General features: G+C 61.5%; 66 protein-coding genes and 2 pseudogenes (2 of these 68 only partly in view). 38 read left to right on the forward strand and 30 right to left on the reverse strand.

The genetic code is table 11. The features are described 5' to 3' along the window. Positions 1 to 38, reverse strand: the 5' end (the start) of a protein-coding gene (locus tag B2790_RS21890; protein WP_085601673.1) for a PilZ domain-containing protein. Its footprint begins 262 nt before the window's first position; only the first 38 of its 300 coding nucleotides appear in the window; its start codon is at positions 36 to 38; its stop codon lies beyond the left edge, outside the window. A gap of 270 nt (positions 39 to 308) precedes the next feature. Between B2790_RS21890 and rssB the strand changes: the two genes are divergently transcribed. Both rssB and rssC read left to right on the forward strand, forming a co-directional pair. Further along, positions 309 to 1,493, forward strand: a complete 1,185-nt coding sequence (gene rssB / locus B2790_RS21895; protein WP_015269551.1) for a two-component system response regulator RssB — start codon at positions 309 to 311, stop codon at positions 1,491 to 1,493. Next, positions 1,490 to 1,972: an anti-sigma factor antagonist RssC gene (gene rssC / locus B2790_RS21900; RefSeq protein WP_286919724.1), complete on the forward strand. Its 483-nt coding sequence runs from the start codon at positions 1,490 to 1,492 to the stop codon at positions 1,970 to 1,972. The genes rssB and rssC overlap by 4 nt, the downstream gene beginning before the upstream one ends. Positions 1,973 to 2,112: 140 nt before the next feature. Here the strand turns inward: rssC and B2790_RS21905 are convergent, their stop codons facing one another. The 3 genes from B2790_RS21905 to dusA all read right to left on the reverse strand — a co-directional run bounded on the left by B2790_RS21905 (position 2,113) and on the right by dusA (position 6,356). After that, positions 2,113 to 3,963, reverse strand: coding sequence for an alkaline phosphatase D family protein (locus B2790_RS21905; RefSeq protein ID WP_274079408.1), 1,851 nt, complete (start codon positions 3,961 to 3,963; stop codon positions 2,113 to 2,115). Positions 3,964 to 4,149: 186 nt separating this feature from the next. After that, positions 4,150 to 5,076 carry a transaldolase gene (gene tal, locus B2790_RS21910; RefSeq protein ID WP_075044231.1) on the reverse strand — a complete coding sequence of 309 codons (927 nt, stop codon included), beginning with the start codon at positions 5,074 to 5,076 and terminating at the stop codon, positions 4,150 to 4,152. Between the two features lie 269 nt (positions 5,077 to 5,345). After that, a complete protein-coding gene (gene dusA, locus B2790_RS21915; protein WP_286919725.1) occupies positions 5,346 to 6,356 on the reverse strand; it encodes a tRNA dihydrouridine(20/20a) synthase DusA in 1,011 nt (336 codons plus the stop codon). A 99-nt stretch (positions 6,357 to 6,455) separates the two neighbouring features. On the opposite strand from dusA, the gene B2790_RS21920 reads away from it, so the two are divergent. Beyond that, positions 6,456 to 7,598 carry a site-specific integrase gene (locus tag B2790_RS21920; RefSeq protein WP_286919727.1) on the forward strand — a complete coding sequence of 381 codons (1,143 nt, stop codon included), beginning with the start codon at positions 6,456 to 6,458 and terminating at the stop codon, positions 7,596 to 7,598. Here the strand turns inward: B2790_RS21920 and B2790_RS21925 are convergent. From B2790_RS21925 to B2790_RS22025, 21 genes are all read right to left on the reverse strand, one after another. Further along, positions 7,567 to 7,845, reverse strand: a complete 279-nt coding sequence (locus tag B2790_RS21925; protein WP_100774093.1) for a pyocin activator PrtN family protein — start codon at positions 7,843 to 7,845, stop codon at positions 7,567 to 7,569. The genes B2790_RS21920 and B2790_RS21925 overlap by 32 nt on opposite strands. Positions 7,846 to 7,882: 37 nt before the next feature. Continuing rightward, positions 7,883 to 8,206 carry a hypothetical protein gene (locus B2790_RS21930; protein ID WP_286919728.1) on the reverse strand — a complete coding sequence of 108 codons (324 nt, stop codon included), beginning with the start codon at positions 8,204 to 8,206 and terminating at the stop codon, positions 7,883 to 7,885. A gap of 53 nt (positions 8,207 to 8,259) precedes the next feature. Continuing rightward, positions 8,260 to 8,472, reverse strand: coding sequence for a hypothetical protein (locus B2790_RS21935; RefSeq protein ID WP_286919729.1), 213 nt, complete (start codon positions 8,470 to 8,472; stop codon positions 8,260 to 8,262). After that, on the reverse strand, positions 8,469 to 9,137 hold the full coding sequence (locus tag B2790_RS21940) for a hypothetical protein (protein ID WP_286919730.1): 669 nt from the start codon (positions 9,135 to 9,137) through the stop codon (positions 8,469 to 8,471). Before B2790_RS21940 ends, B2790_RS21935 begins: the two co-directional genes overlap by 4 nt. Positions 9,138 to 9,147: 10 nt before the next feature. After that, complete coding sequence (locus B2790_RS21945) at positions 9,148 to 10,467, reverse strand: hypothetical protein (protein WP_286919731.1); 1,320 nt, start codon at positions 10,465 to 10,467, stop codon at positions 9,148 to 9,150. Beyond that, positions 10,464 to 11,072 (reverse strand): hypothetical protein, encoded by a 609-nt coding sequence (locus B2790_RS21950; protein ID WP_286919732.1) that lies wholly within the window; start codon positions 11,070 to 11,072, stop codon positions 10,464 to 10,466. The genes B2790_RS21945 and B2790_RS21950 overlap by 4 nt, the downstream gene beginning before the upstream one ends. Before the next feature lie 40 nt (positions 11,073 to 11,112). Then, a complete protein-coding gene (locus B2790_RS21955; RefSeq protein ID WP_286919733.1) occupies positions 11,113 to 12,906 on the reverse strand; it encodes a DNA cytosine methyltransferase in 1,794 nt (597 codons plus the stop codon). Between the two features lie 53 nt (positions 12,907 to 12,959). Continuing rightward, positions 12,960 to 13,571: a 3'-5' exonuclease gene (locus tag B2790_RS21960; protein ID WP_286919734.1), complete on the reverse strand. Its 612-nt coding sequence runs from the start codon at positions 13,569 to 13,571 to the stop codon at positions 12,960 to 12,962. Between the two features lie 64 nt (positions 13,572 to 13,635). Beyond that, positions 13,636 to 15,378 carry an AAA family ATPase gene (locus B2790_RS21965; protein ID WP_286919735.1) on the reverse strand — a complete coding sequence of 581 codons (1,743 nt, stop codon included), beginning with the start codon at positions 15,376 to 15,378 and terminating at the stop codon, positions 13,636 to 13,638. Positions 15,379 to 15,383: 5 nt separating this feature from the next. Then, complete coding sequence (locus B2790_RS21970; protein WP_286919736.1) at positions 15,384 to 16,400, reverse strand: DNA translocase FtsK; 1,017 nt, start codon at positions 16,398 to 16,400, stop codon at positions 15,384 to 15,386. Positions 16,401 to 16,409: 9 nt separating this feature from the next. Then, entirely contained in the window at positions 16,410 to 16,610 is a 201-nt protein-coding gene (locus B2790_RS21975) for a hypothetical protein (protein WP_060545679.1), read from the reverse strand. A 6-nt stretch (positions 16,611 to 16,616) separates the two neighbouring features. Further along, entirely contained in the window at positions 16,617 to 17,636 is a 1,020-nt protein-coding gene (locus B2790_RS21980) for a hypothetical protein (protein ID WP_286919737.1), read from the reverse strand. Then, positions 17,633 to 17,848 carry a hypothetical protein gene (locus tag B2790_RS21985; protein WP_232862309.1) on the reverse strand — a complete coding sequence of 72 codons (216 nt, stop codon included), beginning with the start codon at positions 17,846 to 17,848 and terminating at the stop codon, positions 17,633 to 17,635. The genes B2790_RS21980 and B2790_RS21985 overlap by 4 nt, the downstream gene beginning before the upstream one ends. An 8-nt stretch (positions 17,849 to 17,856) precedes the next feature. After that, entirely contained in the window at positions 17,857 to 18,660 is an 804-nt protein-coding gene (locus B2790_RS21990) for a PD-(D/E)XK nuclease family protein (protein ID WP_232892041.1), read from the reverse strand. Between the two features lie 118 nt (positions 18,661 to 18,778). Beyond that, positions 18,779 to 18,928 (reverse strand): hypothetical protein, encoded by a 150-nt coding sequence (locus tag B2790_RS21995; protein WP_241106649.1) that lies wholly within the window; start codon positions 18,926 to 18,928, stop codon positions 18,779 to 18,781. Beyond that, positions 18,918 to 19,073 (reverse strand): hypothetical protein, encoded by a 156-nt coding sequence (locus B2790_RS22000; protein WP_286919738.1) that lies wholly within the window; start codon positions 19,071 to 19,073, stop codon positions 18,918 to 18,920. The genes B2790_RS21995 and B2790_RS22000 overlap by 11 nt, the downstream gene beginning before the upstream one ends. Further along, positions 19,070 to 19,324, reverse strand: coding sequence for a hypothetical protein (locus B2790_RS22005; protein WP_241792112.1), 255 nt, complete (start codon positions 19,322 to 19,324; stop codon positions 19,070 to 19,072). Before B2790_RS22005 ends, B2790_RS22000 begins: the two co-directional genes overlap by 4 nt. Before the next feature lie 65 nt (positions 19,325 to 19,389). Further along, entirely contained in the window at positions 19,390 to 19,632 is a 243-nt protein-coding gene (locus tag B2790_RS22010; RefSeq protein WP_286919739.1) for a hypothetical protein, read from the reverse strand. A 13-nt stretch (positions 19,633 to 19,645) separates the two neighbouring features. Then, positions 19,646 to 19,978, reverse strand: a complete 333-nt coding sequence (locus B2790_RS22015; protein WP_286919740.1) for a hypothetical protein — start codon at positions 19,976 to 19,978, stop codon at positions 19,646 to 19,648. A 397-nt stretch (positions 19,979 to 20,375) separates the two neighbouring features. Next, on the reverse strand, positions 20,376 to 20,657 hold the full coding sequence (locus B2790_RS22020) for a hypothetical protein (RefSeq protein WP_286919741.1): 282 nt from the start codon (positions 20,655 to 20,657) through the stop codon (positions 20,376 to 20,378). A gap of 11 nt (positions 20,658 to 20,668) precedes the next feature. Next, positions 20,669 to 21,385 carry a LexA family protein gene (locus B2790_RS22025; protein WP_286919742.1) on the reverse strand — a complete coding sequence of 239 codons (717 nt, stop codon included), beginning with the start codon at positions 21,383 to 21,385 and terminating at the stop codon, positions 20,669 to 20,671. A 37-nt stretch (positions 21,386 to 21,422) separates the two neighbouring features. Between B2790_RS22025 and B2790_RS22030 the strand changes: the two genes are divergently transcribed. The 32 genes from B2790_RS22030 to B2790_RS22185 all read left to right on the forward strand — a co-directional run bounded on the left by B2790_RS22030 (position 21,423) and on the right by B2790_RS22185 (position 47,753). Next, positions 21,423 to 21,668, forward strand: coding sequence for a helix-turn-helix domain-containing protein (locus B2790_RS22030; RefSeq protein ID WP_286919743.1), 246 nt, complete (start codon positions 21,423 to 21,425; stop codon positions 21,666 to 21,668). A gap of 2 nt (positions 21,669 to 21,670) precedes the next feature. Further along, on the forward strand, positions 21,671 to 21,982 hold the full coding sequence (locus B2790_RS22035) for a CII family transcriptional regulator (RefSeq protein ID WP_286919744.1): 312 nt from the start codon (positions 21,671 to 21,673) through the stop codon (positions 21,980 to 21,982). Positions 21,983 to 21,984: 2 nt separating this feature from the next. Continuing rightward, positions 21,985 to 22,968: a DnaT-like ssDNA-binding domain-containing protein gene (locus B2790_RS22040; RefSeq protein ID WP_286919745.1), complete on the forward strand. Its 984-nt coding sequence runs from the start codon at positions 21,985 to 21,987 to the stop codon at positions 22,966 to 22,968. Then, entirely contained in the window at positions 22,958 to 23,476 is a 519-nt protein-coding gene (locus B2790_RS22045; RefSeq protein WP_286919746.1) for a hypothetical protein, read from the forward strand. The genes B2790_RS22040 and B2790_RS22045 overlap by 11 nt, the downstream gene beginning before the upstream one ends. Beyond that, positions 23,473 to 23,826 (forward strand): hypothetical protein, encoded by a 354-nt coding sequence (locus B2790_RS22050; RefSeq protein ID WP_286919747.1) that lies wholly within the window; start codon positions 23,473 to 23,475, stop codon positions 23,824 to 23,826. The genes B2790_RS22045 and B2790_RS22050 overlap by 4 nt, the downstream gene beginning before the upstream one ends. After that, positions 23,823 to 24,104 (forward strand): hypothetical protein, encoded by a 282-nt coding sequence (locus B2790_RS22055; RefSeq protein WP_286919748.1) that lies wholly within the window; start codon positions 23,823 to 23,825, stop codon positions 24,102 to 24,104. The genes B2790_RS22050 and B2790_RS22055 overlap by 4 nt, the downstream gene beginning before the upstream one ends. Further along, positions 24,097 to 24,537 (forward strand): RusA family crossover junction endodeoxyribonuclease, encoded by a 441-nt coding sequence (locus B2790_RS22060; RefSeq protein ID WP_286919749.1) that lies wholly within the window; start codon positions 24,097 to 24,099, stop codon positions 24,535 to 24,537. The genes B2790_RS22055 and B2790_RS22060 overlap by 8 nt, the downstream gene beginning before the upstream one ends. Before the next feature lie 43 nt (positions 24,538 to 24,580). Continuing rightward, positions 24,581 to 25,210, forward strand: a complete 630-nt coding sequence (locus B2790_RS22065; protein ID WP_286919750.1) for a hypothetical protein — start codon at positions 24,581 to 24,583, stop codon at positions 25,208 to 25,210. Next, positions 25,207 to 25,581, forward strand: a complete 375-nt coding sequence (locus B2790_RS22070; RefSeq protein ID WP_286919751.1) for a hypothetical protein — start codon at positions 25,207 to 25,209, stop codon at positions 25,579 to 25,581. The genes B2790_RS22065 and B2790_RS22070 overlap by 4 nt, the downstream gene beginning before the upstream one ends. Before the next feature lie 174 nt (positions 25,582 to 25,755). Next, on the forward strand, positions 25,756 to 26,043 hold the full coding sequence (locus tag B2790_RS22075) for a holin (protein ID WP_286919752.1): 288 nt from the start codon (positions 25,756 to 25,758) through the stop codon (positions 26,041 to 26,043). Then, entirely contained in the window at positions 26,030 to 26,539 is a 510-nt protein-coding gene (locus B2790_RS22080) for a glycoside hydrolase family protein (protein ID WP_286919753.1), read from the forward strand. Before B2790_RS22075 ends, B2790_RS22080 begins: the two co-directional genes overlap by 14 nt. Beyond that, positions 26,536 to 26,763, forward strand: a complete 228-nt coding sequence (locus B2790_RS22085; protein WP_286919754.1) for a hypothetical protein — start codon at positions 26,536 to 26,538, stop codon at positions 26,761 to 26,763. The genes B2790_RS22080 and B2790_RS22085 overlap by 4 nt, the downstream gene beginning before the upstream one ends. Next, positions 26,760 to 26,975 (forward strand): hypothetical protein, encoded by a 216-nt coding sequence (locus B2790_RS22090; protein WP_286919755.1) that lies wholly within the window; start codon positions 26,760 to 26,762, stop codon positions 26,973 to 26,975. Before B2790_RS22085 ends, B2790_RS22090 begins: the two co-directional genes overlap by 4 nt. A 197-nt stretch (positions 26,976 to 27,172) precedes the next feature. After that, a complete protein-coding gene (locus tag B2790_RS22095) occupies positions 27,173 to 27,631 on the forward strand; it encodes a lysis system i-spanin subunit Rz (protein WP_286919756.1) in 459 nt (152 codons plus the stop codon). Continuing rightward, on the forward strand, positions 27,628 to 27,885 hold the full coding sequence (locus tag B2790_RS22100; RefSeq protein WP_286919757.1) for a hypothetical protein: 258 nt from the start codon (positions 27,628 to 27,630) through the stop codon (positions 27,883 to 27,885). Before B2790_RS22095 ends, B2790_RS22100 begins: the two co-directional genes overlap by 4 nt. A 5-nt stretch (positions 27,886 to 27,890) precedes the next feature. Continuing rightward, entirely contained in the window at positions 27,891 to 28,391 is a 501-nt protein-coding gene (locus B2790_RS22105) for a terminase small subunit (protein WP_286919758.1), read from the forward strand. After that, positions 28,357 to 29,814, forward strand: coding sequence for a terminase large subunit domain-containing protein (locus B2790_RS22110; RefSeq protein ID WP_286919759.1), 1,458 nt, complete (start codon positions 28,357 to 28,359; stop codon positions 29,812 to 29,814). Before B2790_RS22105 ends, B2790_RS22110 begins: the two co-directional genes overlap by 35 nt. 11 nt (positions 29,815 to 29,825) lie before the next feature. Further along, positions 29,826 to 30,089: a hypothetical protein gene (locus tag B2790_RS22115; protein WP_286919760.1), complete on the forward strand. Its 264-nt coding sequence runs from the start codon at positions 29,826 to 29,828 to the stop codon at positions 30,087 to 30,089. 2 nt (positions 30,090 to 30,091) lie between these two features. After that, complete coding sequence (locus tag B2790_RS22120; RefSeq protein WP_286919761.1) at positions 30,092 to 31,786, forward strand: portal protein; 1,695 nt, start codon at positions 30,092 to 30,094, stop codon at positions 31,784 to 31,786. Further along, entirely contained in the window at positions 31,787 to 32,092 is a 306-nt protein-coding gene (locus B2790_RS22125) for a hypothetical protein (protein ID WP_286919762.1), read from the forward strand. Then, the gene (locus B2790_RS22130) at positions 32,089 to 32,796 is read left to right on the forward strand and encodes a hypothetical protein (RefSeq protein WP_286919763.1); all 708 of its coding nucleotides are present in this window, start codon (positions 32,089 to 32,091) and stop codon (positions 32,794 to 32,796) included. The genes B2790_RS22125 and B2790_RS22130 overlap by 4 nt, the downstream gene beginning before the upstream one ends. Positions 32,797 to 32,806: 10 nt before the next feature. Further along, the gene (locus B2790_RS22135) at positions 32,807 to 33,805 is read left to right on the forward strand and encodes a major capsid protein (RefSeq protein WP_286919764.1); all 999 of its coding nucleotides are present in this window, start codon (positions 32,807 to 32,809) and stop codon (positions 33,803 to 33,805) included. A 37-nt stretch (positions 33,806 to 33,842) separates the two neighbouring features. Further along, the gene (locus B2790_RS22140) at positions 33,843 to 34,289 is read left to right on the forward strand and encodes a Bbp16 family capsid cement protein (protein ID WP_286919765.1); all 447 of its coding nucleotides are present in this window, start codon (positions 33,843 to 33,845) and stop codon (positions 34,287 to 34,289) included. Positions 34,290 to 34,298: 9 nt separating this feature from the next. Then, positions 34,299 to 34,754: a hypothetical protein gene (locus B2790_RS22145; RefSeq protein ID WP_286919766.1), complete on the forward strand. Its 456-nt coding sequence runs from the start codon at positions 34,299 to 34,301 to the stop codon at positions 34,752 to 34,754. Between the two features lie 54 nt (positions 34,755 to 34,808). After that, positions 34,809 to 35,444 (forward strand): hypothetical protein, encoded by a 636-nt coding sequence (locus B2790_RS22150; protein WP_286919768.1) that lies wholly within the window; start codon positions 34,809 to 34,811, stop codon positions 35,442 to 35,444. Next, on the forward strand, positions 35,441 to 37,765 hold the full coding sequence (locus B2790_RS22155) for a hypothetical protein (RefSeq protein ID WP_286919769.1): 2,325 nt from the start codon (positions 35,441 to 35,443) through the stop codon (positions 37,763 to 37,765). The genes B2790_RS22150 and B2790_RS22155 overlap by 4 nt, the downstream gene beginning before the upstream one ends. A gap of 1 nt (position 37,766) precedes the next feature. Beyond that, on the forward strand, positions 37,767 to 38,210 hold the full coding sequence (locus tag B2790_RS22160; RefSeq protein WP_286919770.1) for a hypothetical protein: 444 nt from the start codon (positions 37,767 to 37,769) through the stop codon (positions 38,208 to 38,210). 83 nt (positions 38,211 to 38,293) lie between these two features. Beyond that, positions 38,294 to 38,671 (forward strand): hypothetical protein, encoded by a 378-nt coding sequence (locus B2790_RS22165; RefSeq protein ID WP_286919771.1) that lies wholly within the window; start codon positions 38,294 to 38,296, stop codon positions 38,669 to 38,671. A 95-nt stretch (positions 38,672 to 38,766) separates the two neighbouring features. Next, entirely contained in the window at positions 38,767 to 40,707 is a 1,941-nt protein-coding gene (locus B2790_RS22170; RefSeq protein WP_286919772.1) for a hypothetical protein, read from the forward strand. Next, a complete protein-coding gene (locus B2790_RS22175; RefSeq protein ID WP_286919773.1) occupies positions 40,707 to 42,674 on the forward strand; it encodes a hypothetical protein in 1,968 nt (655 codons plus the stop codon). The genes B2790_RS22170 and B2790_RS22175 overlap by 1 nt, the downstream gene beginning before the upstream one ends. Continuing rightward, positions 42,674 to 45,229, forward strand: a complete 2,556-nt coding sequence (locus tag B2790_RS22180) for a hypothetical protein (protein WP_286919774.1) — start codon at positions 42,674 to 42,676, stop codon at positions 45,227 to 45,229. The genes B2790_RS22175 and B2790_RS22180 overlap by 1 nt, the downstream gene beginning before the upstream one ends. Positions 45,230 to 45,398: 169 nt before the next feature. After that, positions 45,399 to 47,753, forward strand: a complete 2,355-nt coding sequence (locus B2790_RS22185; RefSeq protein ID WP_286919775.1) for a hypothetical protein — start codon at positions 45,399 to 45,401, stop codon at positions 47,751 to 47,753. Between the two features lie 12 nt (positions 47,754 to 47,765). Here the strand turns inward: B2790_RS22185 and B2790_RS22190 are convergent, their stop codons facing one another. Beyond that, positions 47,766 to 48,770, reverse strand: a complete 1,005-nt coding sequence (locus tag B2790_RS22190; RefSeq protein ID WP_286919776.1) for a D-glucuronyl C5-epimerase family protein — start codon at positions 48,768 to 48,770, stop codon at positions 47,766 to 47,768. 119 nt (positions 48,771 to 48,889) lie between these two features. Between B2790_RS22190 and B2790_RS22195 the strand changes: the two are divergent. Next, positions 48,890 to 49,162: pseudogene (locus B2790_RS22195) on the forward strand (DUF2514 family protein); the annotation flags it as partial. Continuing rightward, positions 49,143 to 49,415, forward strand: a complete 273-nt coding sequence (locus B2790_RS22200) for a hypothetical protein (RefSeq protein WP_286919777.1) — start codon at positions 49,143 to 49,145, stop codon at positions 49,413 to 49,415. The pseudogene B2790_RS22195 and the gene B2790_RS22200, both read left to right, overlap by 20 nt. A 444-nt stretch (positions 49,416 to 49,859) precedes the next feature. On the opposite strand, the gene B2790_RS22205 is transcribed toward B2790_RS22200, so the two are convergent. Further along, entirely contained in the window at positions 49,860 to 50,729 is an 870-nt protein-coding gene (locus B2790_RS22205; protein ID WP_286919778.1) for an AraC family transcriptional regulator, read from the reverse strand. 404 nt (positions 50,730 to 51,133) lie between these two features. On the opposite strand from B2790_RS22205, the gene B2790_RS22210 reads away from it, so the two are divergent. Next, positions 51,134 to 52,171: a sterol desaturase family protein gene (locus tag B2790_RS22210; protein WP_286919779.1), complete on the forward strand. Its 1,038-nt coding sequence runs from the start codon at positions 51,134 to 51,136 to the stop codon at positions 52,169 to 52,171. 33 nt (positions 52,172 to 52,204) lie between these two features. Here B2790_RS22210 and B2790_RS22215 read toward each other — a convergent pair. The 3 genes and pseudogenes from B2790_RS22215 to B2790_RS22225 form a co-directional block, all read right to left on the reverse strand. Beyond that, a pseudogene (locus B2790_RS22215) lies at positions 52,205 to 52,480 on the reverse strand (chitin deacetylase); the annotation flags it as partial. A gap of 537 nt (positions 52,481 to 53,017) precedes the next feature. After that, positions 53,018 to 53,458 carry a type II toxin-antitoxin system YafO family toxin gene (locus B2790_RS22220; RefSeq protein WP_023660674.1) on the reverse strand — a complete coding sequence of 147 codons (441 nt, stop codon included), beginning with the start codon at positions 53,456 to 53,458 and terminating at the stop codon, positions 53,018 to 53,020. Between the two features lie 8 nt (positions 53,459 to 53,466). Continuing rightward, positions 53,467 to 53,723, reverse strand: partial view of a hypothetical protein gene (locus B2790_RS22225; RefSeq protein WP_286919780.1) — the 3' portion only. Its footprint extends 247 nt past the window's final position; the window shows 257 of its 504 coding nt (coding positions 248-504); its start codon lies off the right edge, out of view; it ends in the stop codon at positions 53,467 to 53,469.

Below are 53,723 nucleotides of genomic sequence, written 5' to 3' on the forward strand. Positions count from 1 at the left end.
TCGCGTTTCTCGTCATGGCTGGAGGGCGTATGAGGCATGCTGCATCCTTCCCATCGGGTTGCGCTGGTCGACTTTCTTATAACTCCCGGTGATTTGGCCTGTAAAGTGCGTCGAGGTGAACCTTTGCATGCTTGAAACGCCTGCCGGATGGGAGTACCGTCTGCGCCTTACAAGGTCCCTCTGACAGTTGCCTGGCAAGTGTTCTTGTCCTACAACTCAAGTAGAGTGTGACCACAAAGAATTCCCGTAGCTGGCCGTCTGCCTTGCCGACACCGCTGCACCAACCCAAATCGGCGCCGTTCGCCCACATGCAGAAAACCAGTGCAACGCTGCTGATCATCGATGACGACGACGTGGTCCGTGCAAGCCTCGCCGCCTATCTTGAAGACAGTGGCTTCAGCGTCCTCCAGGCCGGCAATGGCCAGCAGGGGCTTCAGGTCTTCGAAGAACACCAGCCCGACCTCGTGATCTGCGATCTGCGCATGCCGCAGATGGGCGGCCTCGAACTGATCCGCCAGGTCAGCGAGCGCGCCCCGCAGTTACCGGTGATCGTGGTGTCCGGTGCCGGCGTCATGAGTGATGCGGTGGAAGCGTTGCGCCTGGGCGCTGCCGACTACCTGATAAAGCCGCTGGAAGACCTGGCCGTGCTCGAGCATTCGGTGCGCCGCGCCCTCGACCGTTCGCGCCTGGTGCTGGAAAACCAGCGCTACCGCGACAAGCTCGAAGCCGCCAACCGCGAACTGGAAGCCAGCCTGCACCTGCTGCAGGAGGATCAGACCGCCGGTCGCCAGGTGCAGATGAACATGCTGCCGGAGAGCCCTTGGGTGGCCGGCGAGTTCGCTTTCGAGCACCAGATCATCCCGTCGCTGTACCTGTCGGGTGATTTTGCCGATTACTTCCGGGTGGACGAACGGCGCATCGCTTTCTATCTCGCCGACGTCTCCGGGCATGGCGCGTCGTCAGCGTTCGTCACCGTGCTGCTGAAGTTCATGACCACGCGGCTGTTGTTCGAATTCAAGCGCGGCAGCAAGATGCGCGAGTTCAAACCCTCGCAGGTGCTCAGCCACATCAACCGCGGGCTGATCAACTGCAAGCTGGGCAAGCACGTGACGATGGTTGGCGGGGTGATCGATGAAGACACCGGCCTGCTGACCTACGCCGTTGGCGGCCACCTGCCGCTGCCGGTGCTGCACACCCCCGAGCACACCCGCTACCTGGAAGGCCGCGGCCTGCCGGTGGGGCTGTTCGACGAGGCCACCTACCAGGACCTGGTGGTGGAGCTGCCGCCGCAGTTCAGCCTCAGCCTGATGTCCGATGGCATTCTGGACCTTTTGCCGGGTGACACGCTCAAAGATAAAGAAACCGCCCTGCCGGAAATCGTCAGGGCAGCAGGTGGCAGCCTGGATGGGCTGCGTCAACGATTTGGATTGGCTACGCTTGGGGAGATGCCGGATGATATCGCCCTATTGGTGTTGAGCAGGAACCTTCAATGAGTACCGGTAGAATCCAGTTCGCCGAGCAGAGTGGTACCTTCGTCCTGAAATTCGTCGGTGAAGTGCGCCTGACCCTGTGTTCGGCGCTGGATGCGACGATCGAGAAGATTTTCACCGCGTTGAACTTCTCGGCGATTGTCATCGACCTGACCGAAACCGAGAGCATCGACAGCACCACTCTGGGCCTGCTGGCCAAGCTGTCGATCCTGTCGCGCCAGAAGGTGGGCCTGTTGCCGACCGTGGTCACCACCAACCCGGACATTTCCCGGTTGTTGCAGTCGATGGGCTTCGATCAGGTGTTCAACATCGTCGATCGGCCGATCCCGTGCCCGGAATGCCTGACCGACCTGCCGTCCCAGGACCAGAACGAAGACGTGGTGCGCTCCAAGGTGCTGGAGGCGCACAAGATCCTCATGGGCCTGAACGACTCCAACCGCAAAGCCTTCCATGACCTGGTCAATGCGCTGGAGCGGACCTGATCTTCAGCCTGTACCGGCCTCTTCGCGGGCACGCCCGCTCCCACAGGTACTGCGTTGTATTCGGAACCTGTGGTGATCCTGTGGGAGCGGGCGTGCCCGCGAAGAGGCCGGCAAGGCCAACACAAGCATTACCTGCCTGATCACCCCCGCCGCGCAAACTCGGTAGCCTCACCCCCACCCGCATCCAGCTGATACACCCGCGCCGGCCGCCCCTGTTCATCGAAGAACACCTGCCCCAACCCCGCGCCATTCCACAACCGCTCGCCAGCCTTGCTATGGCTGGGCGTACGCGGCACCACCTCCATTTCCCGCCGCTTGGTAAACCAGTTGAGCGGCGAGCGTGGCGCATACAGCCAGCGGTTGAGCCGGTCGAGCACATCCAGCAGGCGCCGCGGGAATTCGTTCTTGATCCCGCTGCTGGTCACCTGCCACAAGTGCGGGCTGCGCTGGCGGTGGCGGATCAGCACTTCATAGACGAACGAGTAATGCACGTCGCCGGACAGCACCACGTAGTGCCCCGGCGTGCGCGAGTGGCGGAAGATATTGAGGATGACCTGCGCTGCACCGCGATGGGCCATCCAGTTCTCGGCATCCACCAGCAGCGGGTAGCCCAGCCAGCTGAACAGCTTCTGCACCGTCTCGATCAGCTTCACGCCAAAAATCGGCGCAGGCGACACGATGATCGCCGACGGGTGGTCCAGCAATGCTTGCTGCAACTCGCTCAGCGCCTCCCAGTCGAGCAGGCCGGACGGCTTGGCCAGGCTGCTTTCGCTGCGCCAGCGGCGGGTGCGGGTGTCCAGCACCAGCAAGGGTGGGTTGGTGGGCAGGCTGAACTGCCAGCCCTGGAAGCGCAGCAGTGCGCCGATCAGCTCATCCTGGGTCTGGCTGTTCAACGCCTGGCATTGCCCGACCAGGGGCTTGCAGCCCTGCGGGTCGTTACCCCAGGCCTGGCACAGCAGGTAGCCGAGCAGGGCATTGCCGATGATCCGCCGTGAGAAGGGGTGGCCATAGGCGGTTTCTTCCCACAGCGCCGAGAGGTTCCAGTCGTCGGTGATGTCGTGGTCGTCGAAGATCATCAGGCACGGCAGGTGGGCCATCACTCGCGCTACCTGGCCGAGGTTGTCGGCAAACGCCTGGATCAGCGGCAGCTCCTGCCGGTAACGGGCCTGGCGCGGTGCGGTGAGCCCGTTGGGCATGTCCAGGTTCACCAGCTGCCAGGGCACCGGTGACCACACCAGCAGGTACATGGCCATGACCTCGGCGAAGGTCACCAGATGGTTGTCGGCGTTGCTGGAGGAGAAAATCGGCTTGCGCTTGCCGCCGAAAAAGCGCTCGCGCAGGGTTTCGTTGCGTTCCTGCGCCGGCAGCAGGTCGGCGCGGTGGTAATAGCAGGCCGGGTGCTGGTACAGCGCCTGGCTGTCGGGCACCACCGCGCCCTCCAGTTGCTCGTCGAACAGGCCCAGGCGCGCAATCAGGCTGTGGATGGCGCGCAGCATCGGGCCGGCGACGTCGTCGGCATAGACCTGGTCGCCGGTCATCAGCAGCACGGCGGGGCGGTCCGCGGGGGTTTCGCAGGCCTGCAGCAGGCGGTCGGCGCAGAGCAGGCCATCGGCGGCCGGAAAATGCGGCTTGCGGCAGGAGCCGTGCAGCAGGTGGTCGAGCCGATCGCGCAGCACCAGGCTTGGGCGCCGGGCGCCGGGGTAGAGCAGGTGCGGTGCCCAGCCGGCGATGCCCTGGCCGTTTATGAGCAGGTCATAGTCGAGCAGCTGGTTGCAGGGCAGCGGCTGGGCGAAGTGGATGTCCAGCAGGTGGATGAAGGCGTGCTGGCCCACCGCGACCACCTGGCAATCGACTTGGGCCTCGCTTGCCGGGAAGATGAATTCGGGTTGCAGCGGTTGCGTGGCGACCAGCCAGATGGCCAGGCGCTGGGGTTCCAGGCGGCGCAGTACCGGGCCGGCGAGTACGAGGGGCAATGGGGTAGAGGAGGTCATCGACAGCTCAGGTGGCTATGCGGGCCCTTTCGCGGGCACGCCCGCTCCCACAGGCATGGCGGCGCTTGTAGGAGCGGGCGTGCCCGCGAAGAGGCCCGAGAAACAAATACACAACTACGACTCGGTAAAACAAAACGGGCGGAAAATGCTGAACACTTCCCGCCCGTCAGGCAATCCCGAAATGTATCAGGCTTTTTCAGCCATCAACTTCTCCAGCTTCTCCTGGTCCCGCGCGAACTGGCGAATGCCCTCGGCCAGTTTCTCGGTACCCATGGCATCTTCGTTCATGGCCCAGCGGAACTGGCTTTCGTTCAGTTGTTGCTTGGGCTCGCCGGCATTGCCCGGCTTCAGCACCTGTGGCAGGTCGCCCTGGTCATCGCTGAGCTGCTGCAGCAGCTCTGGGCTGATGGTCAGGCGGTCGCAGCCGGCCAGTTGCTCGATCTGGCCGATATTGCGGAAGCTGGCACCCATGACCACCGTGTTGTAGCCGTTGGCCTTGTAGTAGTTGTAGATGCGAGTGACCGACTGCACGCCCGGGTCTTCGGCGCCCACGTATTCCTTGCCGGTGCTCTTCTTGTACCAGTCGTAGATACGGCCCACGAACGGCGAAATCAGGAACACCCCCGCATCGGCGCAGGCCTGGGCCTGGGCGAAGGAGAACAGCAGGGTGAGGTTGGTCTGGATGCCTTCCTTTTCCAGCTTTTCGGCGGCGCGGATGCCTTCCCAGGTGGAGGCCAGCTTGATCAGCACGCGGTCGCGGCCAATGCCAGCGGCTTCGTACAGCTCGATCAGCTTGCGCGCCTTGGCCAGCAGGGCGGGTTCATCGAACGACAGGCGGGCATCGACCTCGGTGGAGATACGCCCCGGGATGACCTTGAGGATGCCCGAACCCACGGCCACTGCGAACTTGTCGCAGGCCAGGTCGACATTACCCTTGGCATCGGCCTTCACCTGCTTGAGCAGCTCGGCGTAACCCGGGATAGCCGCCGCCTTGAGCAGCAGCGACGGGTTGGTGGTGGCATCGACCGGTTTCAGGCGGGTGATGGCGTCCAGGTCCCCGGTGTCGGCGACCACGGTGGTGAACTGCTTGAGTTGTTCCAGCTTGGAGGTCATGGGCGTGCTCTGTCCTGTGCAATGACTCGACATTACCCGAGCCCCGACGGCCACTCAAGGGCTCGCGAAGCGCGGTGCGAAAGGTGAGGATTCGAGTCGCAAGCGGCCCCGAGGTTCCGCATGGTCATGAAGAGGGCTTGGTTCGTAAGCGCGACGCGGCTTCTGTGGGAGCGGGCGAGCCCGCGAAGAATCCAACGCGGTGGCTGGCACCGGCTGCGCCGGTGTTCGCGGGCACGCCCGCTCCCACAGATACTGCGGCGCTTGTCAGGTTACCGCCCCTGCAACAACTCCACCGCCTGGTCGAACACCGCCAGCGGCTCCGCCGCCTTGTGGATATCCGCCGACAGTAGCTGACGGAAGCGCCGCGCCCCCTTGAACCCTTGGGCCAGCCCCAGAATATGCCGGGTAACGTGGTGCATCGCGCCACCACTTTCCATGTGCGCGACGATATAAGGCCGCAACTGCGCCAGCGCCTCGCTGCGGCTGACCACTACCGCCTCGCTGCCGAACAGCTGCTGGTCCACCTCGGCCAGCAGGTAAGGGTTGTGGTACGCCTCACGCCCCAGCATCACCCCATCGAAGGTTTCAAGGTGTGCCTGGCACTCGTCCAGGGTCTTGATCCCGCCGTTGAGCACGATCTCCAGGTCCGGGAAGTCCGCCTTCAACTGCGCCGCCACGTCATAGCGCAGAGGCGGAATCTCACGGTTCTCCTTCGGCGACAAACCTTCCAGGATCGCGATGCGCGCATGCACGGTAAAGCTCCGGCAACCTGCCTCGCGCACCTGGCCGACGAAGTCGCACAGCTCGGCGTAGCTGTCGCGGCCATTGATACCGATGCGGTGCTTGACCGTCACCGGGGTCGACACCGCGTCACGCATGGCTTTCACGCAGTCGGCCACCAACGCCGGGTGGGCCATCAGGCAGGCGCCGATCATGTTGTTCTGTACCCGGTCACTCGGGCAGCCGACGTTGAGGTTGACCTCATCGTAGCCGGCCTCCTCGGCCAGACGGGCACAGGCGGCCAGGTCGGTCGGCACACTGCCGCCCAGTTGCAGGGCCAGCGGGTGCTCGGAGACGTCGTGGCGCAGGAAACGGTGGGCGTCGTTGTGCAGCAGGGCACCGGTGGTGACCATTTCGGTGTACAGCAGGGTGTTTTTGGAAAGCAGGCGCAGGAAGAACCGGCAGTGGCGGTCGGTCCAGTCCATCATCGGCGCAACAGAAAACCTCCTAACTACTGTATCGCCTGAGGTTCCTAGGTTTTCTGCTTGTTTCTGGGGCATTTCTCTATCTCTAGTTGTTGCCGCTTTATTCCGGTTCTTGCCGGTTTTGCTACTGCGGTTGCTACAATGTAGCAACTCCAACCAGCCGTGTAGCAAATCATGGGAACCATCACGCAGCGCAAGCGCAAGGACGGGTCATCGGGCTTCACCGCCCAGATCCGCATCATGAAGGAAGGGAAGGCAGTTTATCAGGAAAGCCAGACGTTCGACCGGAAGGCGACGGCGCAGGCCTGGATCAGGAAGCGTGAGGCCGAACTGTACGAGCCCGGGGCCATCGAGAAGGCGAACCGCAAGGGCGTGACGGTTAAGCAGATGATCGACCAGTACTTGGTCGAGTACGAGAAGTTGCGGCCGCTGGGCAAGACCAAGCGTGCAACCCTCAAGGCTATTGGTGAAAGCTGGCTTGGCGAGGTGGAAGACCAACAGCTGACCAGTCAGAAGCTGGTCGACTACGCCATGGACCGGATCGAGAAGGACGGCATCCAGCCGCAGACGGTCGGCAACGACCTGGCGCACTTGGGCGCGGTCCTGTCCGTGGCCAGGCCGGCATGGGGGTATGAGGTCGACCCGTTGGCCATGCCTGACGCCCGGCGCGTATTAAAGAAGCTGGGAGCCGTGACCAAGAGCGTAGAGCGCAACCGCCGGCCGACTCGCGACGAGCTGGAGCGCATCATCAAGTACTTCCAGAAGGTGCGCGATGCCAGGCGCCAGGAGATCGACATGGTGCGCGTGGTGGTATTCGCGCTGTTCTCCACGCGACGTCAGGAAGAGATCACGCGGATTCGATGGGATGCGCTCAATGACCAAGAGCAGTCGGCGCTGATCACCGACATGAAGAACCCAGGCCAGAAGTTCGGCAACGATGTTTGGTGCCACATGCCCGACGAGGCCTGGCGCATTCTGCAGTCGATGCCGCGGGTTGCTGAAGAGGTTTTCCCGTACAACTCCAGGTCGATATCGGCGTCCTTCACCAGGGCGTGCCACTTCTTGCAGATCGATGACCTGCACTTCCACGACCTACGCCACGATGGCGTAAGCCGCTTGTTCGAAAAGGGGTGGGATATTCCGCGCGTGGCCAGCGTGTCGGGCCACCGGGATTGGAACTCGATGCGGCGCTATACGCACCTGCGGGGGAAGGGAGACCCCTATGAGGGGTGGGAGATGTTGGAAGAGGTGGTAACGGGCCCCGTTATCGAGGCCCCAAGGAAGGTCAAGAGGCTCGCCGCTGGCCTCGCCCCATGAGCTTGTCCTGCTCGGCCTTGGCCTTTTCGCGCTGGCTGTCTATGTAGGCGGCTAGGTCCGTCAGGTGCACGCCGCGTGCGCCTTTCTGGCTGGACTCCATCCATACCAGCGGCAGGTTGATCTCGCCCCGGGCCACCTTGGCCTTGAGCTTAGTTGGAGTGATATCGAAGTAGTCCTTGCAGACTAGGTCGATTGGGATGATGGCCTGGCCGTTGTACTGGGCCATCAGCAGGAAGGCGGTATTCATATTGGTCTCCGCGCCGCCGGCGGCGGCATGTTGATGGTCAATCGACCTGGTAGTAGATGTAGCAGTTGACGCCCTGAGCCTTGAGCGATGCGTGCATCGCTTGCACGCCAGCGCTGCGCTGGTTGCCCTGGCCCGGCCAGGGTGTGTCGAGGTGGATGCCCTGCTGGTGGTACCGGCTTTTCTTCTGGAGATAGCCAGGCAGGCCCTGCAGCTGACTGGCTCGCATCCCTGGTACCGGGATAACGACGCGATCAAGGTTTGCGCTGCCGCCGTCATTGGTGCACGCGGCGGCAGCCGCCTTGCCTGCCTCAGTTGCGATCCGGATCTTTGCAGGCAGGCTGGCGAGTTCTTCTGTTGTCATGGAAATAGCACTCCGCACCCGCGCATTTCGGCGGGCCTGGTCATGGTTGAAGGTCAGAAAACGAAGCGGACAGGGCCAAGGTGTGCGGCCGGCAGCCGGGCCAGCACCGGCCCTTCGTCGAACTGGTCGCCGGCGGGTGGTGGTGGGTGCTGGTCATCGGCCTGGGCAACGCGGTGGTTGGTGGCGTAGATGGTGAGGACTACACCGATCAGGAAGGCAAAGGCGGCTGCGGTGAGGCATGCCCAGAAGACGGCGACGGGCCTCATGGCTGGATCCTCTTGAACTCCACGACCCAGACCCACGGGTTGGAAGACCACGACTTGGCGCCGTTAATGCTGGTCCACAAAGCCTGAAATGACTCTTCATAGCTGAGGTTCATGCAGTCACACTCTGGTGCGCCATCGCCGTCGTACGGACTTTGGCAGCCAGGAATACACCTCTCTATGCCTTCTGCTATGCACTGATCCTCGCTGATGTCCTGCAGCCGCTCGACGCGAACGTCGGTGACTTCCAGCAGGATGCGGCTGGCCCAGCGGGGCATGTGGATCGATGGGCGCCCTCGGCCCTGCGAGACCATTGCACATCCCGTCTGCCGGAGGCTGCCATCTGCCGGATACAAGATTGGCTCGCCAAGGCTCAGGTCGCGCGGAGCGATCGAGTCGAGTTGAGCATCTGCTAGCCAGGCCTCGCGCACCCACAGGCGGTCGCCTGGCTGGCCGTAAGGGCACGGCGGCAGGGCCGCATATGGCTGGCTGCCCGTTGGTAGCCACCAGTCGTGGCTATGACGGTCGTACCTTGGTGCTTCGGTGCGTCGGACTGACCAAGGCCCTTCCATATATTGCGGTTTGACTGGACGCCGCGTGACCGTCTTCTGGCCTTCCAGGATGGCGCGGACCATCGGCCCGCTGAACAGGATTGGACGTTCTTTCATGGCCAGGGCCTCAATAGGGGACGCACTTGTTGCAGGCCCCGGTCCAACCAGGTGTTCCGCAGCCTGAGCAGGGTTCGGTTTCCGGTGTGCCGCGCTCTTCGGGCCGGCTTTCAAGGTCAGGCAGAAGCACTGCCATCGCTTTCTGGTAGTTGGGGTTGTCGTCCAGCATCTTGGCCACGCTGTCGCAATCGCTGCCCAGCGCGGTGATACGGTCGTAACCGGCCTGAACCACTGAGCGGTAGTCGTGAACCATGAAGCGCAACAGGTCTTGCGTCTGATCGAGTTTTTCGTCCCGCTCCGTCAGGTCAGCCTGCAGCTGGTCGCAAAGCTTGCACTTGGTCAGCACCAATTCTTGCGGCTTGGGTTCGGCAAGCAGCGTGTCGAAGGCATGAGCGCTCAGTTCCAGCAGCCGAGGGTCGAAGGTGCGCAGCTTTGACTCGGCTTCAATGGCGCGGCGCTTCCAAGTGGCGAGATCGATGGGCTCGTCGGTCACTGTCGGCGCACCCGGTTTGCAGGCGGGGCAATCCTTGATGCACTCGATTGGACCGTTCTCGAACTCAGCGCCATCCAGGCCAGTGATTTCACCGTCTGGCACCGTGCCGAGGCCATTGCAGGTAGTGCAGGTTCCAGATTCAGGCATCCCATTGCTATGGGCGTACCCGGTCGCGTTGTAGTCTTCACACGGAGATTCGCCTTCCTCGTACGATTCGGCAGTCTGCCCGCGGCGCCATCCGATAACGCCGTTGCCTTTGCAGGCTTCGAACTTCGGCGCGCTCGGCTCTGCGCTGGCGGATAAAGCAACCTTGATAGAGCTGAACAGACCAGCTCCAATTGGCTCATCCTGTTCTGCACTCTCATAAATTTCACGCAGCAGCGCATCCCGCTCGGCCAGCTTGGCGTGCAGTTCGTTGTTATCGTTCGTCAAATCACGGGCGGCTAACTGGGAGTCGATAGCCCTCTGGCGCCATTTGTTAGCCCCATCTGCGAGCGTGCGCAGGCCGTCGCGTTCTTGGGTAAGCCGCTTAACCTCTCCAGAATCGGCGTGGGTGTAGAGAGGCTGGACCTCGTAATCAAACCCATCGATCAAGCATCCATCAGCGCCTGTCTTTTCAGTGAAAAACCATGACATCCCAGGCTTGGAGTGGCGGTAGCGCCACGCCGCCGGCTCGTCATGGTGCTGCTCAGCAAGCCGAACCGAACTGGCCTCCAGTAACTGCCGCGCCATTCCGCCAATTCCGTGCGGGGTCAGTGCCCCTTTGGCGTCAAGCGCGAGTAGTGCGGTGATGCTGGTGACCAGCGCCTTGTTGTCGCCTTTGAATTCGTAGGTCATTGCTGATACCCATCCTGTTGCATCATGTGAGAAAGCTGCTCGTTGGTGATGGGGCGCTGCGGCCACCGGTCTTTAACTGACTGGTGTTCGCCGCAGAACATCGTCCCGTCGACGCGGTACCGTTGGCATTCCTTGGCAGCACAGGACCGCTCTGGCTCAGCAGGCTCTGCCTTGATGGCCAACTTGCCCAGAGCCCTGACCAAGCGCTTGGCCTGGCCAAACTCCTGACGCACCAGCTTCCGGCGCTCGATCAGCAGCCATGCTGCAAGGCAGTGCTCGCATTTGAGCGTCTCGTCTTCGCCGTCGCCTTCCAGCTCGTAGCGGATCTCGTAGTCTTGCAGCTTGACCTCGCGGTCGAAGTCGTCGCAGGTGTACATCTGCAAGGCTCGGTGAAGGTGCGTGTTGGGGCGAGTGCCATCCCACAGCAGCGAATGCCCGCGGTCGAAAGACTCCATCCCAGAATCGCTGAAGGCCTCAATGGTGATCGGGCACTTGTCCAGCGCCGCCACGATGGCCCTTTTAATGTTGGTCAGCTCTGCGGCCGCGCGCTCGTACCGGGCAACTGCGGCAACGGCACGCTCGGCCAATGGTGGTTTGGTCTTCATGGTTAGCTCCGGAAAGCGCCGGTTGCCCGGCGCGGCATGGTCAGGAGTTGCTGACCTGGGAAACGCTCAGGCCCACCGCAACCGGGCGAACCCAGATCGGCATGCTGCTGAGCATGAAGGTTTCGCCTTGGGCAGCCAGGAGCAGGGTGGTGCCCATTACGTGGGCAATGGCTTCTGCCGCAGCAGGCGGTACCGCGTTACCGATGCGCTCGCGCCAGGCTTGGTCGCTCAGGCCATCGAGCTCCAGCTGCTCTTCGGGCTCGACCAGGCTTTGAAGCGCGGCCAGCTCCAAGGTGGTGAAGGGGCGGTGCCAGGTGCCGTCGAGCGATTCGATTACGCAAGTGAGCCGGTCGTTGGCCTCTGGCAGGCGGGGATCAGCAACGCTCCAGCGCCCGTTGTCGTGCATGGCACTGGCGGAAACGGCGCCGGCCTGACCAGTCCAAGACACCACGCCATAGTGGCCACCAGTGAGGTAGGCATCACCCTTGGTGCGGCGCATGCCTGGGCGTGGGTCCTGAACAGCGAACGCGCCCTGCCCAGTGGTGCTGCCAGCTATGACGGTACCGGCCGAGGTGTTGTAGGGCGTGACCAGGTACTTGCCGAATCCTTGACCGGCGCGCCGAGGATCTGCAATGCACTGGCCGCCAGCACTTGGTGACTGGCCGCCGGTTACCGTGCCGGCGTGTGTGTCCATCTTCACGATGCGGTACACGTTGTTATGCCGAACACCGCTTGGTCGCGGGTCAGCCACGCTGAACGTGCCTTGTCCTGGGCTCTTTACCCCGATGACAGCACCGCTGGTGTCCTGCCAGCGTCGAACCCCGTATTGCTGATATTGCAAGGCCCCGGCCTTGGCTCGCGGATCGGCAACCGAAAAAGCACCATTGGTAGGGCTTGAGCGGCCAGCCACGGTGCCCATGCTGTCATTCCAGCCGTGCACGCCCATGTAGCCGGATCGGTATTCCGGAACGATGATCAGGTCGCGCAGGCAGCCATCCTCGATCACCAGATCGTTCAGGCTGCGCCAGTCCTTTCCTGCCTCGACCAGGGCGAGGCGAACCCAAGTCTTCCACTGCAGTGCTGGCACCCGGTGCATGGGGCCGGCCTGTTCGATATCGCCGGCCAGCGGCATGCGGCCGAGGATATCGCCAACAGCGCGCAGGCTCTTTTTCTCCGGCTCGTACAGGAACGGCGGCACCTTCTCGACGTGACGGGCAACCAGGAGGAAGCGTTTGCGGCTCTGGGCCAGGCCGCCGATTACCCCGCAATCGTGGGTGGTTTCGGCGACCGCGTAGCCAAAGTGGCTGAGCAGTGCACCGATCTGGTCCAGCAGGTGCCGCCCGCGGCTGGCCAGGCGGGGAACGTTCTCGAACACCAGCAGCGGCACCGGGTCATCGCGCCAGGCCTCACCGAACAGCCAGATGCAGCGCAGCGTCAACTCGTTCAGGGCCTGGTACTTCGGGGTCATGCTCATGGTTTCGGACAGCAGCCCGCTGGCGCCCTTGCATGGAGAGCTGATGAACACCGCATCCGGTCGGCGGCCGCCGGCGGCGCGCTGGATATCCTCGGGGGTTGCCTCACACCAACCTGCTGGCGGCTCTTTGCCATGGAAGCGGATGTACTGGTCACGGGTGAACAAATCTATGAGCGTGCCCTTGACGCCGCTCAAGCGCTCAAAGTCGGCCAGTCCGGCCGGGTCAACGTCCACACCGCCGATGCATTCCCATTCGGCCTGCATGTTTCCGACGATGGGCTTGGCCCGGTTGAAGCCTTTGGCGCCGCCGCCCAGGCCGCAGCAGAAGTGGAAGTGAGTCAGTTTTTTCTTGATCAGCATGCTGCCGTCCTTGAAGAGGTGGCGCCAGCTGGGCCGGCGCAAAGTGGAAGTATTTACGCGACCGACTGGTAAGCCTGCAGGGCGAAGTACACGCGGGCGCAGGCCTCGGCGTCCGGGCGGGCACGGTGACCGCCGACCAGGTCTTCGCCGGTGAAGAACTTCAGCGCTTCGGTGACGCTTGGCGGCTTGTGCTGCTTGCCGCGGCCGGCGGCGATCATCTTTTCGGTGGGTGGACACTTCACGATGCTGGTGGTCGAAGTGCAGGTGCAGAACTTGGGGGCTTCTCGGTAGGACTCGGCCACCCATGCGTCTTGGAACCGCTTGAGGCCGATGCGTACGATCCGGTCATCGAACGACACGTTGTGCGCCACGCGCAGCCCGGCCTGATTCCAGATGCTCAGGAATCCTTCGATGGCGCAGGCCTCTGGAATGCCATACTCCAAGGCCATCTCGTTGGTGATGCCGTGGATCACCGACACTTCATTGGGGATGCTCCAACCATCAGGGCGGACCATGGCTTCGAAGCTGTCGACCAAATCACCCTCGGTGGTGTAGAGCAGGGCGCAGATGTCGACGATGTGGGGCTGGTCCGGGTGGTCGCTGGGGGCTTTGAAGTTCGGGAAGCCAGTGGTTTCGGTATCGAAGACGCAGATCAGTGAGGACATGGCGGGTTTCCTGTAGGCGAAAAGAAGGCGCCCTGAGGCGCCTGTGGTCTTGCTGGGGATTGGGTCAGCCGGCTTGCTGCATCGGCTGGTCTTGCTGGGCGACACCGCCTTCGATCCATACCGCGCTGATCTCCGGCGGAAGCTTGGCGGGTTTGGCCTTGAGGGTGCCCAGCACGATGGCGCTTTCGATTTCGTTGGCCTTGGCCAAGCTGACCAGCATGCCGAGCAGTTGCCCGCGCGCTGGCAGGTCCAGTACGTCGAAGCGATCGAGCATCACCAGCTTCAAGCCAGAGTGCACAGCGATGGCCAGGGCCAGCAACGTGTCGCAGCGCCACTGTTCAGACTCGCTCAGCAGCTGGTACAAGCGGCCGCCGGCGGTGATGTCCATTTCGGTCGAGACTTGCACGACTGGCCAACCGGTGAGTTTCGACGTGCGGGTCAGGCTGGCATTGAACGGCTGCAGGGCTCCGGCCAGGATCTCGCCGGGGATACCGTCAGGGGCTAGGGCCTTCTCGATCAGCACCCATTCCAGGACGTCGAGGTGGTAGCCGGCGGCCTTTTGGGTGTTGGCTTCTGCGTTCTTGGCTTCGTCAGCCGCTTCGCACAGCGCGTTGTACTGGGCTCGCAGTTCGCCTTCCTGCTTGCGCAGAGCGTTGAGCGATTCAATGGACCGGTCGTATCGGTCCTGGTCGAAGGCTTCGGCCTGCTGGCCTTCCAACTGCGCCAGTTCGTTGCGGGCTGCCTCGGCCTTGGCCACCGCCGCCATGTCGTTCTGCAGGGTACGGCGCAGCATTTCGACGCTGCGCTGCATGTTGGTGATGTCGAGCGCCAGTGTGCTGGTTGCCGCCGTATCCTGCTTCAGCCCTTGGTACAGCTCCAGCTTGCTGCCGACGATCTTCAGGCCGACACCGCAGGCTGGGCATTCACAGCCGCCAGAGCCTACCTGCTGGTCTTTCAACTGGGCCTGCAGATCAGGCAGTTGCTGCTCCAGCTTGGCCAGGTCCTGCTCGGTGGTGGTGCGCTTGGCTACGGCGCGGTCGTACAGGCCGGCGGCTTCTCCCAGTTCGGCTTTACGCTGGCCAAGGCCTTGTGCTGCCTGGCGCTTGGAGTCCTGCTCACCGATAAAGCGGTTACCGTTGTCGATGTCCTCCTGCACTTTCGCGTGTTTCTTGAAAACTTCTTCGCGCTCGTCAGCATTGGAAACGCTATCCGGCGCCTCAAACACCCAGCCTTCTGCCTTCTCGCTGCCGTACTGCTCGCCGGTGATGGCCTTCCAGGCGCCGCGTGACTCGGCGGCGTAGGCCTTGGCCTGTTCCTGGGCAGCGCCAAAGCCACTCAACAGCAGCGGCTTGATCTTCTCGACCTTGTCCGGGTTGGCCTTGCGCTTGGCCAGCATGCCCACAACAACGTCAGGTTTGGCGCTGGACCTGGTCAGCTTGAACAACAGGGCACGGCGGGCCTTCTCGTCCAGCGCAGCGAAGGCGCCGGGCGTCAGCACAAAGGGCAGGTAGTCATCACCGGGCACGCTGTGGCGCTCGGCGGTGCCCTTCGGCAGCGAGAAACTGCTGGCTGCGCCATCGTGACTCACGATGATCTGCGCCTTTTTCTCGCCTTCGGTGACCAGCTTGCCGTAGTCCTTCTTGTGCTGGACGCGGCCGGAGCCGCCCAGGGCGAAGCCAATGGCCTCACGCAAGGACGACTTGCCTGCGCCGTTGAAACCCGCCACCAGGGTGATCGGCGTGGCCAGATCCAGGCTGGCGCTGCGCAGACCCTGGAAGTTCTCGACGAAAATGTGTTCGAGGTGCATGGGGATTACTCCAGGTTGAGGTCGACAGCCTGTTCCAAGGTGCCAACGACGCGGTAAGTGTGTTCGAGCGAGGAATCGCCCTCGGCTTCCAGCTGGATCACGCTGCTTTCCAGCAGGCGCAGCAGCAGCGAGGCGGCGCGGTCACTGTCGATGCTCAGGCGGCGCTGCAGCCAGGCAGCGTCGATGACCTGGCCGTGTAGGGAGACGATCTGCGCAGCCTCGCTGTAGTCGAAGTCGCCAAACTCCTTGCTGATCGGCAGGCTGTCTTCCGGCCATTCGGCGTCGACAACATCGCTGTCGTCTTGAGCATGCTGCTGTTCAGCCTGGGTGATGACCTCGCGGCCACCGTTGGTATCGATGGGGGTAACCACGCCCTCGGCTTCCATCTGCTCGATCATGCGGGTTGCCCGGTTGTAACCGATCTTCAAATGGCGCTGGATCGCGGAAACTGAGCCCCGGCGAGTGCTGCGCACGAAGGACACCGCCTCGCCGTAGAGCGAGTCAGGCCCATCCGGCAGTTCTTCTTCCTCGCGCTGGCGCTCCAGGCCCATGCCCGAAACGATCTCCGACACGCTCAGCGGCAGCTCATGTTGATCTCGCTCCGGCTTCACGAAGTCAGTGCCTTCGTGGTAGTCATCCGGCGCCATCACCAGCAGGCACAGGTGACCTGCGCTGTCGATCAGCTCTTTCCGGTTCGGCGCCTTGGCATCGATGATCCCGGTCGCGGTCAGTTTCTTGGCATCAAACTTGACCTCTTTCATGGTCAGTTCGATGGTCGTGGCGCCACGCGAGGCGATGATGCTCACTGCGGAGCGCACCACATCGCTGGCCTTTTCGGTGATGCGGTCGATCACTTCCTGCTGGTCGTCCTCGCCCAACCGCAAGAACGGCATCTTGATGTTGCGCAGTTCGAACAACGCCGCTTCGACCAGGTCGTGCACCATCAGCTCGTGCGCCAAGACCATCGGCGAAACGCCGTGCAGGTAAGCGCGGTCGATGAACTCTTTGTGTTCAGCTTTCATTGGGGATCCTCAGTACTTGGCGATTTCTTCCAGCTTTTTCTGCTGGGTGAATGTCAGGAGGGTGCGCGGGCCATAGCGCTTGAAGCTGGCCCGCATGTTTTCGACGAACTCTTGTTCCCAGGCGCCCGACGCGTGGAGGTCGGCGGCAGCTAGCAGCGAAGTGAATTCTTCGACCCGGTCATACAGTTCTTCCACGGTCTGGGCGGCCATGGCGGCTTACTCGAACTGCAGGTTGCTGGTATCGCCCGGCTGGGCATCGTCTTCGGCGTCCGCCTCAGGGTCGGAAACCTGCTCAGGTTCCGGCTCTTCTTGGACGTTTTCGGTGGTTTCCTTTACAGAATCGGCAGTTTTTTTACCTTTTCGGGGGCTTTCTGTGACCACTTCTGCCTGTTCTGTTGCGGGTTCGTCGTCAACCACCACACCTGCATCGTCGTCACCTTCGATGATCGCCGGTGGCTCCGGCTCTTTGTTCCGGAGGTCGTTTACGTCCACGGTGTAGGAGCCGCTGGCGTCCTGCTGGGCGTCGATGTAGTCCTCGACCTCTTCACGGGTTTGCAGACCCATCAGCAGTTCGGGCGCATACAGGCGGCCCAGCAGGCTGGCGGCTCGGTAACGCAGCATGATCTCTGGCATGGTCAACCACTTGCTGCCGTTCTTGGTGAGCCAGCCTTCTTCGATCGCCATCTGGATAGACACCAGTGGCCCATCCAGGCGGTCGCCGGATTCCTTCTCTATCACCCATGCGCGGCAAGTCTGATGCTTGATCTTCGCCTTGCGCTGCTCAGTGACCTTCTTGCCATCCTTCCAGAACGTGGCGCTGTAGGTGATCTCCTCGGCCTTGCCCGGCTCGCTGATATCGAAGCGCAGCGGGCTGAACCGTCCGCAGCTGTTGATCGAGGCGATGATGAACTGGCTCGACCAGGACGGGCGCCCCTCGATCACATACAGGTTCTGCATGACCATCAGCGGGTCGGCGCCCATGCGCTGGGCCATGTTGAGCGCCACGATGCAGTTCGGCAGGCCCGCGCCATTTGGCTCATGGCCGACCACGCGGCCGTATTCCTTTTTCTCGGTAAACGCCCGGTATTGAACTGGTACCAGGGTGGATGCCGACAGGGCCTTGGCAACACGCTGGATCTGGTCGAAGCCTTGCCCGGTCAGCAGAGACATGGGTGCATCGTTGGGTTTGGCGACAGCGCTGGTCTGCATCTGCGCCAGGGATGTTGGCTGGCTCATGCTGCGCACTCCTTGTAGCCCTTGAACTTGCGGTACTCGGCTTCGGTGGCTACGGAAACATTGCGCTTATCGCCTTCCTTTGCCTTCACCTCATGGGTGTTGCGCAAGGACGCCAGGAAGCGATTGCGATCCCACACGCGGTGGTGCGAAACGATTGGCGAGTGCTTGCCGGCCGGGTCTTCCAGTCGGATGTACAGGTCTTGGGCGTTCATGGCGAACCTCATTGGTGGTAAGGGCAGGTGGACCAGCGCGGGCAATACTTCGCGCTGCACAGGAAACTCTGGGGGTTTGGTGGGAACAGGCCGGACCGCAACATGTCGGCGCCGATCTGGATCAGCCCGGGGAAATCCTCGGTGCCGACCATCATTTGCTTGGCGCCGACGATCTCGCCGATGCCGGTTTCTGGCTTGCCCTTGGTCTTGAGCCCGATGATGTGGGCCGGAGCGGTGCAGGGCTCGCCGGTGGTGTGCTCTTCGAGGATTTCGTAGGTGCCTATCTGGGCCCAATGGCCCTTGGTCTTGGCGACCCCGTCCACGACAGCAGCGCCGCCGGTCTTTACGTCGGCAATGCCCTTGCCGTCACCGGCTTTGCAGATCCGTGATCGGTCGAGCTGGCCGGTCAGGCGTATGATGGTGCCGCCACCGCAGTCGATCTCCAGCGGTTCAGTGGTCCGCTCGACGGCCACAAACTCATAGCGGGGGCTGATCTCGTTGCAGTAGCGGGTGTGCAAGGGCAGGGCGATGCGCTCGGCCTCGGCCAGGGTCAGTTTGTCGGCCTTCCAGTCGATGTCCTGGTCGGGATTGCGCAGCGTGTGCACCAGCAGCTCGGCGGTGTCGTAGGCCGACAGGTTGCTGCCGTTCATGCGGGATACGTCGAAAGCAGCGGTGCTGGCGTGAATGGCCGTGCCCAGGTGCGAGCGGCCACTGCTGGGCGACCGGTGCTTGAGAATGTGGATGTACTCCCACTTGTAGGCACAGTCGAACAGCGAGCCCCACGAAGAGGCCCGGATGGTTGTGACGGACATGGTGTTTACCTTGTGATGAGGTCAGCCAGGGCAACCAGCGTCAGCCAGCCGGTCCAGCCAAGAAGGGAGTTGAAGGCGCCGCGCCAGATCAGATGCCGGCGCCGGCGCTGGGCCTGGGTCATGGAAAGCGCACCACAAACATGCCGCGGCGGATGCGGATGGTGGTGCCCAGTGGCAGGTCGCGGAACATGAAAAAGCCCTGGCGTTGCAGGGCTTCAACCATCTGTTGGGCGTTTGGGGCGATGAAGCCCCGGCACTTAGCGGTCATAGCGGCGCTCCAGTTGAATGTCGCGCTCGTCCGAGCGCCAGTCGCCAGCCTGGAACGGATAGCCGTCCGGCTCGACATCTTCTTCGGCGGGTTCTGGCTCGTCGTCCAGGTCGGGCGGGTCAAGCCAGCGGTCATAAGCGCTCATGGTTGTGCAGCCCATGCAAGGCGCTGTGTGCGGAGGTTCTGGGCCAGCATGCGATAGCGCGCCATGTCGATTCGCATATGGATCAGATCGCGCTGCTCGGCAGTGATGTCGCCGCGAGCCAGGGCGTAGGCAGTCATGCCGGCCACATAGCTCAGTTCAGTTTCGGAGGCCGCCACCAGTTCGCCCGGTGGTGACGCAAGCGCTCGCTCGATGCTCTCGTCGAACACCGTCTGCGCGGTTTGATTGAACATGGTGGGATCCTCGGTTGATTCCCTGTCTGGCCCTCGCTGGAAGGCCAACCAGTGGAAGCGGCGAATCAATGCTTCTTGACGATTTCGGCGTGGCTGCGGTGGGCGTTCTCGCCAACGTGCTCAGCAACTGAGTGAATGAGCTCAACTGCTGCTTCCTTGCCATGAGTGGCTGCGATCGCCAGACCGGCCATGCCGATCAGCTTCATGGTCAAGTTGAGTACGTCGTTCAAATCCCTTGGCTTGCAGGCGTTTATGTAGGCCTCAACCAGCTTGTTGCACATGCGTTCGGCGGTTTCAGGGGTGACCATGGTTGTTCTCCCTTTAGAACCAGACACGTCGGTCGAAGATGACCGCGGTACCGGCGATGAAGCCAAGCTGCTCCGGATCAACGCCTGGGTTTTGCTTGAGGTAATGGGCGCGGTAGATGGCCGTAGCCTTGTCGTTGCGGGGCAGGCGCTTCAGCAGGCCTTCCTCGTCGACAAACATGTCGGTGCCCTTGCCGTTGTGCAGCACGCCGACCTGCTCGAGGTCGCCGCCGTCCAGGTGAGGCACGATCAGGCTGCGCAGGGTTTGCAGCGTCGGCGCCGCCGGCAGGTTGATGTTCAGATTCAGTTCGGTGCCATCCGGGTGGATGACGGTGTAGTTGGTGTTCATGGGGTGAGTGCTCCGGTTGACTTCCGAAAGCGCCCGAGCTGGGCGCTGACGCGAAATCTTCTGGTGCGGGCCGCTGTTACACGCCACCTGCGGACTGGGCGATGACTTGGTTCGGGGGCCCTGGGGGCCCAACAGCCAGTCGCGGCTCTTCGCCCACTGGCTCTCCCTTGATCAAGGCCCATCCAAGCTGCTGGGCACGGGGCGAGGCTCCCCCTGTACGCGTTCTGCCGGTGGCAGGGCCTTCGCTCGACTGCGGCCCATGACCTTCGCAAATTTTGCGTAGTGCGCAAGTCATGGTTTGCATTATGCGCAAAGTTTTGTTTGCGTCAAGCGCAAACCGGACGGAATGGGCAAAAAAAATCCCGCTCAATGGCGGGATATTTGGAAAGGCTTTTGTCTATCCGCGCTGTATCCAGCGCAGAAGGCGGCCTGTGGTTGTTTCGTAGAGGTAGGAGAGCAGCAGCCCGGCGACCGCCAGGTAGAACCCCAAAGCCGCAGGCCAGTAGAAACGGAATGCACGCTGCTTAAACTGGATAGAACCGAGCCAATCACCGACTGCGCCCTTGAGGTAGTAGTTGTCGCCAGTGATGCGCCAGAAGGTGATAGCGGTGAGGGCCAGGCCAATGATCATAATGACCAGGCCGGCGCGTTTGATAGGGGTGTTCAAAGGCTTGAGCATGAGCGCCTCCGTCAAAGGCCGGTCATCTTGGTGTCGATCACCCGACCGATGAACCGACAGTTTCCATCGATCTCCATCGTACGATAGCCCGGATTCAGCGGGCGCAGGTACTTGATTCCGGCGTCTTCCACGTACTGCTTGAAGGTTTTCTCGCCGCTGTCGAGCATTTCCACGACGTAGTACTTGCCATTGATCACTTCAGCCTCGGGCCTGACCAGGATCAGCGAGCCGGCGGGGAAACTGGGGTTGCCCAGGCAAGTCATCGAGTCACCCTGGACCTTGAGCCAGAAGCCGATATCGGTAGCGTTTTCGGGGGAGGGGAACCACTCGTAGTCTGCCCCCAGGTTGCTTGGCGACTCTGTGAGGTCGCCGGCCTGCACCCAGCTGATCAACGGATACTCCTTGTGTTTCCGTGTGGGCTGCAGGGTGGAGGCGATGTTCGTCCCTTCGTCCAGCTGACCCGATGGGCTCAAGCTGATCTCCAGCTCTTTCAGTACCTTGGCCAGCAGTTCCTTGCTTGCACCCTGCAGGCCGCGCTCCAGGCGCGACACATTACCGGCATCAGTCCCGATCCGGTTGGCGAGTTCTTCAAGCGTCCAGCCTTTGGCCTTCCGCGTCTTTCTGATGATCTGTCCTATTTCCATGGGGATGAATTCTTCTGTCCTGATGCGTGATACGCAAAGCGCGCTGCGCAAATTTTGCTTGCGTTTGATTTGCGTGATGCGCAAACTGATATCGGAACCAACCCTACAGAAGGCAGATGCCATGTCCCCGTTGAAACGAGCACGACTCTCCCGTAGTTGGACGCTGGCCGATGTAACGGCCCGCCTGGCTGCCATGGGCGACCGCGTTGACTCGGGAAACCTCTCCCGGATCGAGCGCGGCGCTCAGAAGGCCTCCACTTCACTGGCTGAAAAGCTGGTTCAGGTGTTTGAGGGCGACCTGACCGAGATGCACATCCTCTACCCCGAACGCTTCAGCAGCGACGGCACCGACGAGGTGGCGGCCTGATCATGTCGACGAACTCATTAAGCCAAGAAAGGCATGACATCACCCGAGAGATCGAAACCTTGATCTTGCAGCGTGTTGCACGGGTGAGCCAAAAGCAGATCGCACTGGAAGCGGGTTGCAGCGAGTCGACCGTTTCTCGGTGGAATGATGGCGAGTACCAGCGGTGGGCCCAGGTCCTGGCAACGTTGGGGCTGCGTGTCGTTCCGGAAGACGCGATGGTGGTGACGGCAGAGTACCTGTCTGCCCTCGAAACCATGGCGCGGATCGGCCTCAAGGCCGAGAAGAAGCGGCCCGGACCGCTGGGCTGGGACTAAACATGCCTGCCTTCCAGATCAATGACGCAGAGTGGGGCGCCCTGGCTGATGAGCCTGCGGACGTCTTCAAGCTGTACTGCGCCATTCGCCGGTTTATGGACTACCGGACCGGTGTATCTGGTGTCGTTCGCCGATTGAGCGAGCAAATGTTTCGTGAAGAGTTGTATATTGCTCCCACGCGCGGGCGGCACGAGTCTGGATCCCCTACCAGGCAGAAGGTGCGTTCGCTGGTTGATCGCCTGATCAACATCGGTGCTGTAACCCCCATTGGACCCTTGGTTTTCCAGCTGCCACACGCGGACTGGGATGGTGCGTCCAAACGATCAGCAACCGATGAACAACCAGATCAGCAACCATATCAACAACCAACAGATGAAACGCCAGAGCCCACGGAATCCGTGGCTTCCAGCGGCGACGATAACGGATCAGCAACCACATCAGAATCAGCCGAATCGCTGATCAGCAACCTACCTCCGATATCCGTTAATCCTATTCACTGTTATTCGCGCGCGGGCTACTTCGCCATGCCGCTCGATGACTGGGGACCGAACCCCAAGACCTTCAAGGCAATCGCCTTCAAGAACGCCGTGCCAGTGACAGAGCTCACTGCCGAGCGTCTGGCCGCCTTTTGCTCGTACTGGTCCGTCAGGCCAGAGAAAGAGCAATCCCAAGCCCAGTGGGAATACCAACTGGTCGACTTCCTGAAAAAACAACTCCAGTACGCCGCCAACAGCGAGGGCAAGGCCAATGGACACCCGCGAACTCCCCAAGCAGAAACCAATCAGCACCGCACCGGGCGTAAAGGCGCTGGTGCTCAAGGCAGTGGATACCGAAGCCAAGGTAATTCCGCTGTCGACCAGGTCCGCAACGCAATCGCCGATCGACGACAGACCGAAGCTGCCGCAGCAGCTACTGGACAGCCTGTGGCTGAAGATGACCGAGATGTACGGCCACCGCTGGACGGCGAATTTTGGCGTGTCAGCTGATCAGGAACACAGCTGGGCCAAGATCCTGGGCGGGCTCACTGGCCGACAGCTCGCAAGCGGCTTGCAGCAGCTGCTGGACCGCGCAACCGAATTCGACTGGCCGCCACCGGCAAACGTCTTCCGAGCCATGTGCCTGCACGTGCAAGGCCTGCCCACCGTCGACCAGGCCTGGACCGAGTCCCTGATGGGCAAGTACAGCCACGAAGCGGTGAAGGTCGCAGCCGAAGCCACGGGCACGTTCGACCTTAGATCGGCCAAGCACAGTGACAAAGCCCTGCGCCAGCGCTTCGAGCGCAACTACGCCATCGTCCAGCGCCGGGCCCAGAACGCCCAGCCCCTCGACGGTCGCATAGCCCAAGGCATCGAGCACGACAGCGGCATGAAGGCCCAGCTGGCCAAGTCCCACCAGGAAGCCCGCGACCTGGTCACCGCACAGAACATCCCTACTGACGGCAAAGCAGCACGTGCGCTGCTGCTTGCCAAGCTCGGCATCCGGAGAGACGCATGAACCGATTAGATATTGATCGCCAACGCATGGAAGAAATGGTTTCGATGCATCACACAATCGAGGCCCAGTCCAAAGAAATCGAACAGCTCAAGGCCGAGAACGAAGCGCTGCGCAAGGATGCCAAGCGCAGCGAGCGCATGCTCTTGGACGTTTGCGTAAATATCGGAAGTATCGGAGAGGCCCTGGGACTGGATATGGATGCCGACGCCGACATGATGATCGGTACGGCCCGCGATCTGATCGACGGCCTGAACCGAATCATCAAGGAATGCCCGCTGGGTTCGCCTGGCTTCGCCATTGCCACCGAGGTAATGGGCGAGCTGGGTGTGACGCAGGAGTCTCAGGAATGAACTACGAACCCCAAGTCCGCACCCCGCGCGGCGTAGATCCGCAGGTGCGCTGCCAAAGCGGGCGCTGCGATGTGTGTGGTAAGTCCCGCGCTCACTTCAAGCACGACAAGTGCTCCAAGGCGCGCCAGGCCGCTGGCTTCCTGCGCTGGAAAGAGCCCGAGGGCGACCGCAAGGTCAAGTGCGTGCAGTGCCACGGGGCTTTCCGCATTGACTCGATGATGGGCAACACCTGCCGTGGCTGCTACGTGCTGGTGTTGCAGGGGGTGGGCCTTGTCTGATCTCAATCCAGTCCAGTTCGTGGTCCCAGGCGACCCAGTAGGCAAAGGCCGTCCACGCGTCAGCACCATCGGTGGCCACGCCCGCATGTTCACGCCCAAGAAGACCGCCAGCTATGAGGGCTTGATTGCCATGGTCGGTACCGAAGCCATGGCCGGCCGCACGCTGCTGGAAGGCGCCGTGATGGTCGAGATGCGCATCGTCCTGGCCATCCCTCAATCCATGTCGAAAAAGCGGAAGGCCATGGCCATTGCCGGCGAGTTGTTCCCGACCAAGAAGCCAGACATGGACAACGTCATCAAGGCGATCTACGACGGCCTCAACGGCGTGGTCTGGAAAGACGACGTGCAGGTGGTCGACGCGTTCGTACGCAAGCGCTACGGCGAAGTGCCGGGGGTGCACGTGCGCATTGTGCCGCTGGAGGCCGCAGCTTGACCTGCAACACAACGAACTACGCGGAACTACGCAAGGGGGCAGTATGAGACTTGGAAGCGCTCGTTTGGCGTGGCACGACGCCTACTACACGCCCTGGGACAGCGTCATGCACCACGGCTTGGAGGGGGCAAAGCTCGCCAAGCGTGGCTACGTGGCGAACGAAACCCGGCCAGAGCGTTTGGAGAACACGGGCAAGTGCGCCCACATGGCGCTGGCGGGGAGGGTGCAGCACGCGATAGCCAGCCTGCCCGAGGATTACCAGCAGTTCGGCCACCACCTGTACGCCCCCGTCATCACCACCGAGGTTTCGAACAACTGGGAGGAAGTGGCGCTGGCCAAGTTGGCCGGCCATGTTCACCTTGAGCTGGAGCGGCGAGGGGAGAAACGCACCTGCAGGCCGTACAGTCGTGAGTGGTGGGTTGCCCGTGGCGTCCTGGTTCGGTACCGGCACATGGTACAAGGCGGCATGGGCGCCAACCCCGACCCCATGGCCGCCCAGTGGGTGTTCAGAGATTGGCTGGCCAGCAACCACGGCGTCGAGCTGGACAGCCGCAACTGGGCCCGGCAGTGGGGTTGGCTGGTGCAGCTCATGTTCGATCAGGCTGGTATCATCGACGGCATGTGCTTGCGCCCAGTCGGGCGCGTGCTGAGCGAGGAGAGGGAAGCCGCGTGAGCGACATGAAAGACATCATCAAGACTTTGGTAAATGAGCGCGAGCTGCTGCGCCTGGCCGCGAAGTCGGCCAACATCGATCTGGTTTACCAGAACGGCCATCCAGGCCGGTACAAGCTTGTTGGGGATTCCACTGCCTGGGTGCCGTGGACCCCGCACCAGGACGGCAACGACGCCATGCACCTGGTTGCAGTGCACGGAATGCAGATCAACAGCGGCAAGATCACCTGTCGCGTGGGCACGACAGCACGTGTGCTACAGGCCAGTTACCCGTATAACCCGCTGGGCGATACCGACCCGGAACAGGCTGCCCAGGCCATCTGCATGGCCATCACCGAACTGGCCGCAGACATCGGCTACAACATGCCTTGACAGAAATGTGCGGGTTTCGGCATGATTTCCCCACTGTGACAAGCAGCACCCGAAACACTAAAACCCGCCATTGAGCGGGTTTTTTGTTGCCTGCAAACAATCCTCAGACCCCGCCATCGAGCGGGGTTTTGCGTTTCTGGAGGCCCCATGAAAGCCCCAGTCAGGAGCAACCCAATGTCGAAACCCGAAGGCATCGTCGAAGCTTTAGGCGCCTCCGTGGCGAACAAGGGCATGCTGGTGGGCGCTACCACTGGTGTGGCCGGCTGGCTGACCCAAGTGAACTGGATTGGCGTCTGTGGCGTGCTGATAGCGGCGCTTGGCTTTCTGGTGAACACCTGGTTCCGCTGGCGTCAGGAGCAGAGAGAGATCGCGGACCGCCAAGCCCGTGAGCTGCGCGAGGCTGCCGAGAGCGCCGCCCGCATCGCCTACTACCGCGAGCGTTGCGAAGTTGAGCGCCCGTAATCGAATCGCGGTCAGCCTGCTGACCATGAGCCTGGCCGGCTTCGGCGCCTGGAAGGCCAGCGAGGGTTTTACCGACGTGGCCGTCATCCCCACCAAGGGCGACGTTCCAACCATAGGCCACGGTTCCACTAGGTGGGAAGACGGCACGCCCGTGAAAATGGGCGACACCATCACCCGCCAGCGTGCCGAGGTGCTGGCCCGAACCCTCAACAGCCAAGCCGAGAAGCAGTTTGCCGCCAGCCTGCCGGGCGTGAAGCTGCATCAGGAAGAGTTCGATCTGTACATGGACTTCGTCGGTCAGTACGGCATGGGCAACTGGCGGCCATCCTCGATGCGCCGCGATCTGCTGGCCGGCAACTATGTTCAGGCCTGCAACGACCTGCTCAAGTACAAGTACGCCGCCGGCTACGACTGCTCGACCCCGGGCAACAAGCGCTGCTGGGGCGTCTGGCAGCGACAACTCAACCGCCACGCCAAGTGCATGAGCGTGCAATGAGCAGGAAGCAGCCGTACACCCCCTGCAAGCTGTATGTCGATGGCGCCGATGGAATTGCGGTCGGCGACTTCATAACCACCGCCGCCGGATCTGCATACCTGGTGCAGACGCTTCGCGTGAACCGCAAGCGGCCCGAGCGCAAGCACATGGATTGCCTGCGCTGGCCCATGGCCGAGATCCCTGCTGACGCACGCTGCTATCAGCTGACCTGGTACGCACGATGAATTCCACAACCACCGAGGCAATTCCTATGTCACCGATCATGAAGTACTTCGAGTTCGCCCACCTGCCGCCGCACCTGCAAGAGGTCAGCAAGCCTATCGGCGAGTTGGCGCAGCTGATGGACGAGCAACTGCCTGATGGCGCCGAGAAGTCTGCCGGGCTGCGCAAGTTGCTCGAAGCCAAGGACTGCTTGGTCCGCGCGAAACTGGGCTGAGGGCGACCTATGAACACTTTCTGCCTGGGCCGCTTATTCATCGAGAAGTGCGGCCAGGCGGCCGGTGCTCCGCTGGTAGATCGAGGCTGGACAAATGAACATGGAGATGGCGGTCGCACTGGCCGCTGTTTCGTCATCCGCCCGCCGTTCTCCCGCAACAAGCCGTGCAACGCCATCGCCATCGGATGGTGGAAAGCGTGACCAACTACCTGATTGCCGGCCTGCTCGCCTGCGGCGTTGTCATCTACGCCGGCTGGCAGAAGATCGAGGCCCAGGCTGTTGCGCTGGACCAGGCCACCAAGCAGGTGCAGACCCTTGAGGCCGCGGCCGAGTCCCGCCGCAACACCATCAAGCTGCTGGCCGACCTCGACACCCAACACACCCAGGAGCGCGAAAGTGCGAACCAGACCAATGCCAGCCTTCGTGCTGATGTCGCTGCTAGCAAGCGCCGGCTGTCAGTCCTCACCGCCAACAGCTGCAGCCCCGCAGGATCTGCCTCCGCCGCCGTCCTGGGTCATGCAGAAGCGCGAGCCGAACTTGACCCGGCGGCTGCTGAACGAATTGTCGCCATCGCCAACGACGGTGACGACGCCATCCGCCAACTGAACGCCCTGCAGGATTACGTCCGCACGGCTTGCCCTGGAGTAGTTCAATGAGCCAGTACGAAGTGAAGACCGCAGACGGGGTGGTGCACCGCATAGAGGCCGTCACTCACACCAACGACTCTCTGGGCCTGACCCTCTATGGGGCTGCCGGTAGCACCGTGGGCATCTTCCCCAAGATTGAGTGGATGCGTCTGGTGCCGGCCGTAGTGGAATCCACTGATACCGCCAGCACCGGCACCAGCACCAGCACCAGCGAAACCAACACCAGCGGTGAGGTTGTAGCCCCGGCCGCCAGCGGCGAGTAATCCTCATGGCCATGACTGTTAAGCGGCATCGGTTCGTGGCCGAGTACCTGAAAGACCTCAACGCTACCCAGGCCGCCATCAGGGCCGGGTACGCGAAGAAGGGGGCCAAGGACCAGGCCTACCAGCTCATGCAGATGCCCGAAGTGGCTGAGGCCATCAAGGCGGCCATGGAGGAGCGAAACAAGCGACTTCAGGTTGACGCCGACTACGTGCTTCATCGGCTGACCGAGATTGACCAACTCGACCTGGCCGACATATTCGACGTCGACGGCAAGCTTATGCCCATTCGGCAGTGGCCCCTGATCTGGCGGCAGATGGTCAAGGAAGTGGACATGAAGACCGGCAAGGTCAAGTTCCACGACAAGCTGCGTGCGCTTGAGTTGATCGGCAAGCATGTCAACGTCAATGCGTTCCGGGAGCAGGTTAACCACACCGGGGACATCAACTTCACGGACATGACGGACGAAGAACTTGAACGCCGTATCGCCAAGCTCTCCGGCCACTAAGGCTGGCAAGCTGGAGCTGCTGGCGCTGCTGGAAGAGCGGGCCCGGAGAAACGCCCAGCGCCAGTACCTGCTGCAGTTCGAATCGCTTTACGAATGGCAGCTCAAGTTCGTCAGGGCCACGGCTGATTTCTCGTCATGCATGCTCATGGCGGGCAACCGGGTCGGTAAGACCCGCACCGGCCTGACGATTGATGCTGTCCACCTGCTGGGCGACTACCCGGCGGACTGGGAAGGCCACCGCTTCAACCACGCACCGCTTTGCTGGCTGCTTGGCTACTCGATGGAGAAGACCCGCGACCTGCTGCAAAAGCCGCTGTTCGGCACCTACGAGAACGGCAAGTGGTCGGGCGGCCTGATCCCGGCTGATCGTATCGTCGGCCACCTTTCCGCCAGCGGCACGCCCGGCGCGATGCGCGAGATCCGGGTAAAGCACGCATCGGGTGACGTGGCCACGGTGCAGTTCTGGTCCTACAGCCAGGGCCAGCACGCAATCATGGGCGACAGCGTCGACTGGTACCACATCGACGAAGAGCCCGAAGACAAAGAGATCTACCCGCAGGTCATCACCCGAACCGCCACTGGCGACCGTGGGCGAGGCGGGCGGGGAATCTTGACCTTCACCCCTGAGAACGGGCGAACCGAACTGGTCGTCAAGTTCATGGACGATCCGGGTGAAGGCCAGTACATGCAGCGCGCTACCTGGGATGACGCGCCGCACCTCACCGACAAAATCAAGGCCGAGTTGCTCAGCGCATACCCGGCTTGGCAGCGCGATATGCGTACAAAGGGGCTTCCATTGCTCGGCACCGGCCTGATCTTCGACTTCGGCGACGACGACATCAAATGCGCTCCGTTCCCCTGCCCCGACCACTTCTGGGTCATCAACGGCCTGGACTTCGGGTGGGATCACCCGCAGGCGCACGTGCAGCTGTGGATCGACATGGAAGCGGACGTGGTCTACGTCGCCCATGCCTGGAAGCAGTCGAGAGTCACCCCGGTCACGGCATGGGGCTCGGTCAAGTCATGGGCCCAGCACGTGCCCACGGCCTGGCCAAGCGACGGTTTGCAGTCCGAGAAGTCATCGGGCGATGAGCAGAAGAAGGCCTACGTCGATGCAGGCTGGAACATGCTGCCCGAGCACGCAACGTGGCCTGAGGGCGGCGTAGGCGTGGAGGCCGGCCTTGTCCAGATGTACGAGCGCATGACCACCGGCCGCTGGAAGGTGTTCAGCCACCTGAGCGGTTTCTTCGAAGAGAAGATGAACTACCACCGTGACGAGAAGGGCCGGATCGTCAAGCTTGGCGACGACATCCTGGCTGCAGCGCGGTACGCCTACATGATGCGGCGCTTCGCCCGTCAGCGGTTCCAGTGCAGGCCGGTTACGCACGGTACGCACCAATCTCATTACGATCCATTCAACTGAGGACTTCACCCATGGGCGGAGCAATCAAACAGGCGGCCAACGTTGCAACGCTCGGGCTGAGCGATGCAGTACTCGGCGACAGCTTCGACACGCCGAAGACCAGCACCACCACTGCCGATGAGGTGAAGAACAACGACGTGTCGACCGCCGACGCCGAGGGCAACGCCGCTGACAAGCGCCGCCGGGCCAAGGCTGCCGGCATCAGTTCCACCATCCTGGGCGGGGCCAGCGCTGCTGCCGCACCAACCGCCACCAAGACCTTGCTGGGGCAATGACCATGGCCACCGACAGCCCACGCAAGCTGGCCGAGAAGCGGCTGTCAGCGCTGAAGAACGAGCGTTCTTCCTGGGACACTAATGCCAAGGAGATTTCCGACTTCATCCTGCCCATGCGCTCGAGGGTGATGTGCGACGACACCAACCGTGGCGACCGCCGCAACAACAAGATCATCAACAACCGGGCCACGATGGCCAGCCGTACGATGGCTGCCGGAATGATGAGCGGCATCACCTCGCCCGCGCGTCCATGGTTCAACCTGCAACCGGTGGCCCGGGCGATCATGGAGTTCGGGCCGGTCAAGTCGTGGTTCTACGAGTGCACCCAGCGCATGCGCGACGTGTTCCTGCGCTCGAACCTGTACCAGGTGCTACCGACTTGCTACCAGGAGATGGGCACCTTCGGGACCGGCTGCATGTGGGTCGATGAGCATCCAGAGACGGTGATCCGCTGCGAAGCCTTCACCTGGGGCGAGTACTTCATTTCGAACGGCGCAGACGGCAAGGCATCTGCCATTTATCGCGAATTCAAGTGGACCGTGAACCAGCTGGTGGAGAAGTTCGGTTTTGAAGCGCTGAGCCCTTCGTCCAAGACCCTGTACGAGAACAACAACGGTGACCAGTTCATCAGCTGCGCCCAGCGCGTAGAGCTGAACATGAACGCCAACCCGGACCGGGCCGGCAGCCGCAACCTGCCGTACAGCTCACTGGTCTGGGAGGCAGGCGCCCCGGGCGACATGGTGCTTGAGGATCGCGGCTACCACGAATTCCCGGTCATGGCCGTGCGCTGGGAGGCGATGCCCGGTGATGCCTACGGCACTGGTCCTGGCCGCGTCTGCCTCGGCGATGTTAAAGCCCTGCAGCTGTACGAGCGCCAGGCGGCTCGCATGACCGAGACAGGCGCCAATCCGCCGCTGCAGGCCCCGGCCGAGCTGCGTGGCCAGCCCAGCAGCACCATCCCGGGCGGTGTGACCTACGTCCCCTCGATTGGCGGCCAGAACCAGATGGCGCCGATCTACGAGCCTAATGCGGCCTGGCTGTCACCCATCCAGGCGAAGATCCAAGAGCACGAAGGGCGGATCAACGAGGCGTTCTTCGTTGACCTGTTCCTGATGGTCAGCCAGCTCGACACCGTGCGCACCGCTACCGAGATCGCGGCGCGCAAGGAAGAGAAGATGCTGATGCTCGGGCCAGTGCTGGAGCGCATCAACGACGAGCTGCTTGACCCGCTGATCGACCGAACCTTCAACATCATGCTGCGCCAGTCCATGCCTATCTGGGCTGGCATCATCGATGGCGACCCACTTCTGCCGCCCCCGCCGCAGGAGCTGATCGAGGCCAATAGCGAGATCCAGGCCGAGTACGTGTCGATCCTGGCTCAGGCGCAGAAGTCCCAGAACGTGCTGGGTCTGGAGCGGTTCGCGACTCTGGCGGGCAACCTGTCGGGTGCCTTCCCTGAGGTGCTGGACAAGGTCAACTCCGACCAGCTCATCGAGGAATACGCAGACGCCATCGGCGTGGTGCCTACCGTGGTCCGTGGTGCCGATGAGGTCGCTGCCATCCGGGAGCAGCGCGCCCAGCAACAACAGGCCCAGCAGGCCCAGCAGGCCATGGGCGCCGCCATCCAAGGGGCGAAGCTCTTGTCCGAAACCGAAGTCACCCCGGACAACGTCCTGGGCCAGATGCTGGGGGCCTAAATGTTCGAAGACGCCGAGATCCTGCAGCAGCGGGAGGACGCCGCACGCCTGGAGCGAGAGCAGGCAGCCCAGGACTTCAAGTGGCTGATGGCTGATTCGCGTGGCCGGCGCCTGGTCTGGAAGCAGCTTGAGGAGGCCCGCGTGTTCCACCCGGTCTACGACCCGAAACCAATCCCGATGGCCTTCAACGAAGGTCGCCGCCAGCACGGCCTGAACCTGCTGGAGCGAATCAACACCCTGTGCCCGCACCTGTACCAGGTGATGGTCGCGGAGAACACCACCAAACCCGACGAGGCAAACGCATGAACCTCTTCATCCACGGCCGTCTCGGCCACTTTCTCATGAACGAAGCCGGCGCCGATGGCGGTCAGGGCGGTGGTGCAGCTGCTGCCCAGACCTCTGCCGAACCGCAAAGCAGCATCCTCGGCGGCGATCAAGGTGCCCAAGGCCAGCAGCAACAGCAGGCAGGCGATACCAACCAGCAAACCCAGGAAAGCCAACAACAGGGTCAGAAGCAGGAAGGCGAGGGCGATCAGGCGCAGAAGCCTGTTGTCCCTGAGACCTACGCCTTCAAGGACCTGCCAGAAGGCTACGCGATGAGCGAGCAGCAGCTGGCCGAGGTCAGTCCGCTGTTCAAGGATCTTGGCCTGACCCAGGAGCAGGCCGACAAGCTGGTTGCCTTCGACGCCCAGCGCGCTCTGGCTGCCGAGCAAGCCGGCCTGGAGCAGCGCCAAGGCTTGGTCACCGGCTGGGAGAAGTCCCTGCGCGAGGACGCAACCTTCGGCGGCGCCAACTTCGACGCCAACGTCGGCGTTGCTCAGAAAGCCCTGGCCCAGTTCGGTACCCCCGAGCTGAGCACCATGCTCAAGGAGTCCGGCCTGGGCTCCCATCCAGAAGTTGTTCGGCTCTTCCACCGGATCGGCCAGCAGTTGGCCGAGGGCCAGCTGCATAGCGGTTCCGGCAATCAGTCCCGCAAAACCGACGCCGAAGTCTTCTACGGCAAATCCTAAGGAGTAAATCATGGCCGTTATCGCCCAAAACTCCCTGACGCTGGCCGATTGGGCCAAACGGCAGGACCCCGACAGCAAGCCGGCGCGCATCGTCGAGATGCTGAGCCAGACCAACGAAGTCTTGTCCGACATGCTCTGGCAGGAAGGCAACCTTGCCACCGGCCATCGGACCACCATTCGCACCGGCCTGCCGACCGGCACCTATCGTGCGCTGAACGCCGGTATTCTGCGCACCAAGTCCACCACCGTTCAGGTGGACGAAACCTGCGCGATGCTGGAAAACCTCGGCATCGTTGACGAGGCCCTGGCTAATCTCAACGGCAACACTGCCGCTTTCCGCCTGTCCGAGAACGCTGCCTACATCGAGGGCATGAACCAGGACATGGCCACCGGCCTGTTCTACAACAACAGCGCCCTGGAGCCAGCCAAGTTCCTGGGCATGGCGCCTCGCTACAGCGACAGCACTGCGAAGAACGGTCAGAACATCATCAAGATGGGTGGCGCTGGCTCTGACAACGCGTCTATCTGGCTGATCGTCTGGGGTGACCAGACTGTGCACGGCATCTACCCGAAGGGTTCCAAGGCCGGCCTGGACCACAACGATATGGGCATCGATCTGGTAGACGACGGCTCGGGCACCAACCGCGTGTTCCGCGCATACCGCGACCACTACAAGTGGGACTGCGGTGTCGCGCTCCGCGACTGGCGCTACGCGGTCCGCATTTGCAACATCGACATCAGCGATCTGCTGGCCGACACCAACGGCACCAGCGTCAAGATCATCGAGGCGATGATTCGTGCTGTGCACCGCATCCCGAACCTGCGCATGGGCCGCCCCGCGTTCTACATGAACCGCACCATCCGCGAGTGCCTGGACATCCAGGCGATGAACAAAGCCAACGTCCAGCTCAAGATTCAAGAGTACGACGGAGAGTTCATCACCAGCCTGCGCGGCGTGCCGTTCCGTACCGTTGACGCCTTGCTCAACTCCGAATCGCCGGTCGTCTGACCGGCGTTTCACCACCATCAGTCCAGGAGAATTCCTCATGATCACCGACAAGCTGAACCTGTTCAGCGGGTTGACTGGCCAGGCAGTCACCGCGACGGCGGCATCGACCGATGTCATCGATCTCGGCCCGCTCACCCATGGCAACACTCGGCGCGATATTGGCGCCGGGGAGCCGCTGTACCTGGTCATCGCTGTTCTGGTTGCCGCCGCTGCTGCTGGCGCTGCCACCGTCAACTTCCAGCTGCAGACCAGTGACGACAATGCCACCTGGGTCACGCTGTATGACTCGGGTGCTACTGCGTTGGCCGACATGGCCGCCGGCAAGCGCCCGGTTGCTGTTGCGGTCCCGCGCGGCGTTCGCCGCTACCTACGCGTCAACTACACCGTTGGCACCGGCCCACTCACCGCTGGCACGTTCTGGGCTGGCCTGGTCAAAGACGTCCAGGACACCGCGACCTACGCCAGTGGCTTCGCGATTGCGTAAGGAGCAGCCATGTTAGTTATCGCACTCGAACGCGGCTTTTACGGCGGCAAGATTCAGGAGCCGCCGGAAGCCGGTGGTGAGCCGTTCCACATCCTCAATGAGAACCACCTTGGCAAATGGATGCAGCCACAGGGCTGGAAGCCATCCGGTAAAGCCCAGGCATCAACCACCACCAGCACCGGCAGTCAGGCCAAGCAACCCTTGGGCTACGCCGCCAAGTTCAACGGTGGAACCCGCTGGCGCGTCATCGACGCCAAAGGCGAGTGGTTCAGTGACTTCATCGGCGCCAGCAAGGAAGAGGCACAGGCCGAAGCTGACCGCCTGAATGCCGGCGGCGATCCTTACGTTAAGCCTGAGGACACCACCTCAACCACCACCAACAGCACCGGCAGTCAGGACGGCGGTGCTGGTGTGGGCAATGATGGCAACGCCGATGACGATGACGACGAAGGCCCGGACGCCTGAGTCAGTCACCCACCAAGGGCCCTTCGGGGCCCTTTTTCATGGAGTCAGCATCACATGTCCTCAGTGATCGACATTTGCAACATGGCGATCTTCCGCATCGGAAACGGCACCCGCATCGATGACCTGGAAGAGACCAGCCAGCCGGCCCGGATCTGCAAGCAGTTCTACGAGAGCAGCCGTGATTTTGTGCTGCGTGCCGACTGCGACTGGGGCTTCGCCACCGCTTTTGCCCAGCTCGCCGAGGTGGCCGACAACCCGAACCCCGATTTCCAGTACGCCTACGCCGTGCCGAACGACTGCATGCGCGTGCGCCGAATCGTCAATCCTGGCTGGCCGCAGGGCGCTATCCCGGTTGGCTACGAGTGCTACATGCCTGAGCTGCCGCGCATCCCGTTCCGGGTGGTCAACGGGTCGAGCCAGCGCCTGATCAGCACCAGCGTGAGCCCGGCCACTCTGGAGTACACGCTGAAGGTCACTTCGCCGGAACTGTTCGACCCGATCTTCGTGTCGGCCTTGGCCTGGTACCTGGCCGGTGAGATCGCCGGGCCGCTGGCTCAGGATGCCGGCATCGCCAGCGCCTGCTACGCCCAGTACAAGGCCACTGTGCTAGAGGCCGCTGCCACCGCACTCAACGAAGGCACCACCCAGTACCAGCGCGAATCCACCTTCATCACGGGGCGTGGGGCATGACTGAAGTTATCCAGCCGTCCTTCAGCGCTGGCGAGGTATCGCCAGCCACCTATGCCCGGGTTGACCTGGGCCGGTACTACACCGCGCTCAAGACCTGCCGCAACTACCAGGTCCTGCCCGAGGGCGGGGCACAGAACCGCTCCGGTACCCGCTTCATCGTCGAGACGAAGAACAGCTCGGCCAAGTCCAGGCTGATCCCCTTCCAGTATTCTACCGAGCAGACCTACATCCTTGAGTTCGGCAACCTGTATATCCGCTTCGTCAGCATGGGCGGCCAGGTCGTAAGTGGCGGGTCAGCCTACGAAATTGCTTCGCCGTATACCGCGGCGCAGCTCTCTGCCCTCAAGTTCACGCAGTCGGCGGATGTATTGACCATCGTTCATCCAGACCATCCGCCCCGCGAGCTTTCGCGCCTTGGGCCGACGAACTGGACCTTAACTGCCATTGTGTTCGAGCCCAGCATCGCGGCGCCGACCGGGTTGTCGGCAACTGCACGCACGGGTGGCTCGGGCGATACCACCGAGTACCAATACAAGGTGACAGCCGTCAGCAGCATTTCAGATGGCTCCGTCGAGTCGAATGCCAGCAACACAGCCACGGTGAACAGCTTCGACAATAAGCCAGGGGCAAGCCTGAGCTGGACAGCTTCCGCTGGTGCCGACCATTACAACATCTACAAGAACAAATCCTCTGGCGTGTTCGGTTTCATCGGCCAGGCCACAGGTACGACCTTCACCGATATCAACATCACGCCCGAAACTGACAACACGGTGCCTATCGCATACAACCCGTTCGCCGATGGCAACAACCCTTCAGTGGTGGGCTACTACCAGCAGCGCATGGTGTTCGCGGCCAGCAAAGCCAACCCGCAGACTGTCTGGATGTCGCGCACTGGCGACTTCCACAACTTTGGGTATTCCGACCCGAATAAGGATGACGACGGCATTGAGTTCGTCATCGCCAGCCGGCAGGTCAACCAGATTCGCCACCTGGTGTCGCTGCGCGAACTGCTGGCCATGACCTCCGGCGCAGAGATCGCCATCACCGGATCAACTGATTCCGGCGTCACAGCTGCCAACGTCTCTGCGATTGAGCAGAGCTACTTCGGCACCAGCGATGTGCCGCCGGCCATCTACGCCAACACGGCGCTGTACATCCAGGCCCGTGGCGGCAAGCTGTCGACGCTTGCCTACAACTACGTATCGGACGGCTTCCAGCCCCAGGACGTCAGCGTGCTGTCGTCGCACCTCCTTCGCGGCTTCACCATCCAAGACATGGCCTTCACCCTGCAGCCGAACGGCATCCTGTGGATGGCCCGCAACGACGGCATGCTGCTGGGCTTCACCTTCCTACCAGACCAGCAGGTCTATGCCTGGCACTGGCACGATACTGACGGTGAGGTCGAGTCGGTGGCATCGGTGCCAGAGAACGACGAGGACGCGCTTTACCTGATCGTTAAACGCACCATCAATGGGGTGACCAAGCGCTACATCGAGCGAATGGCGACCCGCCAGCTAACCAAGTTCGGCAGCGGCGACTACTGGTTTGATCGGGCCTTCTTCGTGGATTGCGGCCTGACCTATGACGGCCGGCGCACCGGTGCCGCGGTGCTCAGCGGTGGCACTGATTGGATGTACCCGAACCTGCTGACGCTGACCGTCGGCGCAGCCACCTTCGATGCTGGCATGGTGGGTCGCAGCGTCATCCTTTACGGCGGTGGTGATGAGTACTCAATAGGCGAAGTGCTGACGGTGAAGATCGCCGCCTACACATCGCCAACTGTCGTCACCGTTGAGCCGCAGACCCTGGTGCCGGATTCCTTGCGCGGCGTATCGGCAACACGCTGGGGCATTGCAGCCTCTACGGTGAGCGGACTGGGCCACCTGGAAGGCAAGACCGTCAGCATCTTGGGAGACGGCAACGTTGTCCCGCAGCAAGTCGTCAACAGTGACGCCATTACCTTGGATAGCCCGACCCTGGTAGCTCACATCGGCCTGCCGATCACCGCTGACTTCGAAACCCTGGACCTGACCCTGCAGAACAATCAGGCGTTCTTGGGCAGCAAGAAACGCATCAACCAGGTTGTGGTGATCTGCCAGGAAAGCCGCGGCATCTTCGCCGGCCCGGACGCCGACCACTTAGACGAGTTCAAGCAGCGGGCCGACGAGGACTATGGCGAGCCGATCGAGCTGCTCACCGGCCGCGCCGAGATGGAGATCCAGTGCCAGTGGGACAACTACGGGCGCCTGTTCATCCGCCAATCAGACCCGTTGCCACTCACCATTCTGGGGGTAATGCCCAATGTCCAGTCGGGCGGCTGAGATGCTGCCGGCTGATGACCGGCTTATCGAAATGACCGTGGCCAATGCGCGCATGGCTGACCGGCTGGAGTTCGAAGCCATTCGTGGCCTTACCGTAGAGCAGGAGCTGCGCTATTCGGTGGAAAGGAGCGGGAGGCCCCTGGCCTACATGGTGAATGGTCGGGTTGTCGCCATGTTTGGCGATATCAAGCTCGATGAGCAGACCGGGGTCCCGTGGCTCATAAGCACGACCGAGATCGACAAACACCACCGATCATTCCTGATCGAGTGCGACCGCGAGGTCGCCGCCATGCGCCAGCGTTACCAGGTGCTGATCAATTACACCGATGCCCGCTATGTGAAGGCCCTTCGCTGGCTGCGCTGGCTCGGGTTCCACATGCATGACGCCGTGCCCTACGGGATCAACGGTGAACTGTTCCATCCAATGACATTGAGGGGGCTGTAATGGGCGCAGCAGCAGGGGCTGGCGCAGCAGCGGGCGGTGGCCTGCTCAATGCGTATTCCCAGATTCAGCAGGGCAAAGATGCGGTGAAGGCCGCCAACCGCCAGCAGCGGTATCTGAATGACCAGGCGCGCGACGTGATCAGCCAGGGCGACTTCGCTGCCGACATGGCGAATGAGCAGGGCCGGCAGACCGCCGCCAGTCAGCGCACAGGTTTTGCGGCCAATGGCGTGGCGGTGGGCCAGGGCTCAGCAGGCCGGATCGAGCAAGGCACCTTGGATCTTGCCCGCCAAGATGCGGACCAGCTGCGCCGCAACGCCTTCAATCAGGCCATGGGCCTCGTTGACCAGGGTAACGAAGGCATCAAGCAGGCCAAGGCAGAATTCCGCACCCGCCGACTCAACGCCTTCAGTTCGCTGCTCACTGGCGGCGGCCAGGCCTACAACATGTACAGCGGGGGTTGAGCATGGCCGCACGAATTCCGCAGTACCAGCGCCGCGTGGCGCCAGAGGTAGTCGCCGCACCCAGGGTAGCCCAGGCATCCGTCGATGCCTCAGGCTTGGCCCGTGGCCTGTCCAGCTTGGCGGGTGATCTGGCAGATGTGCACCAGCGTGAAATGCGCGAGGCGAACCAGACCGCTGCCCTCAACGCCGACAACCAGCTCGGCACTTGGCAGAACGACGCTATCTTCAACCCGGAAACGGGAGCCTTCACGAAGAAGGGGCAGGCTGCGCTGAATGTCACACAGAGCACGCTCGACCAGTTCGACCAGCAGCGCGAGACGATTGCCGGCGGGCTGGCCAACGAGCAACAGCGGCAATTGTTTACCCAGGCAGCCTCGCAACGCCGTGCCCAGCTGCAGGGGAAGCTGGGTAGTTACGAGTTTGGCGAGCAGCAGGAATACAAGAATCAAGTCGACAAGGCCGCCATCGCCACCGCGCTCAATACTGCTGCCCTCAACTACAACGACCCTGAGGCTATCGCCTCCAGCCATTCCCGGATTGACGGCATCCTGCAGCTGCAGGCCCAGCGTAACGGTTGGGCGCCCGAGGTTCTGGAGGCGAACCGCACCAAAGCGACCAGCAGCATGTATTCGGACATCCTGAAACGGCAGGCGTCCCAAGACCCATACAAGGCCCAATCTGCGCTTAAGCAGTATCAGCAGTACCTGACAGCCGATGACCTCACCCAGGTTGGCAGCTCGATCGACGGCAAGGTCGAACGGCTCCAGCAGAAGGCAGAAATGGCCCAGCTTCGGGCCGAAGCGCGCGGCGAGCGCACGCTGGGCAAGATTAGTTCGCAGATCGCCAGCGGCATCCCAGCCAGCGACGACATGTGGGCGGCATGGGGCAAGCAAGTGCAGGGCACGCCGGCCGCCGCCGAGTTCAACGAGTTGCGCAAGCAGGAGGTGGCCACTCAGCAGGTGCTGCGCCAGCCTATCGACCAGCAGGCAGCGTACTTCAACAAGTTGCAGGCCGAGTTGCAGAACAATGGCGGCACTGTGGCCCAGGCCAACAACCTGAACCGCCTTGGGCGCGCCATCGAGATGAACGCCAAGATGATGACCGAAGCGCCGCTTGACTATTTCCAGCAGCGCTTGGGCGGCGGCGTCGATCCCATCGACCTGAATTCGGAGAACCTGCCGGCAGTGCTGGGTGACCGCGTCGCCGCCATCCAGGGGATGCGCCAGAAGTTCGGCCCCACGGTCGCTATGAAGCCTTTGCTGCCGCAGGAAGCCAAGGCGCTGTCGGCCCAGCTCGAACAGATGAGCCCTGACCAGCAGTCGCAGCTGTTCGGCAAGCTTCATTCAGCCATGGGCGATGACAAGGCCTATGCCGGCGCCATGCAGCAGATTGCCCCAGATTCACCTGTACGGGCCCTGGCCGGCATGCTGGCGGGTAAGCAGCGCTCCTTGACCACAGGAACCCACTGGTTCCGTCCCGACGACGTTGTGAGTAGCGGCGACGTGGCCAAGACCATAGCCCTGGGCGAATCGATCCTGAATAAGTCGAAAGCCCAGAAGGGCCAAGACGGCGGCGGCAAGTTCCCGATTCCCAAGCAAACCGACTTCGACTTGGCCCTGGGCAAGCAGCTCGGTACCGTGTTTGCCGGTCAGCCGCAGTCGTACTCACTGGCGGCCCAGGCCGTGAAGTCCTACTACACAGGTGCAGCGGCTGAGGCGGGGGATGTTTCCGGCGAGGTCAACAACGCGCTTATGAAGAAAGCCATCAAGGCCACCGTAGGTGATGTGATCGACTTCAACGGATCATCCACCATCGCGCCATGGGGTATGCCAGGAGACACGTTCGAGCAAGTGGCCCAGCAGCGCCTGGTGGAGACAATGAAGGCTCAGGGCATGAGCGACCAGGAACTTGCCACCGCCAAGGCGCTGACCCTGCGCCAGGCCCGCGACGGCATCTACTACGTCATGCAGGGCAACCAGTTCAAGTACGGCGCCGATGGAAAGCCGCTGATGCTCAACATCAACGGGGGTGAGTGATGAGCTTTGTCACCGACCTGGCCTTCAATGATCAGCAGGCATTGGAGCAGGATGCCCTGGCCAATCCAGCGATCACTCCACCGGAGCCCAGTTTCTGGGAGGGTTCCGGCACTGCGCTGTTCAGTGGTATCGCCCAGGGCGCCACCCAGCTGGCGCTGCAGGCCGCCCAATACGGCAATGATCCGGACCAGGCCTTCCTGTTTGAGGTTCCGACCGATGAGGAAGAGATGGCCCGTCGTGCCGCCATTGGTCAGCAGCGCCTGGCGGTGACCGAGCGCTTGCGGCCAGACGCGCAGACCAATGGCACGGCCGCGCAGATCCTGTTTGGCCTGGGCGACGTTGGCACCCGCTTCGCGTTCGGCGCAGCATCTGGCGGCCTGCCGGTTGCCGCGGGCGGCGTTGGCCTGTCCATGGGTGAGCAGCGTTTCAGTGAGTTGCGTGGGGAGGGCGTAGACTCCAAGACCGCAGCACTTGCTGGCGCGATCGAGGGCACAACACTGGCAGCTGGCGCTTTTCTGCCGGCGGCGCGCCTACTGGCCCAGCCAGTTGCAGACCTCGCAGCAACAGCCGGCGCCAACGTTGCGCTTGGTGCAGTGGCGCGTGGCGGGGTTGGCCAGGTACTGGAAAGCAATGGCTACACCCAGCAAGCGCAGCAGTACCGCGCGCTGGATGCCCAGGCCATGGCCATCGATGGCTTGCTCGGTGGCGCATTCTGGGGTCTTGGCCGGGCGATGTCCGGAGCCCCAGCAGCATCCCCTGAAACTGTCGACGCTGCGCTAGCTGGAAACAATGGGCTACATGCCCAGCACAGCACCGCACCTGGTGCACCCGTCAACGCCCGGTCGAGTGCTGCGCACCAGAACGCGCTGGACCTGGCACTTGAGCAGATGAACCGCGGTGAGCCGGTCAATATCACCGGCCTCATGGACGACACCGCTTTCATCCGATCAAACCGTGTAGGGCCAGAAGAAGCGGTCGTGCGCGACCAGGCGCAACAGGAGGTTTTCGCCGGCGCCCGGGCAGAGCTTGAGCCAGTGGCAGCGGCAGGTCTCCCTAACGTTCGTGACGTCCGCGCCGAGGTAACTGGCCTGCGCCGCAGCCTGGGCGATCTTGAGCAGGCGTACGAAGCCGCTGGCAATACCTACCGGCAGGCGGCTAAAGAGTTCCAGCAGCAGCGCATGACACGCAAGCAGGCCGAGCGCGCTGCACGCGACAGCATTGCCCAGCAGCGGCAGGCCATTGATGAACAGCGCTCGGCAACTCAGGCCCGCATTGATGAGTTAAACCGGCAGTTGGAAGGGAATCGCTCATCTGAGCGCGCCAGGGCTGAGCTGGCCGCCATGGATCGAGGCGAAACGCCGACGCGCCTGCAGAAGGAGGTGGACCAGCGGGCCGAGCAAATCGCCAGCGCCTTCAAGCGTTCGGCCTTGGCCAGCAGTGTTGCCCCTGATCACGGTATGACCCTGAACAGGCTGGCCGCGGAAGACATCCAGCGCATGCTGCGCGATAGCGGACAGCTGATGGAAGAGCCTGTAGCCCAGGCCGAGCCACGCACCCCGGCAGGCGACTCCGCTCCCACGGTGGAGAACCAGCAACCACGGTCCCCACAGGCAAACCAACAAGGTGAAAATGGCGGTTCCGCACCCACGGGTGAAACAGATGTAGCACGTGGCGTAACGACTGCGCCGGAAATCGGAACACCCGGTGCCGCAACCGTATCACCTGGTGCCCAAGGTGCTGATGCTGTGGCCGGTATCGACCCAGCGCTTCCCGCACTGCTCGACGCTGTAGCCGCTGGCGAGCGCGACCTGCAGGTGCCGACTGGTTCCATCAACGAAGACGGCACCCCCGTAACCGTCTCCGCCCGCGAACTCCTGGCCGAGGCTGATGCCGAGATCGCCCAGGCTGCCAACGACTCCAAAGGCTTCCTTGCTGCCGCCTTGTGCGCGCTGAGGTTCGGTAACTGATGAAACAGCAATGCATCCAGGCAGTTCAGCAGGCCATTGGCCGTTCGCTCACCCAGGAGCAAATCAAGGACATTGAGGGGCGTATCAGCCGGAATATGCGCCAGCTGGCTCAGGCTGATCCGCAGGCTTGGCAGATGAAGACATCGTCCGACCGGCTTACCGAGGCAGCCAATGCGGCCGCCAAGGAGCTGCAGGCCGAGGCCGCCAAGAAGAAGCAGCGTGTTGCCCTGACCATCTTGGCGCATGACCGCGTGCAGAACTTCATGGCTCAGTTCCCGGATGACCCGCTCAAAGGCCTAGATCGCCTGCTGGCCTTTGCCTCGGACTATCCGGGCATCATGTCGATCGAGTCTTCCAGCCGGGCAATCCGCGATGAGGCGATGTCCACCATGCTCGAGGCCATCGACATGACGCGGGGCAAATTCCTTGGCCTGTTCGCCGATGAAGCCAAGGCCCGTGCCCTGGTGCAAGAGCTACACGGCCAGGATAGCGGCGTGCCGGAGGCAAAGAGCGGCGCCAAGCAATTCGCCGATGTTGCCAACCGCCTGCGCGAGCGCTTCAACCGGGCCGGCGGCGATGTTGGCTACCTCGATGATTGGGCAATCCCGCGCAGCCATAGCCAGCTGAAGGTTGCTCGGGCCAAGGATCAGTGGATTGCGGATCACGTCCAATGGGCGAACCGGTCCAAGTACTTCAAGGCGGACGGCACAAGGATGAACGATGCCGAGCTGGCCGAGTTCTTCAGTAACGCTTGGGAGACGGTAGCCACGGGGGGCGTGAACAAGCTGCAGCCTGGCATGCCATCCGGCAACGGCGCCCGCGCCAACCGCGGCAGCGAGTCGCGCCAGATCCACTACCGCGATGCTGATGCCTATTTGGCCGCCCAGGCCAAGTATGGTGACAAAGGCCTGATGGACCTGATGTTTGGCCACATCGACCGTGCTGCCCGCGACATTGCCCTGGTCGAGGCTATGGGCCCGAATCCCAACCATGCCATGCGGTACCACACCGAGACGGCTGCCAAGCAGATGACCCAGGCCAAGCCAGAGGCAAACGCCAAGATCGACAAGCGCGTGAAGCGCCTGGAACAGCTGTATACCGAGGTGGCCGGTACCCGTGAGCCGCCGGCATCCGCTGCGCTGGCCAATGCCTTCGATACCTACCGGGCTACCAACGTTGCGGGCAAGCTGGGGTCGGCGGTCATCACTGGCCTGAGCGACCAGGGCACGCTGGCGCTGGTGGCCAAGATGAACGGCATGCCGGTCATGCAGGTGCTGGGCAACGAGCTGCGCATGCTCAACCCGGCCGATGCCAGCCACCGCCGCTTGGCCATGCGCGCCGGCCTTGGTATCGATCAGCTTATTGGCAGCCTTGCGCGCTGGGGCGAAGAAGGCCTAGGCACCGACGCCGAGATTGCCGGCCGCGCCGCCAAGTGGTCGCAGGCCGCCGCCACCAAGGTCATGCAGCTTTCCGGTATGAACGCTATCGACGCGGGAAACCGCCGGGCATTCGGCGCCACCATGATGGACGTAACCGGCGATCTTACGCGCAGGTTCGATTCCCTCAAGGCGTTGGAAGAGGGCGACCGGAAGCTGATGCAGCAGCGCGGCATCACCGATCAGGACTGGTCGGTGTGGCGTCTGGCCCAGCCTGAGGACTGGCGTGGCGCTGGCGATCAGGTGCTGACCCCAGGCAGCATATACCGGATATCCGATGCCGCTCTTACGCCGCTGGCTCAACAGGCTGGAGTTTCCCCAACACGCTTGCGGGAGCAGGCCGCTACACGCCTGCTCGCCATGGTCCTGGACGAAACGAATATGGCGATCCCGGCACCCGGCGCCCGCGAGCGTGCCTTCATGCACGGCAACAACCAGCGCGGCACTTGGAGCGGTGAGATCATGCGCAGCTTCTGGCAGTTCAAATCGTTCCCTATATCGATGATCTCGAAGCACTGGCGCCGGGCGATGGCTCAGGAAACTGGATGGGGCAAGGCCGGATACGGTGCCGCGCTGTTCGCCACGGCCACGGTGCTCGGCGCGATAGCTACCCAGGTCAACGAGATTGCTTCGGGCCGAGACCCCAAGAACATGCTGGATGACGAGCTGGGCGGCGTGCCGGGCCTGCGTTTCGGCCTTGCCTCAATGCTCAAGGGGGGCGCGCTTTCTCTGTACGGCGACTTCCTCTTCTCCAACACCACGCAGGGCGGTACATCGGCACTGGCTGCGTTCGGTGGGCCACTGGCCGGTGACGTTGAAACGCTGCTGAACCTGCGCGGCGTCACCGCCGATGCGGCCATGGGGGATCGCGATGCTGATGTGATCGGTGCCAGGCTGATCCAGCTGGGTAAAGGTCATTTGCCGGGGGCAAACCTCTGGTACACCAAGGCAGCTACCGACCACATGATCTTCCACCAGTTGCAAGAGTACTTCTCGCCTGGGTACCTGAACCGCATGCAGCGCCGCGCGCAGCGTGAGTTCGGCCAAAGCTACTGGTGGGAGCCAGGCGAATCAGCGCCTACCAGGGCGCCAGACCTTGGCGCTGCTGCCTCAAACTGACATCCCCTTAAAAAGCAAAAGCCCCAGGCGCTCGCAACGCCCGGGGCTTTTTGTTTCCACCCCATGCGCACCCATGAGGAAGACGTTCATGAAGTTTACCTAACCCATCTGTTTGACCCAAGAGAGCCCCGCCAAGTGCGGGGCTTTCGCATTTCTGGAGCACTGAAAATTGACCGTATCGACCACTGATAGCGTTGTTGAATACGTATCCGGCGGCCCGGCGTTCCCCATTCCATATCGTTTCCTGCAGGATTCCGATATCGAGGCAGTCCTGGTCAAGCAAGACGGAACCTCGGAAACCCTGACAGGGGCGCAATACACGTTGTCCGGCGCCAGTTCTCAGAATGGCGGCACGCTGACGTCGTCCTACGCCGCGGGCTTTCTCGGCGTGACTGGGGCATCGCTCACCATTTCCCGCGTCATGGACCCGGTTCAGCCAACCGACCTCCGCAACCAGGGCAAATTCCTGGCCGAGACGCATGAGACGGTATTCGACCGCCTGACCATGCTCATTCAGCAAGGATTTGCTGGGCTGTCGCGGGCGCTGGTACGGCCGATTGGCAAGAACTACTACGACGCGCAGGGGCGCCAGATCAAGAACTTGGGTGACCCCACGGACAACCAGGATGCGGTCAATAAGCTCTGGACGCAGCAATATGTTGGCGATGTGATTGGCGGTATCACCGGGCCTATCAACAATGCGGCTAATATCTTCTACCTGTACCCGGACGGTACGCCGCACGTTGTGCAGGACCTTGCCACGCTGACTGATGGCGCCAAGGGCATTGGATGGGACGGCCGTGCACTTTCCGAAACTCTCAAGACCATCAGATCCACCGATCTTTCAGGCAACGCTGATAAGGCCCAGGCACTAATTGACTTTGCCGCCAGTCTTAATGGCCAGCGTGGCCGGGTAGAGCCCGGTACCTACGCCATGACGAAGCAGGTCAATCTGCCGGGCAACGTCGACCTTGATATTACTGGCGTGACGCTGGATTACTCTGCAGCCAACGTCGCCAACTTCCCTGACCTGATCTGTCTACGACCGGCACCAGGCACCCTTGTGCAGCTTCCAGCACTTTCTGCTGACACGGTGATTGGCTCTTATAGCATCACGTTTTCTGCCGCTCATAATCTGATGCCTGGCGAGGAAATCATTCTTCATGATGACAAGCCATCCAGCTACAGCGCATTCCGCACTAACTACTACCAGGGTCAGTTTGCAGTGGTGCGGAGCGTCAGCGGCCTGACAGTTAATCTAACCGCTCCTATCCTTGCGAGCATGTCTATCGTCTTGGATGGCAACGGGAAAGGACTGAAGATCTACAAGGTTAATCCAACTCGGCCGAAGATTCGCGGTGGTGACATCCTGATGCCAACCACTGGCGTTCTTATCGCTGGACTACTAACCGACCTCACCCGAAATGCTCAGGTTGAATACACCCGTGTTTTTGGAACTTCCGGTGGGGGAATCATTCATCAACGCGCACTGGGCGGAACCGCTCTGTTCTGCGAAACATACAGCGATAGGGAGGGCGCCGCAGCCGATAACTACGGCCTTGGCCTTAGCAACTCCCAGCACTGCCTTGTTTCGGGTGGCACTTTCCACGCCAGGCGCCACGGGATCACTATGGGCGGAAACGATCTGCCCGGTAGTGTTCCGACTCGATTCTGCGTGGTTGATGGAGCGGAAACGTCTTCTTGGGATATCCAAGGTTCTGACATGCACGGCAACGTCGAGCACTGCCAGTACGTGAATTGCATTCACCGCAACGGTGTGACCATCAGTGGCAACCACAACAGCGTACGCGGCGGCACCATCTTCGCCCCGGCGCTGGCGGCCACGGGCAATGGCGTGGCCTTGACGATCAACGAGATGCGCGGTACCAGTTTCCTGTTTGAAGGCTTCAAAATCATCGCGGACGGCGATCCTTCCACCACCAGTCGAGGGGTCATTGACTGCGGAGGTAACAGCGTGAGCATGTCGGCTGATACGATCTTGGGCGGTTGCATGACCTTCCGAGATATCGACATGAGTGCGCCGAATGCACGGATTCCAATCAAGATCGTAAACCGCGGATCGGCTGCTGCAGGAAAGTCCGTCGATATCAAGATCAACTGCCATGACTCTCCAGCGACCCGCACGTCGAACGGCGTAATTCAAAACTTGTCCGGCACCCAGTTTGATCGGGTTAGGTTCGAGGTTGACTTGCCGAACGGAGGAGCTCCAGCAGGAACGACTATTGATGCAGCCAAGGTTTGCGGCATGATGGAAGGCGGGACAGTTGCGGCGGTGACAACCGCCAACACCTTCCAAGACGTGCCAATCACCTTCAACCGAAGATTCCCTAAAGCACCTTCGATGCGCCTGAATGGAAACCTTTCTGCTGCCGGAGTGAACATTTTCTTCACGCCAACCGCCATAACCCAAAACGGCGCCAACCTGCGAATCTATACCGGTGGAGGGAGCATGACGGCAGGCGTCGCGGTAAACCTAATGTGGGAAGCTATTCTAAATGAATAGCTTCATTTCCATTCATAGGCCTGTTGGGTTCCAGCGCTCAGAGAACTCTTTCAAGGTTTTATTTTTAGTTATAGAGTACAAATTGTTCAGCAGGTAAATGTGGGTGGAGTGATACCTGATATTGTAGTGAGGCTTCTCGCGATCATAAGTTCTGAAGGTGAGGTCGTACGATGAGGATCCGCCGAAGTCATAGTAAGGTAGTATTTTTACCAGAGTCTTCATTCCTTCATTGAACGCTTCATGTGCCTTATCTGATCCGGTAACGCTCCACCAGTCATATAGACCGATCAAAGTAAACATATAGCCGTTCAGGGTGTAAATCCCACGGTCGCCTATATATTCTTCAAAGAAAATATAATTCTTTAGAGAAGGGTCAAGGCCGGCCATAGAGCTCAATGGGCCGCCATGCGAAACAGGAACCATCAAAAAGTCAAGCGCTTTATTTCCTGCGTCTAGAATGTCTTGGCGTTTGTCAAATGAGTATGCTCGTGCCAGAACACTCATAGCTAAGCCCTGCGCCATTCCGCTTGACCAGCCGACAGGATATGTTTTTGAAAGGGCGTAATGCTTGAACGAGAAGCCATATCTGAATGAGCCGTCAAAGCCCTGCATGGTCATTAGTTTGTTTGTGGCCGTCCAGAACTGGTTTGTCGGTCTGCTAGGCAGGTTTTTCCCATACTCGTATAAAGCATAATTAGAAATTGTGATTGGGTTGTACTGGTACTGATTTTCATATAGAACAGTCGGAAGGCCATTCCCGTCAAGCTTTATTCTTCCTTCATTTTTGAAGGACTGGGTCTTGCTGTAGTTCATGTAATCGCCAGTTGGCGTATATTCTTGCGACCTCAAAGATGGCCTGTATGGTGATTTCTTAAATTCTTCTATAAGAAGTTTTCCGTATTCGTAGTTCTTTTCTGATACGGTTGGTTCCGGCCATTTAGGTGTGTATGCATAGACAAGATATGCAGATAAGGCGAGGGCTGCGACAGAAGCTACTGCTATAGATATTTTTTTCATCGGTCCATTGATCTTTGATTTGCTTGCGTGACGCGTACTGACTGAGGCGCATGATAACGATGGACGCCGAAGAAACCAACGAGCCATCGCCTTTTCGTGGCTTGTCCCGGGAGATATCTGCTGCCGACTCTGCTGCTGGCGGGCTGCGCGGGGAAATCGCCCGGCTGCGCGCCGGACACCGAGCCACCTGTGACACCATCGCTACCCAGCAGCGCCAGGCACGAACCTCTGCCGTCGTGGTGCTCGGGGGATTGCTTGAAGAAGCTGACCGAATGGCGGGCAGCTGCGCAGCAGCGCTTGAGCGAAGCCGAATAGCTGGGCTGGCGTGCGAGTCGATCTATAATGGGCTCTCCATCAAAGGGAGAGATACCAGTGAGCGGCAGTTACGGTAACCAGAAGCCCGGAGAATTCCTGCCCGGGATCATCATGCCTCCAGAAATCCATGGCCTGCTGCGCAAGCGGGTCGCGGAAATCGAGGTGAGCGAAACGGCGGTCAACTGCCTGATCGCCCAGGCTCGCGCCGAAAGCCTGGTCGAGGCCCTGGAGATTCTGAGGGCAGTCGATAGCCAGGCTGTCGAGCGGCTGTACGTGATGATCGAGAACATGGCTCAGGCGCGACTGGCCGAGCTTGGCGCCGAACAGTGAGAAACACCGGCAGTGCCATACCGGAGTGCTGCCTTTCCCCTGGCGAAAAAATAGCCACATGAGTGGCTATCCCATCTATCTTGCTTAATTTTTGCTACAGCAAAAGCACAGCATGCCTACAGGCCTCGTAGAAACTGGGCCGCCTCAATTAATCGACCCGATCCATCATCGGTGCAACGCTGAAGCGACGGGAAGGCTCAGGGCGCGTGGTTGCTGGGTTAGAGCCTGGGTTTGTGGTCATATCGTTCAACGTGTCTTGTACCAAATTCAGCAGTTTCGAATGTGTTTGTAGCAATCCGGTTGCGCGCCCTGGCAAAAGTCGACGGCAAGTAGCTCGGTGATAGTCAGGGCAGGCAGCTAGTTTACCAAGAGAGCCGGGCATCCGTCTGGACTCGATCTATGCGCGGCCCTGCAGCCTTCTCCCCAGATTAGCCACCAGCCAACTTACTTGAGCGGCACGTAGATATCCGTTTGCCATTGCTCCAGCGGCGTTTCCGGATACACGCTCAAGTAGTGAAAGAACAACGGATGATCCCGCAGTTCCTCGTCGCTCGAAGGCAGCCAGTCCCGATAAAGCGGATAGATGGTTTCGCCAATGTAGTCAGGCGAGCCGGTATGCCGGATAACGGCGCAGCGGCCCGCCGGGATGATGCGTTCGTGCACGCCGAAATCGTTGGGCTGCACGGCTTCGCATATCTCGCCACACACGGCGAAGCGAAAGGCGTGCGCCGGGGTGGTGTCGGGGTTGTCGTAGGGGATGCCGAAGGTTCGGCTGCTGGCCACCGGTGACTGGCCGCTCTGAATGCGCCATTGGCGAAAGCGCGCAACGCTTTCACTGACCAGGCCGGGCGCCCCTTGGTGTTCGAGCGCGGCCACATGGGTTTCGGCGAAATCCACGATGCGGATCTGCATGGTGATACTCCTTGAAAGATGAGGAACAACGAAAACCGCACTCCAGGCCTGCCAGTTCGGGGCCTTGGCGAATACGCTCGGTGCCACGCCAAAAGCACGCTTGAAGGCCCTGGAAAAGGCTTCGGGGCTTTCGAAGCCGGCGCCGAAAGCTGCTTCCAGTACGGAAATGGCAGGCGAGGCAACCAGTTGGTGCGCCGCGCGTCGAAGCCTCATCAGTTGCACATACCGTGAAACCGGAACGCCCATATATGCGGTGAACTGCCGATGGAAATGAAATGCCGAGAAGTGCGCGACGCGGCTCAGGGCATTTATCGACAGGTCACCTTCGAGGTGGCTGTCGATGTAGGCAAGCACGGCTTCGAACCGTTTCGCGTAGGTCGCTTTGTGCTGTGAGTCAGTCAACGAACGGAATCTCCGGGAGGTGCGGTGAGCGCTAGCATCCGTTGTTCAGCCATGCAGGCGCCTAGCCGGGATTGCTGTATCGGGGATTGTCTTGACCGTGCCGTGGATGGCGCCGGTGCTTTCGGTGTTCGCAGGGGAGGGCAGCAGGGTGAATGCGATCGCTGGCGCTTCCGTGCAAGGGGAAGCGCCAGCGTAACCGGCCCGGCATGATCGGTCGACTGGGCGAAGCGGGTCGTTCGCTGATCAATGAACGCCGAGCCTCGCCAGCGTACTCCGTCGTCCACTTTCAACTGCGGCAGTGCCTGCAGGCGGGAGCTGGTGAGGCAGCACCAGGCCTGCATAAAATCACTCGAGTAAATCAATCTGATTTACAATTGCGTCCCTTTTGCCGAGGCTGACGTTTCGTGGATGCCCAGTCGCTTGTCTTTGAGCACCTGACCGAGTGGGTAATTACGCCCGTTACCGACCAGTTTCTCGGCATTTTCAATATGAACGGTCGTTTCGGGGCCTTGTTCCTTTGCATCTCCTATGGCGCAGCCTACGGCCTGTTCCGTTTCAGGAAGCGGCGCGGCCTGAGCGACGCCCAGTCGTTCTGGCAATTCATCGGTGGCGCCCGGGTACATCTGCATCCCTCGGCGCTGCTGGACTACCGCTACTACTTCGTGCGGGCCATCCTCAAGGTTGCGCTGGTGCTGCCCGTCGTCCATCTGGTCGACCCCTACATCCTGCGCTCCGGCGATTACCTGGCCTTTTTCAGCAACCTCTGGGGCGCGCGCCCGCGCCTGGGCGAGAACCTTGCACTGTCCCTGCTCTACGGGTTGGGGGTGTTCCTGCTAAAGGACTTCATCCATTACTGGGCGCACCGGGCCTTTCACTCCCGCTGGCTCTGGGCCTTTCACAAGGTCCATCATTCGGCGCCCGTGCTGGTGCCGGCGACGGCGAGCCGGGTGCATTTCGTGGAAAAGATCGTCGAGAAACTGAGCACCGGCATTTGCATCGGCTTCTACGCCGGATGCTTCTGGTACCTTTGCGGCGGTGAAGTCAGCCGCTACACCCTGTTCGGCGTGACCTACCTGGTGTTCATCTTCAACAGCCTGGCGGCCAACCTGCGGCATAGCCATGTCTGGCTGTCGTTCGGCCCGCAGCTGGAACATGTGTTGAACAGCCCGGCCCAGCACCAGATCCATCACAGTGATGCCCCACGCCATTTCAACCGGAACTTCGGCACCAACCTGTCCCTCTGGGACTGGATGTTCGGCACGCTCTATGTCACCACATCAACGCCCGAAAGCATCCGCTTCGGCACCGGCGAGCAGGACCACCAGCGTTACCTGACGGTCTATAGCCTGATCGTCACGCCCTTTGTCGAAACAGGCCGCAAGGTCCTGATGAAATGCCAGCGCAAGGCTGTGCTTGGCGCGTCCGGCAGGGCAGGCCGTTAGCTGGTCCCGTGTTTGTTGCGAACGACTGACCGCTCAGGTGGGGAACTGGGCTATCCAGTGCCTGGCAATCTCTTCGCGCCGGCAGACCCACACCCCGTCGTGGCCCTGCACGTAATCGAGAAAGCGCGCCAGCGCCATCGCACGACCAGGATGGCCACTGATCCGCCCATGCAGGCCCATGCTCATCATCTTCGGGTGGTGCGCGCCCTCCTGCCACAACAGGTCGAAAGCATCCTTTAGCAGCCGGAAGAAGTCTTCATCGCAGGCGAAACCATTGGGCAGCAGATAGCGGGCGTCGTTGTTGACCAGCTGGATATCCAGCGCGGGCAGGGCGGCCAGTAATACCCGGTTTATCGGGTTCTCGTGGATGATTGCCAGCACTTGTTCGTCAGTCAGTGAATGCATGGGTACCGTCCGTGGTGGTTGCAATGCGGCTTGCCGTGATCCCATTGGAAGATCGTCCAGCCCGTTGGCCTGTGCTGCGCGTACTCTGTGGGAGCGGCTTTAGCCGCGAAGAATCCAACGCGGTGCATGGCACCGGCTGCGCCGGTGTTCGCGGCTAAAGCCGCTCCCACAGGGTCCCTGCTAATGCAATGAGTTATGTGCTGTTCCATGAGAGCCCGCCCGCCGCCGTGGCGCTGAGCAGCGCCGGTTTTCGTGTAGTTGGGAGGGTTTACCTGCGAACTGGGCAGTCGGGGCTAGTCATGAAAGTGTTATTTACACGTTTCTGCGCTACGGTGCGGACGATGGGTGGGTGTGTGTTTCCGTTGCGATGGCGTGGTCGCCCTTACACCTCAATCTACGCCAGCCATCCGAGAGTCACGCCGTCGTTTCGGATAATCGCGATCAATTGTTATCGCGCCATTCTTTCGCCAGTCGAGCCAGATACTGCATGGTCGAAATATCCCGGGCTTTGGTGTGCGCATCCGGCCATAAAAAGGCCAGTATCAGATAGCGATCTTCATACAACTCGCCCTGGACGTAGATGAGTGCTGCGTCATCACCCGGCCTTCCCATCTTGCAGACTCTGTCATGCTGAGGAACGTTTTTGGGGAATAGGGCAGGTGGGATGCAGATATGGATGTGCATCAGACAAGCCTGAAACGCAAGTGGCGGCTGCGTGTAAGGTACGTCCCGCCCGAATATCGAGGGGATGAGTTGGCGCCTGGATTCGATGTAGCGTAGGAATTCGCTTTTCAACACTTCCGACAAGCCGGGATGTTTCGCATCGACAGGAAGGAAGAACTCTTCAAACGTTTCGGGATGAAATGAAACCTCGACTGGCATTGGTCACCTTACGCCAGTCGGTTGAGCTTGCGGGTAGTGTGATCGGCAAGATCGCGAAGGCCAGGGGCACTCAGTGCGCTCTGGAACTCATCCGGCGTGAGGAAGAACTGCTGGTAGATCCCATCGATGACAACCATTTTGCTGCGTACCTTAGCCACTGCTCGGCGCAGGTTCTGGTGCTCATCGTAAAGAGCGGTTGGCACGTTTGCCGCTTGCAGTCCGCCCTCCAACTGCCTTACCGCTTTGAGCAACTCAACATTCTTGA

It is taken from the genome of Pseudomonas sp. UBA6753, from assembly GCF_002453565.1.
GTDB lineage: Bacteria > Pseudomonadota > Gammaproteobacteria > Pseudomonadales > Pseudomonadaceae > Aquipseudomonas > Aquipseudomonas putida_Z.

Excerpts from the sequence above, each read along its gene's own strand:
- B2790_RS22180 (WP_286919774.1), top strand. The coding sequence starts at position 42,674 with ATGAAACAGCAATGCATCCAGGCAGTTCAGCAGGCCATTGGCCGTTCG.
- rssB (WP_015269551.1), top strand. The coding sequence starts at position 309 with ATGCAGAAAACCAGTGCAACGCTGCTGATCATCGATGACGACGACGTG.
- B2790_RS22040 (WP_286919745.1), top strand. The coding sequence starts at position 21,985 with ATGCCTGCCTTCCAGATCAATGACGCAGAGTGGGGCGCCCTGGCTGAT.
- B2790_RS21980 (WP_286919737.1), bottom strand. The coding sequence starts at position 17,636 with ATGAGCCAGCCAACATCCCTGGCGCAGATGCAGACCAGCGCTGTCGCC.
- B2790_RS21995 (WP_241106649.1), bottom strand. The coding sequence starts at position 18,928 with ATGACCGCTAAGTGCCGGGGCTTCATCGCCCCAAACGCCCAACAGATG.
- B2790_RS21905 (WP_274079408.1), bottom strand. The coding sequence starts at position 3,963 with ATGACCTCCTCTACCCCATTGCCCCTCGTACTCGCCGGCCCGGTACTG.
- B2790_RS21950 (WP_286919732.1), bottom strand. The coding sequence starts at position 11,072 with ATGAAGACCAAACCACCATTGGCCGAGCGTGCCGTTGCCGCAGTTGCC.
- B2790_RS22055 (WP_286919748.1), top strand. The coding sequence starts at position 23,823 with ATGAACTACGAACCCCAAGTCCGCACCCCGCGCGGCGTAGATCCGCAG.
- B2790_RS21945 (WP_286919731.1), bottom strand. The coding sequence starts at position 10,467 with ATGACCTACGAATTCAAAGGCGACAACAAGGCGCTGGTCACCAGCATC.
- B2790_RS21925 (WP_100774093.1), bottom strand. The coding sequence starts at position 7,845 with ATGAATACCGCCTTCCTGCTGATGGCCCAGTACAACGGCCAGGCCATC.
- B2790_RS21975 (WP_060545679.1), bottom strand. The coding sequence starts at position 16,610 with ATGGCCGCCCAGACCGTGGAAGAACTGTATGACCGGGTCGAAGAATTC.
- B2790_RS22130 (WP_286919763.1), top strand. The coding sequence starts at position 32,089 with ATGAACCTCTTCATCCACGGCCGTCTCGGCCACTTTCTCATGAACGAA.
- dusA (WP_286919725.1), bottom strand. The coding sequence starts at position 6,356 with ATGCCCCAGAAACAAGCAGAAAACCTAGGAACCTCAGGCGATACAGTA.
- B2790_RS22190 (WP_286919776.1), bottom strand. The coding sequence starts at position 48,770 with ATGAAAAAAATATCTATAGCAGTAGCTTCTGTCGCAGCCCTCGCCTTA.
- B2790_RS22160 (WP_286919770.1), top strand. The coding sequence starts at position 37,767 with ATGCTGCCGGCTGATGACCGGCTTATCGAAATGACCGTGGCCAATGCG.
- B2790_RS21965 (WP_286919735.1), bottom strand. The coding sequence starts at position 15,378 with ATGCACCTCGAACACATTTTCGTCGAGAACTTCCAGGGTCTGCGCAGC.
- B2790_RS22050 (WP_286919747.1), top strand. The coding sequence starts at position 23,473 with ATGAACCGATTAGATATTGATCGCCAACGCATGGAAGAAATGGTTTCG.
- B2790_RS22100 (WP_286919757.1), top strand. The coding sequence starts at position 27,628 with ATGAGCCAGTACGAAGTGAAGACCGCAGACGGGGTGGTGCACCGCATA.
- B2790_RS22075 (WP_286919752.1), top strand. The coding sequence starts at position 25,756 with ATGTCGAAACCCGAAGGCATCGTCGAAGCTTTAGGCGCCTCCGTGGCG.
- B2790_RS22015 (WP_286919740.1), bottom strand. The coding sequence starts at position 19,978 with ATGAACACCAACTACACCGTCATCCACCCGGATGGCACCGAACTGAAT.
- B2790_RS22030 (WP_286919743.1), top strand. The coding sequence starts at position 21,423 with ATGTCCCCGTTGAAACGAGCACGACTCTCCCGTAGTTGGACGCTGGCC.
- B2790_RS21985 (WP_232862309.1), bottom strand. The coding sequence starts at position 17,848 with ATGAACGCCCAAGACCTGTACATCCGACTGGAAGACCCGGCCGGCAAG.
- B2790_RS22135 (WP_286919764.1), top strand. The coding sequence starts at position 32,807 with ATGGCCGTTATCGCCCAAAACTCCCTGACGCTGGCCGATTGGGCCAAA.
- B2790_RS22175 (WP_286919773.1), top strand. The coding sequence starts at position 40,707 with ATGAGCTTTGTCACCGACCTGGCCTTCAATGATCAGCAGGCATTGGAG.
- B2790_RS22120 (WP_286919761.1), top strand. The coding sequence starts at position 30,092 with ATGGCCACCGACAGCCCACGCAAGCTGGCCGAGAAGCGGCTGTCAGCG.
- B2790_RS22220 (WP_023660674.1), bottom strand. The coding sequence starts at position 53,458 with ATGCCAGTCGAGGTTTCATTTCATCCCGAAACGTTTGAAGAGTTCTTC.
- B2790_RS21990 (WP_232892041.1), bottom strand. The coding sequence starts at position 18,660 with ATGTCCGTCACAACCATCCGGGCCTCTTCGTGGGGCTCGCTGTTCGAC.
- B2790_RS22020 (WP_286919741.1), bottom strand. The coding sequence starts at position 20,657 with ATGCTCAAGCCTTTGAACACCCCTATCAAACGCGCCGGCCTGGTCATT.
- rssC (WP_286919724.1), top strand. The coding sequence starts at position 1,490 with ATGAGTACCGGTAGAATCCAGTTCGCCGAGCAGAGTGGTACCTTCGTC.
- B2790_RS22085 (WP_286919754.1), top strand. The coding sequence starts at position 26,536 with ATGAGCAGGAAGCAGCCGTACACCCCCTGCAAGCTGTATGTCGATGGC.
- B2790_RS21955 (WP_286919733.1), bottom strand. The coding sequence starts at position 12,906 with ATGCTGATCAAGAAAAAACTGACTCACTTCCACTTCTGCTGCGGCCTG.
- B2790_RS21970 (WP_286919736.1), bottom strand. The coding sequence starts at position 16,400 with ATGAAAGCTGAACACAAAGAGTTCATCGACCGCGCTTACCTGCACGGC.
- B2790_RS22125 (WP_286919762.1), top strand. The coding sequence starts at position 31,787 with ATGTTCGAAGACGCCGAGATCCTGCAGCAGCGGGAGGACGCCGCACGC.
- B2790_RS21935 (WP_286919729.1), bottom strand. The coding sequence starts at position 8,472 with ATGAGGCCCGTCGCCGTCTTCTGGGCATGCCTCACCGCAGCCGCCTTT.
- B2790_RS22065 (WP_286919750.1), top strand. The coding sequence starts at position 24,581 with ATGAGACTTGGAAGCGCTCGTTTGGCGTGGCACGACGCCTACTACACG.
- B2790_RS22010 (WP_286919739.1), bottom strand. The coding sequence starts at position 19,632 with ATGGTCACCCCTGAAACCGCCGAACGCATGTGCAACAAGCTGGTTGAG.
- B2790_RS21960 (WP_286919734.1), bottom strand. The coding sequence starts at position 13,571 with ATGTCCTCACTGATCTGCGTCTTCGATACCGAAACCACTGGCTTCCCG.
- B2790_RS21920 (WP_286919727.1), top strand. The coding sequence starts at position 6,456 with ATGGGAACCATCACGCAGCGCAAGCGCAAGGACGGGTCATCGGGCTTC.
- B2790_RS22150 (WP_286919768.1), top strand. The coding sequence starts at position 34,809 with ATGTCCTCAGTGATCGACATTTGCAACATGGCGATCTTCCGCATCGGA.
- B2790_RS22105 (WP_286919758.1), top strand. The coding sequence starts at position 27,891 with ATGGCCATGACTGTTAAGCGGCATCGGTTCGTGGCCGAGTACCTGAAA.
- B2790_RS22035 (WP_286919744.1), top strand. The coding sequence starts at position 21,671 with ATGTCGACGAACTCATTAAGCCAAGAAAGGCATGACATCACCCGAGAG.
- tal (WP_075044231.1), bottom strand. The coding sequence starts at position 5,076 with ATGACCTCCAAGCTGGAACAACTCAAGCAGTTCACCACCGTGGTCGCC.
- B2790_RS22155 (WP_286919769.1), top strand. The coding sequence starts at position 35,441 with ATGACTGAAGTTATCCAGCCGTCCTTCAGCGCTGGCGAGGTATCGCCA.
- B2790_RS22090 (WP_286919755.1), top strand. The coding sequence starts at position 26,760 with ATGAATTCCACAACCACCGAGGCAATTCCTATGTCACCGATCATGAAG.
- B2790_RS21940 (WP_286919730.1), bottom strand. The coding sequence starts at position 9,137 with ATGAAAGAACGTCCAATCCTGTTCAGCGGGCCGATGGTCCGCGCCATC.
- B2790_RS22145 (WP_286919766.1), top strand. The coding sequence starts at position 34,299 with ATGTTAGTTATCGCACTCGAACGCGGCTTTTACGGCGGCAAGATTCAG.
- B2790_RS21930 (WP_286919728.1), bottom strand. The coding sequence starts at position 8,206 with ATGACAACAGAAGAACTCGCCAGCCTGCCTGCAAAGATCCGGATCGCA.
- B2790_RS22005 (WP_241792112.1), bottom strand. The coding sequence starts at position 19,324 with ATGTTCAATCAAACCGCGCAGACGGTGTTCGACGAGAGCATCGAGCGA.
- B2790_RS22115 (WP_286919760.1), top strand. The coding sequence starts at position 29,826 with ATGGGCGGAGCAATCAAACAGGCGGCCAACGTTGCAACGCTCGGGCTG.
- B2790_RS22140 (WP_286919765.1), top strand. The coding sequence starts at position 33,843 with ATGATCACCGACAAGCTGAACCTGTTCAGCGGGTTGACTGGCCAGGCA.
- B2790_RS22000 (WP_286919738.1), bottom strand. The coding sequence starts at position 19,073 with ATGAGCGCTTATGACCGCTGGCTTGACCCGCCCGACCTGGACGACGAG.